This window comes from Ralstonia sp. 22111 (assembly GCF_052045895.1).
GTDB lineage: Bacteria > Pseudomonadota > Gammaproteobacteria > Burkholderiales > Burkholderiaceae > Ralstonia > Ralstonia wenshanensis.
On the sequence record NZ_JBQEPR010000003.1, the window covers coordinates 399,576 to 456,673 of the forward strand.

52 protein-coding genes and 1 pseudogene (1 of these 53 only partly in view) are annotated in these 57,098 nt (G+C 62.9%); 22 read left to right on the forward strand and 31 right to left on the reverse strand.

The window, feature by feature from the left end:
• From ACTJK4_RS10770 to ACTJK4_RS10825, 12 genes are all read right to left on the reverse strand, one after another.
• Window positions 1-550, reverse strand: the 5' portion of a protein-coding gene (locus ACTJK4_RS10770; protein ID WP_232039482.1) for a hypothetical protein. Its footprint begins 95 nt before the window's first position; 550 of the gene's 645 nt are visible here — the first part of the coding sequence; it begins with the start codon at window positions 548-550; its stop codon lies off the left edge, out of view.
• Window positions 551-555: 5 nt separating this feature from the next.
• On the reverse strand, window positions 556-2,847 hold the full coding sequence (locus ACTJK4_RS10775; protein WP_440817911.1) for a heavy metal translocating P-type ATPase: 2,292 nt from the start codon (window positions 2,845-2,847) through the stop codon (window positions 556-558).
• A 35-nt stretch (window positions 2,848-2,882) separates the two neighbouring features.
• On the reverse strand, window positions 2,883-3,407 hold the full coding sequence (locus ACTJK4_RS10780) for a cytochrome b (RefSeq protein WP_260801697.1): 525 nt from the start codon (window positions 3,405-3,407) through the stop codon (window positions 2,883-2,885).
• Window positions 3,408-3,452: 45 nt separating this feature from the next.
• Window positions 3,453-4,709, reverse strand: a complete 1,257-nt coding sequence (locus ACTJK4_RS10785; protein WP_440817912.1) for a TolC family protein — start codon at window positions 4,707-4,709, stop codon at window positions 3,453-3,455.
• Window positions 4,706-7,819: an efflux RND transporter permease subunit gene (locus ACTJK4_RS10790; protein WP_440817913.1), complete on the reverse strand. Its 3,114-nt coding sequence runs from the start codon at window positions 7,817-7,819 to the stop codon at window positions 4,706-4,708. The genes ACTJK4_RS10785 and ACTJK4_RS10790 overlap by 4 nt, the downstream gene beginning before the upstream one ends.
• Window positions 7,819-8,904, reverse strand: coding sequence for an efflux RND transporter periplasmic adaptor subunit (locus ACTJK4_RS10795; protein ID WP_440817914.1), 1,086 nt, complete (start codon window positions 8,902-8,904; stop codon window positions 7,819-7,821). The genes ACTJK4_RS10790 and ACTJK4_RS10795 overlap by 1 nt, the downstream gene beginning before the upstream one ends.
• A 298-nt stretch (window positions 8,905-9,202) precedes the next feature.
• Window positions 9,203-9,637: a hypothetical protein gene (locus ACTJK4_RS10800; RefSeq protein ID WP_316871006.1), complete on the reverse strand. Its 435-nt coding sequence runs from the start codon at window positions 9,635-9,637 to the stop codon at window positions 9,203-9,205.
• A gap of 105 nt (window positions 9,638-9,742) precedes the next feature.
• Window positions 9,743-11,290: a thymidine phosphorylase family protein gene (locus tag ACTJK4_RS10805; RefSeq protein ID WP_316871007.1), complete on the reverse strand. Its 1,548-nt coding sequence runs from the start codon at window positions 11,288-11,290 to the stop codon at window positions 9,743-9,745.
• A 10-nt stretch (window positions 11,291-11,300) separates the two neighbouring features.
• The gene (locus ACTJK4_RS10810; RefSeq protein ID WP_232039474.1) at window positions 11,301-11,579 is read right to left on the reverse strand and encodes a DUF1488 domain-containing protein; all 279 of its coding nucleotides are present in this window, start codon (window positions 11,577-11,579) and stop codon (window positions 11,301-11,303) included.
• A gap of 29 nt (window positions 11,580-11,608) precedes the next feature.
• On the reverse strand, window positions 11,609-12,550 hold the full coding sequence (locus tag ACTJK4_RS10815; protein WP_440817915.1) for a ribose-phosphate pyrophosphokinase: 942 nt from the start codon (window positions 12,548-12,550) through the stop codon (window positions 11,609-11,611).
• On the reverse strand, window positions 12,547-13,911 hold the full coding sequence (locus ACTJK4_RS10820; protein ID WP_232039472.1) for an MBL fold metallo-hydrolase RNA specificity domain-containing protein: 1,365 nt from the start codon (window positions 13,909-13,911) through the stop codon (window positions 12,547-12,549). Before ACTJK4_RS10820 ends, ACTJK4_RS10815 begins: the two co-directional genes overlap by 4 nt.
• Window positions 13,912-13,928: 17 nt before the next feature.
• Complete coding sequence (locus tag ACTJK4_RS10825; RefSeq protein WP_232039471.1) at window positions 13,929-14,351, reverse strand: Hsp20/alpha crystallin family protein; 423 nt, start codon at window positions 14,349-14,351, stop codon at window positions 13,929-13,931.
• A 338-nt stretch (window positions 14,352-14,689) separates the two neighbouring features.
• On the opposite strand from ACTJK4_RS10825, the gene ACTJK4_RS10830 reads away from it, so the two are divergent.
• From ACTJK4_RS10830 to ftsH, 3 genes are all read left to right on the forward strand, one after another.
• Entirely contained in the window at window positions 14,690-15,190 is a 501-nt protein-coding gene (locus ACTJK4_RS10830; protein ID WP_316871010.1) for a lecithin retinol acyltransferase family protein, read from the forward strand.
• Window positions 15,191-15,204: 14 nt separating this feature from the next.
• A complete protein-coding gene (locus tag ACTJK4_RS10835) occupies window positions 15,205-15,426 on the forward strand; it encodes a hypothetical protein (protein ID WP_232039469.1) in 222 nt (73 codons plus the stop codon).
• 151 nt (window positions 15,427-15,577) lie between these two features.
• Complete coding sequence (ftsH, locus tag ACTJK4_RS10840; protein ID WP_440817916.1) at window positions 15,578-17,521, forward strand: ATP-dependent zinc metalloprotease FtsH; 1,944 nt, start codon at window positions 15,578-15,580, stop codon at window positions 17,519-17,521.
• On the opposite strand, the gene ACTJK4_RS10845 is transcribed toward ftsH, so the two are convergent.
• A complete protein-coding gene (locus ACTJK4_RS10845) occupies window positions 17,513-18,799 on the reverse strand; it encodes an erythromycin esterase family protein (protein ID WP_316871012.1) in 1,287 nt (428 codons plus the stop codon). The two genes, ftsH and ACTJK4_RS10845, sit on opposite strands and share 9 nt — an antisense overlap.
• Before the next feature lie 238 nt (window positions 18,800-19,037).
• Here ACTJK4_RS10845 and ACTJK4_RS10850 point away from each other — a divergent pair, with 238 nt between their 5' ends.
• From ACTJK4_RS10850 to ACTJK4_RS10860, 3 genes are all read left to right on the forward strand, one after another.
• A complete protein-coding gene (locus tag ACTJK4_RS10850; RefSeq protein ID WP_440817917.1) occupies window positions 19,038-20,237 on the forward strand; it encodes a DUF3300 domain-containing protein in 1,200 nt (399 codons plus the stop codon).
• Window positions 20,234-21,184 (forward strand): DUF2950 domain-containing protein, encoded by a 951-nt coding sequence (locus tag ACTJK4_RS10855; RefSeq protein ID WP_440817918.1) that lies wholly within the window; start codon window positions 20,234-20,236, stop codon window positions 21,182-21,184. Before ACTJK4_RS10850 ends, ACTJK4_RS10855 begins: the two co-directional genes overlap by 4 nt.
• A 281-nt stretch (window positions 21,185-21,465) precedes the next feature.
• Complete coding sequence (locus ACTJK4_RS10860; protein ID WP_232039464.1) at window positions 21,466-21,966, forward strand: BCAM0308 family protein; 501 nt, start codon at window positions 21,466-21,468, stop codon at window positions 21,964-21,966.
• 133 nt (window positions 21,967-22,099) lie between these two features.
• Here the strand turns inward: ACTJK4_RS10860 and ACTJK4_RS10865 are convergent, their stop codons facing one another.
• The gene (locus tag ACTJK4_RS10865) at window positions 22,100-23,032 is read right to left on the reverse strand and encodes a 1-phosphofructokinase family hexose kinase (protein WP_414562233.1); all 933 of its coding nucleotides are present in this window, start codon (window positions 23,030-23,032) and stop codon (window positions 22,100-22,102) included.
• An 880-nt stretch (window positions 23,033-23,912) separates the two neighbouring features.
• Here ACTJK4_RS10865 and ACTJK4_RS10870 point away from each other — a divergent pair.
• Entirely contained in the window at window positions 23,913-25,661 is a 1,749-nt protein-coding gene (locus tag ACTJK4_RS10870; protein ID WP_440817919.1) for an MASE4 domain-containing protein, read from the forward strand.
• Between the two features lie 22 nt (window positions 25,662-25,683).
• Here ACTJK4_RS10870 and ACTJK4_RS10875 read toward each other — a convergent pair whose 3' ends face one another.
• Entirely contained in the window at window positions 25,684-26,313 is a 630-nt protein-coding gene (locus ACTJK4_RS10875; RefSeq protein ID WP_232039461.1) for a response regulator, read from the reverse strand.
• Between the two features lie 320 nt (window positions 26,314-26,633).
• Here ACTJK4_RS10875 and ACTJK4_RS10880 point away from each other — a divergent pair, with 320 nt between their 5' ends.
• Both ACTJK4_RS10880 and ACTJK4_RS10885 read left to right on the forward strand, forming a co-directional pair.
• Window positions 26,634-27,179 carry an Hsp20/alpha crystallin family protein gene (locus ACTJK4_RS10880; RefSeq protein WP_280928261.1) on the forward strand — a complete coding sequence of 182 codons (546 nt, stop codon included), beginning with the start codon at window positions 26,634-26,636 and terminating at the stop codon, window positions 27,177-27,179.
• A gap of 140 nt (window positions 27,180-27,319) precedes the next feature.
• Window positions 27,320-27,724 carry a hypothetical protein gene (locus ACTJK4_RS10885; protein WP_414562237.1) on the forward strand — a complete coding sequence of 135 codons (405 nt, stop codon included), beginning with the start codon at window positions 27,320-27,322 and terminating at the stop codon, window positions 27,722-27,724.
• A gap of 332 nt (window positions 27,725-28,056) precedes the next feature.
• Here the strand turns inward: ACTJK4_RS10885 and ACTJK4_RS10890 are convergent, their stop codons facing one another.
• Window positions 28,057-28,461 carry a carboxypeptidase regulatory-like domain-containing protein gene (locus ACTJK4_RS10890; protein ID WP_414562239.1) on the reverse strand — a complete coding sequence of 135 codons (405 nt, stop codon included), beginning with the start codon at window positions 28,459-28,461 and terminating at the stop codon, window positions 28,057-28,059.
• A gap of 478 nt (window positions 28,462-28,939) precedes the next feature.
• On the opposite strand from ACTJK4_RS10890, the gene groL reads away from it, so the two are divergent.
• The 5 genes from groL to ACTJK4_RS10915 all read left to right on the forward strand — a co-directional run bounded on the left by groL (window position 28,940) and on the right by ACTJK4_RS10915 (window position 32,799).
• Window positions 28,940-30,577 (forward strand): chaperonin GroEL, encoded by a 1,638-nt coding sequence (groL, locus tag ACTJK4_RS10895; protein ID WP_414562241.1) that lies wholly within the window; start codon window positions 28,940-28,942, stop codon window positions 30,575-30,577.
• 127 nt (window positions 30,578-30,704) lie between these two features.
• Window positions 30,705-31,082 (forward strand): hypothetical protein, encoded by a 378-nt coding sequence (locus ACTJK4_RS10900; RefSeq protein ID WP_440817920.1) that lies wholly within the window; start codon window positions 30,705-30,707, stop codon window positions 31,080-31,082.
• Window positions 31,083-31,098: 16 nt separating this feature from the next.
• Window positions 31,099-31,482 carry a hypothetical protein gene (locus ACTJK4_RS10905; protein ID WP_414562246.1) on the forward strand — a complete coding sequence of 128 codons (384 nt, stop codon included), beginning with the start codon at window positions 31,099-31,101 and terminating at the stop codon, window positions 31,480-31,482.
• A 197-nt stretch (window positions 31,483-31,679) separates the two neighbouring features.
• Complete coding sequence (locus ACTJK4_RS10910; RefSeq protein WP_232039454.1) at window positions 31,680-32,132, forward strand: hypothetical protein; 453 nt, start codon at window positions 31,680-31,682, stop codon at window positions 32,130-32,132.
• A 109-nt stretch (window positions 32,133-32,241) separates the two neighbouring features.
• Window positions 32,242-32,799 carry a hypothetical protein gene (locus ACTJK4_RS10915; protein WP_414562248.1) on the forward strand — a complete coding sequence of 186 codons (558 nt, stop codon included), beginning with the start codon at window positions 32,242-32,244 and terminating at the stop codon, window positions 32,797-32,799.
• Between the two features lie 52 nt (window positions 32,800-32,851).
• On the opposite strand, the gene ACTJK4_RS10920 is transcribed toward ACTJK4_RS10915, so the two are convergent.
• The 4 genes from ACTJK4_RS10920 to ACTJK4_RS10935 are packed head-to-tail and all read right to left on the reverse strand — an operon-like array spanning window position 32,852 to window position 37,890.
• Window positions 32,852-35,245, reverse strand: coding sequence for an exo-beta-N-acetylmuramidase NamZ domain-containing protein (locus ACTJK4_RS10920; RefSeq protein ID WP_440817921.1), 2,394 nt, complete (start codon window positions 35,243-35,245; stop codon window positions 32,852-32,854).
• The gene (locus ACTJK4_RS10925; RefSeq protein ID WP_414562252.1) at window positions 35,200-36,462 is read right to left on the reverse strand and encodes a putative glycoside hydrolase; all 1,263 of its coding nucleotides are present in this window, start codon (window positions 36,460-36,462) and stop codon (window positions 35,200-35,202) included. Before ACTJK4_RS10925 ends, ACTJK4_RS10920 begins: the two co-directional genes overlap by 46 nt.
• Window positions 36,455-37,243 carry a polysaccharide deacetylase family protein gene (locus ACTJK4_RS10930; RefSeq protein WP_322018350.1) on the reverse strand — a complete coding sequence of 263 codons (789 nt, stop codon included), beginning with the start codon at window positions 37,241-37,243 and terminating at the stop codon, window positions 36,455-36,457. The genes ACTJK4_RS10925 and ACTJK4_RS10930 overlap by 8 nt, the downstream gene beginning before the upstream one ends.
• 53 nt (window positions 37,244-37,296) lie before the next feature.
• Window positions 37,297-37,890 carry a rhomboid family intramembrane serine protease gene (locus ACTJK4_RS10935; RefSeq protein WP_414562254.1) on the reverse strand — a complete coding sequence of 198 codons (594 nt, stop codon included), beginning with the start codon at window positions 37,888-37,890 and terminating at the stop codon, window positions 37,297-37,299.
• Between the two features lie 180 nt (window positions 37,891-38,070).
• Between ACTJK4_RS10935 and polX the strand changes: the two genes are divergently transcribed.
• On the forward strand, window positions 38,071-39,819 hold the full coding sequence (polX, locus tag ACTJK4_RS10940; RefSeq protein ID WP_440817922.1) for a DNA polymerase/3'-5' exonuclease PolX: 1,749 nt from the start codon (window positions 38,071-38,073) through the stop codon (window positions 39,817-39,819).
• Window positions 39,820-39,980: 161 nt separating this feature from the next.
• Window positions 39,981-40,298 carry an HPF/RaiA family ribosome-associated protein gene (locus ACTJK4_RS10945; protein WP_232040258.1) on the forward strand — a complete coding sequence of 106 codons (318 nt, stop codon included), beginning with the start codon at window positions 39,981-39,983 and terminating at the stop codon, window positions 40,296-40,298.
• A gap of 23 nt (window positions 40,299-40,321) precedes the next feature.
• On the opposite strand, the gene phbB is transcribed toward ACTJK4_RS10945, so the two are convergent.
• From phbB to ACTJK4_RS10965, 4 genes and pseudogenes are all read right to left on the reverse strand, one after another.
• A complete protein-coding gene (phbB, locus tag ACTJK4_RS10950; RefSeq protein WP_260801723.1) occupies window positions 40,322-41,068 on the reverse strand; it encodes an acetoacetyl-CoA reductase in 747 nt (248 codons plus the stop codon).
• A gap of 7 nt (window positions 41,069-41,075) precedes the next feature.
• Entirely contained in the window at window positions 41,076-41,582 is a 507-nt protein-coding gene (locus ACTJK4_RS10955) for a hypothetical protein (protein WP_232039447.1), read from the reverse strand.
• Window positions 41,583-41,590: 8 nt separating this feature from the next.
• Window positions 41,591-42,247, reverse strand: a complete 657-nt coding sequence (locus ACTJK4_RS10960) for a nitroreductase family protein (RefSeq protein ID WP_232039446.1) — start codon at window positions 42,245-42,247, stop codon at window positions 41,591-41,593.
• A 98-nt stretch (window positions 42,248-42,345) separates the two neighbouring features.
• A pseudogene (locus ACTJK4_RS10965) lies at window positions 42,346-42,533 on the reverse strand (alcohol dehydrogenase); the annotation flags it as partial.
• A 186-nt stretch (window positions 42,534-42,719) separates the two neighbouring features.
• On the opposite strand from ACTJK4_RS10965, the gene ACTJK4_RS10970 reads away from it, so the two are divergent.
• The 5 genes from ACTJK4_RS10970 to ACTJK4_RS10990 all read left to right on the forward strand — a co-directional run bounded on the left by ACTJK4_RS10970 (window position 42,720) and on the right by ACTJK4_RS10990 (window position 46,745).
• Window positions 42,720-44,210: a bifunctional aminoglycoside phosphotransferase/ATP-binding protein gene (locus ACTJK4_RS10970; protein WP_440817923.1), complete on the forward strand. Its 1,491-nt coding sequence runs from the start codon at window positions 42,720-42,722 to the stop codon at window positions 44,208-44,210.
• 239 nt (window positions 44,211-44,449) lie between these two features.
• Window positions 44,450-44,884 (forward strand): hypothetical protein, encoded by a 435-nt coding sequence (locus tag ACTJK4_RS10975; RefSeq protein WP_322018344.1) that lies wholly within the window; start codon window positions 44,450-44,452, stop codon window positions 44,882-44,884.
• 22 nt (window positions 44,885-44,906) lie between these two features.
• Window positions 44,907-45,371: a CBS domain-containing protein gene (locus ACTJK4_RS10980; protein ID WP_260801725.1), complete on the forward strand. Its 465-nt coding sequence runs from the start codon at window positions 44,907-44,909 to the stop codon at window positions 45,369-45,371.
• A gap of 35 nt (window positions 45,372-45,406) precedes the next feature.
• Window positions 45,407-46,090 (forward strand): dienelactone hydrolase family protein, encoded by a 684-nt coding sequence (locus ACTJK4_RS10985; RefSeq protein ID WP_440817924.1) that lies wholly within the window; start codon window positions 45,407-45,409, stop codon window positions 46,088-46,090.
• 4 nt (window positions 46,091-46,094) lie between these two features.
• Window positions 46,095-46,745: a phosphoribosyltransferase gene (locus tag ACTJK4_RS10990; protein WP_440817925.1), complete on the forward strand. Its 651-nt coding sequence runs from the start codon at window positions 46,095-46,097 to the stop codon at window positions 46,743-46,745.
• A gap of 10 nt (window positions 46,746-46,755) precedes the next feature.
• Here ACTJK4_RS10990 and mgtA read toward each other — a convergent pair whose 3' ends face one another.
• The 7 genes from mgtA to ACTJK4_RS11025 form a co-directional block, all read right to left on the reverse strand.
• On the reverse strand, window positions 46,756-49,362 hold the full coding sequence (mgtA, locus tag ACTJK4_RS10995; protein WP_440817926.1) for a magnesium-translocating P-type ATPase: 2,607 nt from the start codon (window positions 49,360-49,362) through the stop codon (window positions 46,756-46,758).
• A gap of 73 nt (window positions 49,363-49,435) precedes the next feature.
• Window positions 49,436-50,923, reverse strand: a complete 1,488-nt coding sequence (locus ACTJK4_RS11000; RefSeq protein ID WP_440817927.1) for an efflux transporter outer membrane subunit — start codon at window positions 50,921-50,923, stop codon at window positions 49,436-49,438.
• Entirely contained in the window at window positions 50,920-52,005 is a 1,086-nt protein-coding gene (locus tag ACTJK4_RS11005; protein ID WP_440817928.1) for an HlyD family secretion protein, read from the reverse strand. Before ACTJK4_RS11005 ends, ACTJK4_RS11000 begins: the two co-directional genes overlap by 4 nt.
• Complete coding sequence (locus tag ACTJK4_RS11010; protein WP_373407712.1) at window positions 52,002-52,700, reverse strand: ABC transporter ATP-binding protein; 699 nt, start codon at window positions 52,698-52,700, stop codon at window positions 52,002-52,004. Before ACTJK4_RS11010 ends, ACTJK4_RS11005 begins: the two co-directional genes overlap by 4 nt.
• Before the next feature lie 2 nt (window positions 52,701-52,702).
• Window positions 52,703-53,839 carry an ABC transporter permease gene (locus tag ACTJK4_RS11015; RefSeq protein ID WP_440077189.1) on the reverse strand — a complete coding sequence of 379 codons (1,137 nt, stop codon included), beginning with the start codon at window positions 53,837-53,839 and terminating at the stop codon, window positions 52,703-52,705.
• A 144-nt stretch (window positions 53,840-53,983) separates the two neighbouring features.
• Window positions 53,984-54,631, reverse strand: a complete 648-nt coding sequence (locus tag ACTJK4_RS11020; RefSeq protein WP_440817929.1) for a response regulator — start codon at window positions 54,629-54,631, stop codon at window positions 53,984-53,986.
• On the reverse strand, window positions 54,628-56,016 hold the full coding sequence (locus ACTJK4_RS11025; RefSeq protein WP_260801733.1) for a PAS domain-containing sensor histidine kinase: 1,389 nt from the start codon (window positions 56,014-56,016) through the stop codon (window positions 54,628-54,630). Before ACTJK4_RS11025 ends, ACTJK4_RS11020 begins: the two co-directional genes overlap by 4 nt.
• Window positions 56,017-56,269: 253 nt before the next feature.
• On the opposite strand from ACTJK4_RS11025, the gene ACTJK4_RS11030 reads away from it, so the two are divergent.
• Window positions 56,270-57,070 (forward strand): helix-turn-helix domain-containing protein, encoded by an 801-nt coding sequence (locus ACTJK4_RS11030; protein WP_232040257.1) that lies wholly within the window; start codon window positions 56,270-56,272, stop codon window positions 57,068-57,070.
• Window positions 57,071-57,098: the final 28 nt, after the last annotated feature.

The window sequence follows — 57,098 nt, forward strand, 5'->3', positions numbered from 1 at the left end:
AGTCCAGTTTGGCAAACCCATAAACGAGTGCCAGAAACACGACCTGCGACACGACGAAGTACACGCCCATATACGCGCCGTCGATCTCCGTCTCCACATCCAGATAACGGGCACCAATCTGGGCAATGCGCGTCCAGGTCAGGTAGCTTATCCAGCGGCCTGCAAAGAACGGAAGTCCGATCAACCAAAGCCGCATCCCAGTCAAGCCGTAGGCTATGAAGATGTAGTTCGACGGGAACGGGCTGAACGCGTACGCGAGCATCAGTCCAACCGTCATACCTTTGCGCTCTTCAAGCCAGGAGCGCACCACATCGACGTTCTGGCGATCGGCCTCGCGCATCCAGCGATTGCGCACGAGCGTGCAAGATAGCCGCGCCAGAACCAGGCGGCCGAGTGTTGCTGCGCAAGCGGCAATGCCCGCCAGAAGCACCGGGTTGGCATCGGGCCGCGAGAAGCCGATCCATGACATCACCATCCACGTCGGCGGTGCGAACGCCGGCATCACATTCAGCAACAGGATGGTCACGAACAATGCGAGCAGGTTTGTCATGGCGATCAAACCTCCTCACCGAGTACATGGAACAGTTCGTCTTCTTGTGCGCAATGCAGCCGCAGGATGGCATCGAGCCCATACAGCAAGCGTTGCAGCTCCTGCGTTACAGCAGCATCGGGGCCGTCGGGAGAAACATCCGCCACGATCCGGCTCAACAGGTTCGTCACGCGGAATATCTCGCGATGCATGGCGCTCATCGCCGCCATCGGGTCATCTCCACCAAGCAGGCGGGCAACGTCCGGATAAAGCTGGGTATCGTCTCGGCGCTCATGCGGCACCAGAGCGTCCGCCAAGGACTGATTGAGCGATAGCAATGCGGCTTTTGCCGCGCTGCCGGCCATTTGGGGCAGGGTGTCGGCGACCACTCGGATCCGGCTCAGGATGGGTTCCAGCTCCGCGTGTTCGGCTTTGAGACGCGCGACGTCTGCAGAGACGAGTGAATGGGTTGTCTCGTCTTGTGTCGGTCGCAGGGCGCGCAACGCACTGGCGATCGCCAAGACATCAATGACCTCTTGCAGCATTGCGCCCGCCAAGGGTGGCAGTTGCCCCAGCGCTGCGACAACCATGGCGGCCAGCGACAGCGACATGCCGATCATCACGCTCTGCAGCGCGACGCGGCGTGTGCGGTGCGCTATGCGGACCGCGTCAACGAGCCGATCCAGGCGGTCCACCAACAAGACAATGTCTGCAGCTTCCGACGAGGCTGCCGCGCCGCGCGCCCCCATTGCGACGCCAATGTCTGCAGCGGCGAGCGCGGGCGCGTCGTTCACGCCATCGCCGACCATGATCACCTTGCTGTCCGCTCGGGCATTCCGAATCACCGCGAGCTTGGCCGCCGGCGACAGGGCCGCATAGACCTCCGTCACCCCCAGCATGGACGCCACGGATTCGGCAACATCTGGCCGATCCCCGGTCAACATTGCCTGTCGTGTGATGCCCTCCCGGCGCAGGAGCCGCAGCGCGCGAGGCGCCTCAAGACGGACCCGGTCAATCAACTGCAATGCACCCACCAGTTGACCGTCCGCGCCAACAAAGACGGCCGACGCACCGGCATAGCTGACGCGCTTGACGAACGCTTCTACCCAGCCCGGTACATCAGCCGAACCCAAGACATAAGGCAACGCGCCGATCGACACGACATGGCCTTCAACGCGGCCGCACACGCCGGCTCCTGGACTCTCGACCACCGCACTCGGCAGTCGCAGCGTTGCGCCCTGTTCGCGCGCCGCCTTGGCAACGGCTTCTGCCGTGACGTGATTCGATGCCTGTGCGAGGGAACCGGCCAGGCTCAGCACAACGTCGGCAGCGTACTCCGGTGCGCACTCAACGTTGACCAATCGTGCATATCCGCTGGTCAGCGTGCCGGTTTTGTCGAAGAACAGCGTGTCGGCCAACGCCAGCCTCTCCAGCGCGCCACCGCCCTTGACCAGCACGCCCCGCTTGGCGCAACGCGACAGGCCCGACACGATGGCGACAGGCACCGCCAGGATTAGCGGGCACGGCGTGGCCACGACGAGCACGGCAAGACAACGCGCCGAATCACCGGTGAGGATCCAGCTGGCCCCCGCCAGGAAAACGGCGACGCCCCCAAAGGCAAAAGCGTACCGGTCAGCCAGCCTCACGGAGGGGCTGCGTTCCGCCTGCGCCGCACTGACCAGCCGGACAACGCCCGCAAACGTGCTCCTTTCGGCAGACGCACTGGCGATCATTTCGAACGCGGCGCCTACATTCAGCACGCCGCTGCAAATGGCATCCGCCGCCAGGCGATGGCGGGTGACCGATTCTCCTGTCAATGTGGATTCATCCAGATCGGCAGGCCCGGACAAAGTGCCATCCACCGGTACGACTTCGCCGTGCCGCACCAGCAGGCGGTCACCCGCTTGCACCTGTTCCAGACCGACCTGGTGCCACTGCCCGCCGTCGAAGCGATTGGCCCGCTTGGGTGCGTGGCCCAGCAACGCAGTCATCTCGCGTTGCGCACGCGCCTGGGCAAAGTCTTCCAACGTGCGGCCCGTCGCGAGCATCAACGCAATGACCGCCGCGACCAGCACCTCGCCCGACCAGAGTGAAAAGGTGATCGCCAAGACCGCCAAAATGTCCACGCCGGCCTGCCGTCGCACCAGTGACCGAATAATCGTGACGACCAGCGCCAGCCAGTTCGGGACGATGCCAATCAACCAGAGTTGCCGCGCCAGCGCATCGGCACCGAGGTACCGTGCCCATAACCCCGCCGCCATGGTCAGCACCGACAAGGCGAGCAATGCAACGTTGGCGAGCAAGCGCGGAGAGTGCATCGTCTAGCCTCTTGTCGGCGCAGTTTTCATGTGCGCTAGATCATGCGGCGCAGCAGCCGATCCTTCAGGATGAACTCGTGCCAGAGCGCCGCGGCGGCATGCAGCCCGACCACGATATAGACGACCGTCGCGCCCGACTCATGAATTTCCTTGGCCAAGTGGGCCAACGACTTGTCCTGCGCCAACGCCAGCGTCAGATCCAGTCCGAATGGTTGAATCGGCTTACCTGCCAAAGCCAGTGCCAGCACGCCCAAAACGGGCATGCCGACCATCAGGGCATAGAGCGCGCCGTGCGTGAGTCGCGCTACAAGCTGCACCAGCGGTGTGCCCGGGACGGGAGGCGGTGCCTGCGTGCCCACCCGGGCCAGCAGACGCAACACCATCAGGGCGAACACGGAGAGCCCCGCTGTCTGATGGAGCATGAACAGAGCGGCACGCTCGGTGCTGCCTTTCGGGAAGAAATCCATGATTTCGATGGCGACGACGGCGATCGACACCGCCAGAACCACGAGCCAATGGAGCGAGCGCATGGTGAGGGAGTATTTCGGTTCGGATTGCATAGCGTTATCCAGAATGTGTTGAGTGAGGGGTAAGGCTGGAGCAGGTCAATCGTCAAAGTCCCACATCCGGTGCAGATCGAGCTTGAGGCGGCTGTCTGCCTCGAGCAGGTCGACACGGGCGAGCCGCTCGGCCAGCAGGGCCTCCGCTAGACTACGGCGCGTTGCCAGTAGTTCAGTCAAGCCCGACTCACCTGCGCGATATGAACGCGTTGCCCTGTCGGATGCGCTTTTTTGCAGCGTAACCGCTTCCATCTGGGCTTGCGCGCTCGCCCGTTTGCCTTGCAAGTTGCCATAGAGCACGTCGAATTCGGCACCCAGCCGACGCTCGGAACCCAATCTGCGCCGGGCAGCCGCTTCCGCTTCGGCAGCAGCCGCCAGCGCCGCAGAGCGACGATGCACTGAACCGATCGGCATGGCAACGCTCACGCCCATGATGCGTTCGGCACCGCCGCGCTCCACCGTCACGAACATCCCGACGGTGGGGTCAGGCCGACGCTCCAGATCTGCGCGCTTGGCCATTTGCTGCGCCTGAACCTCTTCTGCCATGGCGAGACGGTATTCGTGGCTGTCTTGAATGTACTGGGTACGCAATCGATCGGGTGGTTCTTGCGGCAATGGGGGCAGCACAGTATCGGCGCTAAACGAGGGTTGACCTAACCCCGGAAACCGTGCCCGAAGCTCTGCCTGCGCCGTCTGTTCCGCCGCCACGGCAGTCGCCAGCGCAGCTTCCGTGCGCGCCCGATCGGCGGCGGCCAGCTCCGCATCCAGGCGAGAGGCATCGCCCAATTGCACCCTTCGGGCAGTGAGCGCGGCCAGGTCGGCGGCCGCTTTGGCATTCTCCTGCGCTGCCTGGCGTGCCTGCCCCGCACGCACGGCGCCAAACCAGAGGGCCAGAATCTGGCGCGATGCTTCGTGGCGCGCATCCTTGACAGCCAACTGCCCAGCCTCAGCGGCGGCATCGGCAAGCTGCACATCGGCTTGCGCTTTGCCCCAAAGCCGCAATGGACGCTCCACCGCAATCTGCCCTTCGGCATGGCGCTCGGAGGGATCGCGCACCTGGCGCCCTTGGCCAATTGCACGGACCACGGTTTCCGCCGTGCCGGCGCGAATGCCATCAGCCCGAGCCAGTACGGCGTCGCGGCGGGCCTCTGCCGTCAGCACGTCGGGCGACTGTGCGACGGCCTCGCGCACTGCGCTCTCAGCCGGCAGATAGGTCGGCGAGATTTGCGCTTGCGCGGCGGGGCTGCAAAGCAGCATCGTGCTCGCTCCCGCCAATACGATGCGAAACAGATCCAACCTCATTGCGAATCTCCCTGCCCAGCGGCCGCACGCGGCCGAGGCAACCCAAAACGTTCAAACAGCAGGGGCAGAAGAAGCAGCGTCAGCGCGGTCGAAGAAATGAGCCCGCCCGATACCACGATCGCCAGCGGCCGCTGAATCTCTGACCCCGGCCCGCTGGCCAGCAGTAGCGGAATCATCCCCAGTGCGGTAATGCAGGCCGTCATCAGGACGGGCCGCAGGCGGTCGCGCACGCCATCGCGCACGGCTTCCGTCATGCCCATGCCGGACTCAAGCAGCGTGTTGAAGTGCGACACCAGCACCACACCGTTGAGCACCGCGATCCCGAGCAAGGCGATAAAGCCAACGGAGGCGGGCACCGACAGGTACTCGCCCGAGATCCGCAACGCCGCAATGCCGCCCACGAGCGCAAACGGAATGTTGGCAACCACCAGCACCGCCTGCCGCACCGAGCGGAACGTCAACATCAGCAAGAGAAAGATTGCGCCAAGGGCCAACGGGACAACCAACGCAAGGCGCGCCGCGGCGCGTTGCTGGTTCTCGAACTGGCCGCCCCACACCACGCGCAATCCTTTTGGCAACGTGCCAATACCGCCGACGGCTGCCTGGGCTTCCTGCACGAAACCCGCCAGGTCCCGACCATCGACATTGGCCTGGATCACGGCAAACCGGGCGCCGTCTTCGTGGTTGATGCGCACGGGCCCATCCACGCGTTCGATGCGCGCCAGAGAGGTGAGCGGCCAGACTTTGCCGTCGGGTGCCGTTACCAGAAGGTTGGTCAGGTTTTCGGGTGCCTGCCGCAAGCCTGCTCCGCCACGCAAGATGAGCGGCGTACGGACGATGCCCTCGGGCACCACGCCAACCCGGTCGCCCTCGATCAGGGCGCGCAGTTGCGCCTGGAGGGCGTCGCCGGAGAAGCCGGCCTGACCCACCGCAGCGCGGTCCAGCGACACTTTCAGGTACTGCACGCCGCTGTTGCTGGGCGCAATGACCTCCGCCGCCCCCGGGATGGTGCGGACCTTGGCAGCAATGGCCTGCGCGGCTGCATCGATGGCGGCAAGGTCGCTGCCAAACAGCTTGATGGCAACGTCGCCGCGTGTGCCGGTCAGCATCTCGGAGACACGCATCTCAATGGGCTGCGTGAAGCCGTAGATCACGCCCGGGAACCGCTCCATCACGCGCCGGATCGCAATCGCGATGTCTTCCTTGGTGCCGCGCCACTGATCCTTGGGCTTGAGCACCAGGAAGGTATCGGTTTCGTTCAGCCCCATCGGGTCCAGGCCGAGATCATCGGAGCCTGAGCGCGCAACGATCGAGCGTATTTCCGGCACCTCCTTGAGCAGCGCCTGCTGCACGCGCTGGTCCATGTCGAGCGACGCCGCAAGCGAAACGGACGGTGCTTTCTGCAACTGCACGATCAGATCGCCCTCGTCCATCGTCGGCATGAACGTCTTGCCGACCGACATGTACAACACCACGGCCAGCGCCAACGCCGCCCCCGCCAGGCCGAACACCGTGCGGCGATGGGTTGTCGTCCATGCCTGGATTCGCGCAAAGCCGGCCGCGACCTTGCGCATCAGCCAGGGCGGCTCGTCTGCATGCGCCAGCAGGAGCAACGACGCGAGCGCCGGGACCACCGTAAAGGCAATCACCACGGACGAGGCCAGCGCCAGCACGATGGTGAGCGCCACCGGCCCAAAGAGCTTGCCCTCCAGGCCTTGCAGTGACAGCAGCGGCAGGAACACGATGGCAATGATCGACACGCCCGACAGCATGGGTACTGCTACCGTTGCCACTGCATGGCGGATGACCGCACCGCGCAGCGCCGGATCGGTCTTGTGGTCTTGCGCGCGCGCCATGGCCGTCTCGATGTTCTCGACTACGACGACCGCGGCGTCGACGAGCATGCCCAGTGCAATAGCCAGGCCGCCGAGGCTCATCAGGTTGGCCGTCAGGCCCACATAGCGCATCAGGAGGAAGGTGGCGAGCATCGACAGCGGCAGTGTGGCCGCCACGACCAGGGCCGCCCGCACACCGCCCAGGAACAGGTACAACGTGATGACCACCAGCACGCTGGCCTCAATCAGGGCTCGCACCACGGTATTGGCCGCACGGGTGACCAGCTCGCCGCGGTTGTAGAAGACGTGCGTCGACATGCCCTTCGGCAACTGGGGGCCTAGCGCATCCAGCCGCGCCTGCACCGCCTCGACCAGCTTGCGGGCATCGCTGCCGCGCAGGCCCAGCACCAGCCCTTCAACCGCTTCGCCGTTGCCGTCTTTGCTGACAGCGCCGTTGCGGGTGGCCTCGCCCAGCCGCACGGTCGCGACATCGCCGACCGTGACCGCAGGGGCGGAACTCGCGCTTTGCGCCGGCACTACGACAATCGCACGCAAATCATCCAGCCCGCGTATGCCACCCTCCACGCGCACGACCCAGTGCTCGTCTCCGCGGTCCAGCCGCCCTGCCCCGTCGTTGCGATTGTTGGCATCCAGCGCCTGACGCAGTTGCTCAAGGGTGACGGCGCGGGCGCGCAAGCGGGCCGGGTCCGGTGTGACCTCATAGCTGCGCACCTCGCCGCCGAGGGCGTTGACGTCGGCCACGCCCGCCACGGTGCGCAGCGCTGGACGGATCACCCAGTCCAGCACACGGCGCCGTTCGGCCAAGGAATAGCCATCGCCCTCCACCGTGAACATGAACATCTCGCCCAACGGCGTGGTGATGGGCGCCAGACCGCCTACGGCGGTCGATGGCAGATCGCGCGCCAAGCCGGCCAGGCGTTCCGACACCTGCTGGCGCGCCCAGTAGACGTCCACCCCCTCTTCAAAATCGACAGTCACATCGCTGATGCCGTATTTGGACACCGAGCGCACGATCGTCTTGTGCGGCAGGCCGAGCAGCTCCTGCTCGATGGGCGTGGAGACCCGCTGTTCGACCTCCTCCGGGGTCATGCCCGGCACCTTCAGCACGACCTTGACCTGCGTCGGCGAGATATCGGGAAACGCATCGATCGGCAGGTTCAGATACGCCCACACGCCGGCCACCGCGAGCACGCCAGCGGCGATCAGCACCAGCACGCGCTGGCGCAAAGAGAACTCAATGAGGCGGGGCAGCATTACTGTTCTCCCGCCAGCAAGCCCTTGAGCGCACCGACACCTGTTACCGCCACGCGTGTACCCGCTGGCAGGTTTGCCCGCACGACGGCGATGGCGTCGTCTGTACTGCCAACGGTGACATCCTGGAAGCGGAAACCCTTATCGGTTGCGACGAATACACCCGGCACGCCTCGCACGTAGACCAACGCGGCCACAGGAACCCGCAGCAGGCCCGGAGCGTTTGCATTGGCCGCACTGCGCAGCTTGAGCGTGACATTGACGCTCTCCCCTGCGCGCAGGTCCCCACGTCGCTCCAGCGACGCGTGCACACGCACACCCGCTGTGCCATCACCGGAAGGCGCGACACCAATGACGGTGCCGCCCGCGCCGCGTTGTGCGATTTCGACGTGGTCGCCTGTGGCCGGCACAGGTATGTCGCGGCCAACGAGCAGGTCCAGCTCCAGAGCCGCCGGGTCAACAATCCTGAACAGCGGTGCCGCAGCTTCTACTCGTGCCCCCGGAACGGCATTCACTTCGGATACCACACCGCCACGGCTGGCCACCAGTTGCGCCTCACCGGCGGGGCCGCTGAATGCGATGCCGGAGGACGCCAGCTCTGCCCGGCGCGCCTTCACCATGGCGCCGGCTTCAGCGGCCCGCGCCTGCGTTGCCTGCCAGCGGCTTGCTGCGATGATGCCGTCGTCGTACAGCGCCTTGTCGCGCGCGAGCGACTGCTGCGCGAGCCGCGCCTGCGAGTTGGCTTCCGTCAGTGCGCGGCTGGTTTCGAAGAGCTGCGGGCTCAGAAAACCCGCCAACGGCTGGCCCGCCCGGACGGTTTGCCCGATCGACACCAACACCCGGGGCACCATGCCCGCGTACGGTGCCGCCACCACATACTGCGCATCCGGCTTGAAGACGACACGTGCATGCGTGCCAACCTCCAACCCTGAAGAAGCGGCGACCGGGCTGAAACGCACGCCGAGGGAGCGCGCCTGCTCCGCCGATAGCGGCACCACCTGGGCGCCTGCTTGGGCAGCGGCCTGCTCAAGAGGAAACGCGATCAGCGCTACACACGCACTGGCCGCGACGATTCGTTTGAAAGACATGCCTGACTCCAATCCTCGGAGGCAACGCCACGGACGCTGCCTCTGATTGCCGCGCATACGCGAGCGACCTAAAGACCAACCGTCGCCCAGCATTTCCATGCGGCGCGAACGACAAACTCTTACGATGGATGGCCGATGGGGAGTGGAGTTGCTACCACCGCGTAGCGTCAGGCGTGCGCCATGCGTCAGAAGACAACACTTCTGACGCATTCATCATCGCCAATGCAGACACGAGGGGCTTGTTGCAAGTCAACAAGTTGCGGAGCAACGCGCTCGTCGGCCGTCAACCGGGTACGGATCAGAGCTGCGGCGGAGGCGCCTGTGCAGGAGGTGGCCGATTGATGCGATCGCGCCAGCGCGCTCGAACGGGCGTTGGCCGATAGGCAGAACGCAATACTGCGGCGAGAGCAAGCGCCGCAAGCAGGAGGAACGTCAGCGCGGATACCCCCGGCGCCGTCGCTGCCCAAAGAAATGCACCCAGATCCGCAGGGCCAATGGCGGGCTCGACGTCTACCTCAAAGGGTTCCTGGCTCGTCAATGCCCAGTCATGACGACCGGCCCCGGCCGATTCCTCAATGAGAGGACGCTGGGCAAACGCTGCGGATTGGAAATGAGAATCAACTGCGGCAGGAACCGCGGTATGCACGTGCAGGCCAAATTGTTTCGGTGTTCCGAGATGGCCGTGCAGAAGCGGGCTTAGCAGCTGCATCAACACGATGGTCAACAACAGCATTGCCCGAAGCGAGATGCTTGCGGTCGCACGTGGCATGGCCGAATTGTAACGCAATGTGCCCTTCGTTTGGCGCAGCTTCCCGGCGAAAGTCTGGCTAGCTTGATGTCAGCCCGCGCCCACCGGTGACAGGCCCACCACAGCATGCGCCAACGCATATGCCGACGAATACTCCAGTTCGCCCGAGGCTTGCGCGTGAATCGTAAACAACGGTTGTCCGACATTCACCTGATCGCGCAGTCGCACATGCATCTGCACGCCCGCAACTTGACGCATCGGTGCGCCCGCAAGTTTGGCGATGCGGGCAAGGTGGCGGTTGTCGATGTTCGTGACGACGCCATGTTGCTCGGCAACGACGTCGCGGCGGAAGACGGCTTCCCCGGGGATGCGCAAGCCTCCCTGCGCCTCGCAAATCGCTTCGAACTTCCGCCATGCGGCTCCGCTATCCAGCAGGCCGGTTGCCATGTCCAGCCCCGTTCCGGCCGCAGCGGCGCCGCAAAACTCCAGCAATGCGCCGGCGAGCAACAACGACCGTTCCCGCAAGTCGAACGGCGCCGTAGGGGAACGCTGCAGCACGGCCAGAACGTCTCTTGCCTCCAGCGCGGGGCCGATTCCACGTCCAACGGGCTGTGCGCCATCCGTGCGCACCATCAACACCTGCACACCAAACGCATGGGCCACGCGCTTGAGCAGCATTTCAAGGCGTTCGAGGTCTTCGACACAGCGGACTTTGGCCGTCGGCCCCACAGGCACGTCGATCAACACATGGGTGGACCCGGCCGCGATCTTCTTCGAAAGAATGGATGCCACCAACTGCGCATCGCTGTCGACATCGAGCGCCCTTTCCACGCGAATCAGCACATCGTCCGCCGGGCTCAGGCTCAACGCCCCGCCCCATGCCAGCGATGCCCCAACCTCCCCCACAACGCATCGCAGCTCCGCAGCGGTCAGATTCACGCGGGTGAGCGTTTCCATCATGTCGGCGGTGCCTGCCGGCGACGTGATGGCGCGTGATGAGGTTTTGGGCAACAGCAGCCCAGCCGCTGCACAAATGGCCACGACAATGGGGCTGGTGCGATTGCCGGGAAGACCGCCTACGCAGTGCTTGTCCGCCACGACCGCGCGATCCCACTGCAGCCGCTCGCCGGAGTCGACCATCGCTTGCGTGAGGTCGATGGTCTCCTTGATGGTCATGCGGCCCGCTGCACAAGCGCTCAGGAAAGCTGCGATATGGACATCCGCATAGCGTTCGTTCGAGATGTCGGCAATGATCTCCTGCAACTGCTTTGCGTCGAGATGCCCCCCGTAGATCTTCGCCCGCAGTGCCCGCAGCGACTCAAGCGACGGCGCATGCCTGACGCAGACCTCATCCCCTGGGCGCGCCATCAACGCATCGACCGCAGCGGCTGAGAGACTCACTTCATGCCTCTCTAGCAGCCCAGATCCGACCAGGTTGAGCGTGGCGATGGTCGATCGCTGCCCGATCTCGACCTCCACACGCGCCTGTGCGGCAAAGCCTTCCGACCGGCAGATCGCGCTGTCCGGGTGCATGTAGATAACGTGCTCTTGCCACGTATCGATGCCAAGCGCCTTGAACCTGAGGCATCCCGGCGGCACGACGGGTGCGTCAGCCGTGGGCACGGAGAGGGTGCTCATGACATGCGCGTCAGCTGGCGAAGCGGAAGTGCCCGCTGTGTAGCGTGATCTCTTTGGAACCTGTCTGCTCGAACAGCATGCGCGCGACGTCTTCGATATCGCCGCGGTGCGCTTTGAATGCGCTGAGCAGATCGTCCGACCGGCAGGACAGCGCGCCAAAGTGGTCTTCAAGAGCCTCCGCCGTGATTGCATAGCTTGCGGAACTGCCATCGACCGACGCGCGGCATTGCAGACGCGGCCCTGCGGCGCAGTATGTCGGCTCGTCAGGCAGGAACCTGATCTCTTTCATGATGGCCTCCAGATACGAAAGTGCCCTGGTCAAACAAGCACCTGCTTGCCCGAAGGCAGGGGTAAATCGAACATGCTTGAAACGGCGTCAACCAGCGGCCCTGTGAGGGCAATCTCGTTCGAGGGGTGCGGGATGGTGTCGCACGTCACGATCTCTGCGCTCACCGCGCAGAGCTGGCTATACGCGTCGGCGGCAAACACAGCGTGCACGCCGACGCAAACCGGCTGCGGTTTGCCCGCACGCTGCAGCAAGCTTGCTGCGGCGAGCATCGTGCGCCCCGTTGAGATGATGTCGTCGACCAGCACGGGCGCACACCCCGGTGGAATGTTTGGCAAATCCGCAATTTCCACGTGCCATGCGCTGTGTCGCGTTTTGGTCAATGCCGCCCATGGAGCCTGGCAAAGGCCAGCTACATGCTCGACCCACTGCCTGCTTTCGTCGTCGGGCCCGATCAGGAACGGTGCCTTTACGTGAGTCTGGATCCATGCGGCGATGGCAGGCGCGGCTTCGACGGCCACGGTCGGCATGCGATAGACACTCGATAAATGTGAAATGCGATGCAAATGCGGATCCACCGTGACAAGCCAGTCGAACACCGGATTCAGCAAGGCGGCAAAGTGCTCTGCTGCGCGAATCTCGCCGGCTTTGAAGATGACGTCCTGCCGCATGTACGCCAAGTACGGCGCGATCAATCCAACACGGCGCGCCCCGCCCTGGCGTGCGGCAATCGCCAGCCAGAGCAGCGGTAACAGCTTCTCGTCCGGATGATCGAGCGTGCAGACGATGGCCACCTCTGCGCCTTGCACGGGTGTGTAAAGCCGAACGTAGGACTCGCCGTCCGGAAAGTGGCTCACGGCCGCATGGCCCAACTCGGCGCTCAGCGGTGTGGCAAGGCGCATGGTGGCAGCTTCGCAGCCCGGCATGGCAATCAGCACGCGCTGCGGGTCCAGACCAACGACCGGCGCGGTCATGCACCCTCCAGATCGTAGGACTGGCGATACTCCGGCATGCGGACTGACCACTGCAGTTCGTGCTCGATGCGCTGGCGCAGGGCGTCGCTGGCGGCGGGCTCTCCATGCACGATGAAGGTCTGCCGTGGCGGCCGCGTGAAGCCCCTTAGCCAAGTCATCAGTTCATCGACATCCGCGTGGGCGGACAGATTCTGAATCTGTTCAACCGAGGCGCGGATGGCGACCTCACGTCCGTGCACCCGCAATGCCCGTTGACCGGCCAGCAGCGCCGCGCCACGTGTGCCGGCCGCCTGGAACCCCGACATCAGGATGGCGTTGCGCTTGCCGCCGCCAAAGCTCTTGAGGTGATGCAGCACACGGCCGCCCGTTGCCATGCCGCTTGCCGCAAGGATGATCTTAGGTGCGCGATCGCTCCCCAAATGCCTCGACTGTTCAGGGCTCTGCACCGGAATGGCCAACGCACAGGCGGCCTGGCAGTCGGCAGCCCCGATATGCAAATCGTCAACATGATGTGCAAACACCCCGGTCGCCAGTTCGGCCATCGGGCTGTCAAGGTAGATCGGCACATGCGGGATCCGATGTTCGCGGATCAGCGTGTAGAGGCAGTACAACAGCTCTTGCGTACGCCCCACCGCAAAGGCAGGGATCAGCAGCGTGCCGCCCTGCCCGATTGTCCGCTGCACAACCTGCTGCAACGCATCGAGCGGATCCCCCGCCGGATGCACGCGATCCCCATAGGTGGATTCCACCAGCAAGGTATCGGCTTCCGCAATGGGCTCGGGTGGCCGCATGACAGGATCGACCTGCCGCCCCAGATCGCCAGAAAAGACGATGCGACGGCCCTCGGCCAGCAATGTCGCCGTGGCCGCGCCAATGATGTGTCCTGCACGGTGGAACTCCGCTTCCACGCCCTCGGCAACGGGAAAGCGCTCGCCATAAGCGACGGGATGCAGACGGCGCAATGCCCTGGCAGCATCCTTTTCATCGTAGAGCGGCAAGGCGGGATGATGGCGCGAGAACCCCTCGGCGTTGGCGTACTGGGCGTCCTCCTGCGCAAGCCGAGCGCTGTCAGGCAGCAGGATGTTGCACAGTTCGGCCGTACCTTTCGTGCAATAGACGGGGCCATGAAACCCATTGCGGACCAACAGCGGCAGGTAGCCGCTGTGGTCGATGTGCGCATGCGTGAGCACGACGGCATCGATGTGGTGCGGGTTGACGGCGAGCTTGTCCCAGTTCCGCAGGCGCAATGACTTGTAGCCCTGAAACAGCCCGCAGTCGACCATGACACGGCGCCCGCCGGTCTCAAGCACGTACTTGGAGCCCGTCACCGTGTCGGTGGCGCCGAGAAATTGCAGCCGCATGCGATCGCCCCTGCTGCTCAGCGAATCGTCACGCGCTGCTGCGGTGACGCTTCCTTCTTGGGCAGCGTCACGCGCAGCAGTCCGTTCTCGTACGTCGCATCGACCTTGCTTTCATCGACTGCCGCATCGAGCGTGAACATGCGCTGCATCGATCCGCTGTAGCGTTCACTGCGGATGATGCGTTCGCCTTCCTTCTCCTCGGAACTGCGCTCTACCTTGGCCGAGATCATGACCGTGCCGCGATCGACCGTCACGTCGATGTCTTCCTTCTTCGCACCCGGTATTTCAGCGACAACGCTGTATGCCTTATCCGACTCGGTTACGTCTACCTTGAATGGCAGCGCGCCATCCATGCTGCCGCGAAATGAGCGCAAAAGCCCTTGGAAGATATCGCCCACCGGCTCGATGGCGAACGGGTCATAACGCTTGAGTTGACTCATGACTGCCTCCTGATGATTCGACCCCGGGAGGATTGGGGCCAACAAATTCATCGTGGCACGGCGGTGCCGGAGCGCCTTGCGGCAGATCAACGGCGGCGCACTGTGGCCGCCGCACAGGCGCGGTGGGATTCGTACCCCGCACATCGCTTCAGAGGTGCCGGCTGCCTTGTCAGGCTTTCCTGACATGAACACCTGCAGCTCCGACAGCATTCTCAGCACAGCCTGCATGACGCCGGCGAGCACGCTGCCAATACTGATGACACGCCAACGAGCAACGCAGCGTCTTGTCGAACCGCCCCCGGAACCCGACAACGCCAGCCAGTACAACGGAGCGCGCCATGATCCAGAACATCGATTGCATCGCCCAATGCAATGACTCGCAAGACCTCGCCGCTTTCGATACTGTGCTCCCCGTTGGCGCACACCTCGTAGCGGGCCGTGATGGATACCAACACCACGGCATCTATGTCGGCAATGGCCAGGTGATTCACTACGCCGGCTTCTCCCGCCGCCAGCGCTGCGGGCCGGTCGAGCGCATCTCGATTGGCTGCTTTGCATGCGGCTTTGCGGTAACCATCCAGTGCGACGCCAGCCCTTGCTACGACGGCGAAGAAGTCGCCCGCCGTGCCGGTTCACGCCTGGGCGAGCGCAACTATCGGCTGCTGACCAACAACTGCGAGCATTTCTGTTCGTGGTGCCTGTTTGGAGAATGCCGCAGCGCACAGGTGGAGGCGTGCCTGAAGAGCCCCCTGCGGGCTGCGCGCACGCTGTTCAAGCTGATGCTGCTGGCACTTTCCGCCGAATGGCGCACTGCGCAGCCGCCGGCTCAGGCCGCATGAAGCCGGAGCGCACCATGCCCCAATCCGACACCTCGTTGCACGAACTGATTGCCAAGTGGTTTGGCCAGAGCGACACACCGCATCTGCGAATCACGCGCCTGCATTGCCCGGGCGTTGATTGTGGCTGCGTGCGTGCGGAGCTGACGACATCCGCCCGCCCACTTGCCATCGTCTTCTTCCGTCACCAGGCCGGTTGCTGGAGACTGTTTCCGCCATCGCGCGCACGCCGCCAATAGCCGCAACGCAAATCTTCCTGCTGCACGGCGGTGGGACTTGGCCGGTGGTTGATCCGCATCAACCGCCCTACCGGCTCAAGCACGAACATCAAGGTTCGATCGGACGTTGGTTGGCGCACGACCATGCGAGGGTGACGAAGTGAAAGAGAGTATGCAGCCACGGCAGCAAAGGTTCTCGCTCTGGTACGCCGTCATCGTCGCGTTGACCATGCTGGCGCTCCAAACGCTGTTCATGTCCGAGCAGGTCGACACCCTTCCCTATAGCGACTTCAAGGTCCTTCTGCATGCCGGCAAGATCAGGGAAGTCGCCATTGGTGACCAGGACATCACAGGCACTTTTTCGACCGAAGGCGTCGAGGGGCTGTTGACGCAACAGCAGATCGATGCCATTCGCCGCACGGGCAAGGGCGACCATCCTTTCCAGACCCTCCGCGTGAATGACCCGGCCCTGGTTCCGGAGCTGGAGGCCGCCAAGGTGCGCTTTGTCGGTCGGCCGGACAACAAATGGTTGAGCACGCTCCTGTCTTGGGTCGTGCCGGCGCTCCTGTTCTTCGCTGTCTGGAACTTCCTGATCCGGCGCATGGGCGGCGCTGCGGCCGGTGGATTGATGGAGATCGGCAAGAGCAAGGCAAAGGTTTACATGCAAAAAGAAACCGGCGTGACCTTTGCCGACGTTGCCGGCATCGACGAAGCCAAGGAGGAACTGTCGGAAATCGTCAGCTTTCTGAAAGAGCCGTTGCGGTATCAGCTCCTGGGCGGCAGGATCCCCAAGGGTGTGTTGCTCGTGGGTGCGCCAGGCACGGGCAAGACGCTGCTTGCCAAGGCAGTTGCCGGTGAGGCAGCCGTGCCATTTTTCAGCATGAGCGGGTCGGAGTTTGTCGAGATGTTCGTTGGCGTCGGTGCGGCGCGCGTGCGGGATCTGTTCAGTCAGGCCGAATCCATGGCGCCGTGCATCATCTTCATTGATGAACTCGATGCCTTGGGCAAGACGCGTGCGTTCAACCTCGTCGGCGGCAATGAAGAGCGCGAGCAGACGCTGAACCAGCTTCTGGTCGAGATGGACGGCTTTGACAGCAACAAGGGCGTCATCATCATGGCCGCGACCAACCGGCCCGAGATACTCGACCCTGCCCTGCTTCGTCCCGGACGGTTTGACCGCCACGTTGCCCTGGACCGGCCCGACCTCAAGGGTCGAGAGCAGATACTCAAGGTCCACGCCAGGAACGTCACGCTGGGGGCCGATGTTGACTTGGGAAAGATCGCCGCGCGAACCCCGGGTTTTGCCGGAGCCGACCTTGCCAACCTGGTCAATGAGGCGGCGCTTCTTGCGGCGCGCGAAGGTAAATCCGCCGTTCAGACCGTCGACTTCGACGAGGCGCTTGATCGCATCGTAGGTGGCCTTGAGAAGAAGAACCGCGTGATGAACGCCCGGGAAAAGGAGACGATCGCCTACCACGAAGCAGGCCATGCCATCGTGGCCGAGCACCGCCCGCTGGCTGATCGTGTTTCGAAGGTTTCCATCATTCCAAGAGGTATCGCCGCCCTGGGCTACACGCAACAGACCCCGACGGAAGACCGCTATCTGCTCAAGCGCAGCGAATTGCTGGACAGGCTCGACGTGCTGCTGGGCGGTTACGTTGCCGAGCAGATCGTGTACCACGACGTATCGACTGGTGCGCAGAACGACTTGCAACGCGCAACCGACATGGCGCGCCAGATGATCACCCAGTTCGGCATGAGCGAGCAGCTTGGTCTGGCCACCTACGAGCAAACGCCCAACCCGCTCCTTGCCGGTACCGGCCTGATGCAGCGCGAGCGCAAGGAATATAGCGAAGACACCGCTCAGTTGATCGATGCGGAAGTGCGCAAGGTGCTGTCCGATGCCAGCGCGCGCGTAACAGCCACGCTGGAAGGCCAGCGCGCCAAACTGGAAGCACTATCGCGCATGTTGCTGGACAAAGAGGTGGTTGACCGCCACGACCTGGACATGATCCTGTCTGGCAACGTGACCCCGATGCCGCCTCCGAAGGCAGAAGCGGGTTCTCCCGCCAGCGCCACGGCACCACAGCCCGCGCAACAGCCGCATTCAAGGTAACAGCGCCGAAGTCAATGGTTCGATGGCGGAGGTTTCGTCCAGATGGATCAGCGCGTCAAACTGGGCGCCAATGGCGGCATCGAAGTAGTGCGACGCGTACTCGGTCTTGGGGAGGTACAGCACGCCGATTGCCCGTTCCAGCAGTGGTTCGCGGAACACATCTGCCGCCGTATCGCCAAGCGGGAGGAAGAAGCGATCGAGCCCCGTGCTATGGAACAGGTGTTCCCAACTGTCTGGCCGCGCTGGCCGCACCCATTTCGGCTCCGCCTCGCCACCCCACTCGGATGCGGCGCACACGTGGCCGGTATAGGTCGTAAAGCCGACGAGCAAAGCGGCACCGCCAACCTGCTCGCGCACGAGCTGCCCAAGGTTCCACTCATGCCGGCTGGCGGATTCCGTTGCCCGTGCGTCGCCCACATGCGAGTTGTGCGCCCACACCACGATCCGCCCGTCACCGCCACGGCGCTGCCGATATGCAGCCAAACCAAACAGCGTCTGTGCCATGTGGGCGTCGCGCAGGTTCCACGTGTTGACGCGGTGCCCGAATGATTCACGGTAGTACGCCTCTGCGTTGACGACGACGATGGCGTTTTGCTCGGCAAAGAAATGCGAGTCGATGGCAGCAATGCCGTCCTGCTCGATCAGCCTGGCCTCGCTCGCCCGAAGCCGGCGCAGTTGCTCGATCACCTCACGTTGCGCAGGCAACCTCAAACCTGCGGCCGCTTCGTAGCCGTACGTCATGGGTTCACGCACGTGGTCCAGCGCCGCGTAGTGCATCCGCGCCACCGCCGCCTGTTCCGGGTCGGTCTTCTGCAGGTATTCGATGACAGCCTCGGCTGACCTGTACAGGCTGTACAGATCCAACCCATAGACACCAACACGTTCCGGCGCGGCAAGAGCCGCGTTGTGCTCATGGAGCCAACTGATGAAGTCGAGCATCTCCGGATTGCGCCACATCCACTCGGGAAACCGCTGGAAATCTCCCAGCGCCTGGGCGGCGGTGTCCGTGCCCTCGCCCTGAACATAGCGATTGATGCGCCACACATCCGGCCAATCTCCCTCGATGGCGACGGCATCAAAGCCGCCTTGCATGATCAACTGCCGCGTCATGTCTGCGCGTGTCTGATAGAACTCGCGTGTTCCGTGCGTCGCCTCGCCCAGGAGAACGTAGCGCTTTGCACGGGCCATCTCCACAAGGCGGTCGTAATCGCCAGCGCTGCCAGTGAGGCGGCTGGCCACTTCACGTACACCAAGGAAAGGTGTGAGCGGTGTGGACATAGGCGATCGACTCCACGGATGTCGCAGCGGTATTTGCAGTCTAGACAGCGCGGCTGCACGCTGATTGCGCTATCGCAAACGACGGGCCCCTCGATGGGCGTACCGCCGTTCGCGCACGCTGGCGCGGATGTTGCCCGTGCGTTGACGCTCATCAATCACCGTCCAAACCAATCGTCCAATATGAATCGGGGCCCCGCCCGGTTCGCGCGTGCGGCCGCCATTCTTGCGGAGGCAGCCAATGAAAGCGCAATGGGTAAGGCAGTTGGCCATTGCCCTGGCTCTCCTGCTCTTGTTTGGCAGCCCGGCAATACCGCAGCCGGATGCATCGGAAAACGATCTACAACCCGCCACCGCGGTGCAGCTCGATCAAATGCTGGCACCTATCGCGCTGTATCCGGACGCATTGGTCGCGCAGATCCTCATGGCAGCCACTTATCCGCTTGAAGTGGTGCAGGCTGATCGCTGGGTGCGTGACCCCGCTCACGCCGCACTTCGGGGCGACCAGTTGGCTGAAGCCCTCGCGCCGTTGCCGTGGGATCCGAGCGTGAAATCTCTGGTGCCGTTTCCCGGGCTCTTGCACATGATGAACAACAACCTGGATTGGACGGAACGCGTAGGCAACGCATTCTTGGCCGACGAGGGCGCGGTCATGGACTCGATCCAGCGCTTGCGCAGCCGGGCTCAGGCCAACGGCACCCTGGGGTCGACCACACACGCTGTGGTGTCAACGCAGGATGGCGCCATCATCATCGAGCCCACCAACCCGAACGTGGTCTACGTTCCGGTCTATGACCCTTATTTCGTCTATGCACCGTGGCCCTATCCCGCTTACCCGCCGTACATCTTTCCCGACATCTGGGGTGGAGTGATCATCGGCGGGCTCGGGTTCGGATGGGTGGGTTTTTCGGTCGTCGTTCCGTTGTGGGGCTGGAGCCATTGGAACTGGCACGGCCACCATATCGATATTGACCGGGGCCGCTTCGGCAACATCGACCGCCATCGTCCGCCACCCAGTGGCGTCTGGGCCCATGACCCGGGGCATCGCCATGGCGTGCCATATCCGGGAGCATCGCGGGGGCGGTTCGGCCCGGGCTCTGCTATCTCGCCGGACGCGCGGCGCGGGTTTCGTGGTTACCCAACGCCCCCGGCCCCGCCAGCGGGCTCCGTAATACGCCCCTCCCCGGTTTCGCCTGTGCATCCGACAATCCGGCCGCCGCCGGCCAGGCCGGCGCCCGCTCCCGGTGCACGCTCCTCCCGGCGCCAGTCACCTGGCTACCCGCCCACGTTCGAGTCGTACGGGCGCGGATCCGATGTGCGCGGACAAGCCCAACGCGGGCAAGCCAGCCGCATGTCGCCCGCCGCGCCCCAGCCTACTGGACCACGCTCTGGTGGCTTTGCACCCCACGGCGCAGCGGGCGGCGGGCACGGGAGACGATGATGCACAAGATCTCTAGAGCGCTGCGCCTGCGTCGCCTTGCCGTGCAACTGGCGATGCTGGTTCTTTATGCGATCGCCGTTCCATCCTGGGCCGACAAGCCCACGCAGCAGGCGTTCTCTTCCCCCGAGAACGCTGCCGAGGCATTGGCATCCGCGTGGCGCTCGGGCGACGCGGATGCCCTGCTCCTCCTGTTCGGGCCGGCAGGGGCAACGCTGGTGAAATCGGGTGACCCCATCGGCGAACAGATCGCCCGAAGCAAGCTGGCCTCCGCGTATGACGAAGCGCATCGAATCGAACGAGACGCTGAGGGCCATGCCGTCATCCTCCTGGGCAAAGACGAATGGCCCTATCCGATCCCGCTGGCAAGGCGGGGCACGCGCTGGCGCTTTGACACGAAAGCCGGCGCACAGCAGATCATTGATCGACGCATTGGCCACCACGAGGCACACGCAATCCGCGTCTGCCGGGCGTATGTCGAAGCGCAACTGGCTTATGGCACTTCGCACCGCACCGCAGATGGGCGCGCCGTGTTTGCACAGCGCCTAGGCAGTTCACCCGGCAAGCATGATGGCCTGTTCTGGGTGCCTTCCGCCGGAGATGAAGAGAGCCCGCTGGGACCGCTCATCGCGCTCGCCGATGCACGACGCCAGGACACGTCAGGCGCGGGCAAGGTCATCCCCTTTCATGGCTACGTCTTCCGGATCCTGACTCGGCAGGGAGAGCACGCGCCGGGCGGCGCGCGGAGCTATGTCGACGACGGACAGATGACAGGCGGATTCGCACTGGTCGCATTTCCCGCAACCTTCGGGGCATCGGGTGTCATGACGTTTATCGTCAACCAGGATGGCGTCGTGTACCAAAGGAACCTCGGCCCGCATACCGCCCAGATCACGCGGCGCATGCGCGCGTATGACCCGGACGAGCGCTGGAGCCCCGCATTGCCGTGATGCCGGGCTCTAACCGCCGGCAATTCTGAAGATGACGACATCATGGAACGCGCGCCTGACTCTGAAGCAGCAGGAAACGCTGCCTGCCAAGTTGGCCGTCATGCGCGCCATCGGAGCGCATCTCCACTCAAGTCTGATTTGATGAGTACCGCGGCACGCAGACTTGATTCAGCCCAAATTGCGTCGCGCTGCGGAAGGTACTCTGAGAAGTGTCCACCGCGACTGCGTTGCAGGTTCTGGTCTGCAACAGGCCGGAGGAACTCGCCCTCATAGGAGTCAACATGAAACAACGCTCTCAATCCGAACGAGTGCGGCCGGCACGCTGGAGCCCATTTGCCGTCGAGCCGATCCACAACCGATATCGGGAACCCGACAAGGCACCAGCTGCAAGCTGCTGCCCAGTTTGCGGTGCTGTCTATCTCAAGGGCCGCTGGTTGTGGCGCAGCCCGCCACCTGGGGCCACTTCCCTGGTCTGCTCGGCATGCCAGCGTGCCGCCGACCAGATGCCCGCAGCACGAATCCACCTGTCTGGAGACTTTGAGGCGGCCCATCGGGAAGAGATCCTGACACTCGCCCGCCACCGCGAAGCTGATCTGCGCGCCGATCATCCAATGGAACGCATCATGGCTGTCGAAAGCACGAGCAGCGGCACTGACATCCTGACGACCGGCTTTCATCTGGCGCGCGACATCGGCCATGCAATCCACCATGCATTCCACGGACACCTGACGTTTGACTATGGCAACGCAGAGACCGAACTGCACGTGAAATGGAGCCGGTAGTACCCCGGGGCGTTCCGTAACGCCCCCAGCCGCCTGTCCGATAGGTTGGCCATCTCAACAACAGCGTAGCGAGCCGCCGTTGCACGCCAGCCGGCGCTTCAACCGCGGTCGATCCGGTCGAAGCCGATACGCTTCAAGACAATGACACCTCTGCGTAGCGCTGCTCGATCTCGGCGGCGCTGCCAAGTTCGGTACCGGCATGGCTCAACGCTGCTGCGGCCGCTGCCATGCCGTATCGAAATGCCTCTCGCATGCCTGCATTCCGGTTAAGCGCCCACACCATCCCCCCCACGAAGCTGTCGCCGGCTCCAATCGTGCTGAGGAATGACGTTGCGACGGCACCTGCCCGGACGATTTCTTCCTGCGTGACGAGCATGGCCCCGCCAGCGCCCAGTGTGAGCGCGACCGCATGCGCGTGCCCATTGCGGACAATCTCTTGCGCAGTCTCCATGCAATCCGCTTCTGTTTCCAACGCGCGCCCGGTCAGCTGTCGAAGCTCGTTCAGGCTTGGCTTGATCAGGTATGGCCCATGCGGCAACGCCGCGCGCAATGCCGGCCCCGAGGCATCCAGCACGACACGGCTGCCATGAAGCTTGGCCTGATCAATGACCCGCGCGTAAAAGTCGTCGGCCACCCCGAGCGGCAGGCTTCCGCTTAGGACGAGGTAGCGCGGCGCTGGCTGCAGCGCATCGAGGTAATCCAGGCAGTGCTGCGACTCCGATACCGAAACGACCGGCCCCGGCATCACGAACCGGAATTCCCGATGGCTGCAGAGTTCCGTCACGGAAAAATTCTCTCGCGTCTCCCCTTCGATCCCGAGGGCGACAAACGGTAAGCCCTCTACCGACAAAAGACGTCCCAATCGTTCAGCCACCGGGCCGCCTGCAAGGTAGACGGCCACGCAATCCCCGCCCAGGCGATGCACAACACGGGCGACGTTGACTCCGCCGCCTCCAGGGTCAAGGCGGGCCGGGGTGCAGCGCATCTTGTGTGTATCCGTCAGGCACTCGACCGACGTGGCGATATCGATGGCGGGATTGACCGTGAGCGTGACGATTTCCGGCATTGCACACCTCAAGGGGCTATGGAGGGCAGCCGGTAGTCATGCTGCACATCCGCGTTTCGATCCTGCCGCCTTGATCATTACAAGCATGTCTCGGAGGGCATTCAGAAGCGCGACATGTACGTCCACATCCGATGCCTGGTCTATTGCAAGCTCCCGCCCCTGCATCTGCACTTCGACATGGACGAAATAGGGTCCGCCGCAAAGCGGCTCGGCTCGCTCCGAAGCCAACCTCACGCTGCAGCGTTCGACCCTGCATGGAAGACCACTGAGTCTGGTGGAGAAACGCCTCACGGCTTCCTTGATGGCATCCGAGGGAGGCAGATGACGGAATTGAATCTCGACTCGCCGAGTGTCCATGATCTAAACGGAATGAAAACCAAGTTCAACAGCGAAGCAGCACCAAAGCGAACTGATCTATTAGCCTATTGAGCGCTACGTAGCGCGCTTTGACCTACCTCAACACCGCAATACCTGCTTACGCTAATCACGCCCAGTGGCTGTACACATTGACGTGTTTGCATAGGCTGCCGGGATATGCGAGCAGGTGCGTGCACAGGAGCGCGCTCATCGCCGGGGGCTCTGGTGGATCTCCCGATTGATCAGGCAACGATCGCGCGCTCGATTTCACTGCTTGCATGAGGCTCACCAACCGAATATCTGCGCTGCCTCAGATTGATACGCTCGCTTGCAAGCTAAGGTTGAACACTACAGAGGCGAGTCAACGTGAGTAAGCGGCCTGGGATGAAATGCACATCAGCCCGATAGCGCTCCGCTTGTCAGGAAAACCTGACAAGGTTCGGTGCCATGTCGGAGATGACGTCCAGCCCCACATAGCAGCGGCCACGTACCGCCCGTACAGGTTCCAGATTGGAGAGTGATCTTGAGCGACCAAGGGGGCAATCCCCGCATCTTCCTGTCGACCGTCCAGCCTCGACCGAATCAGCAGCGGCTGGTCATGGCCGTGATGCTGGCATCCGTCGTCGTATTTGTGGCCGTATTGCCGTTCGCTCAGTGGCAACTGGCGCAGGTCTGGGGGTTCATTCCTGTCTATGAATCCGCGGTCGTCATCAACGATTTGGTCACCGCCGCGATGCTGGTCGGGCAGTTCACCTTGCTCCGCTCTCCAGGATTGCTGGCCCTGTCATCCGGCTACTTCTTTACCGCCACGGTGGCGGCGGTGCACATGCTCAGCTTTCCGGGGCTGTTCTCAACATCGGGGCTTCTGAATGCGGGCCCGCAAACGACAGCGTGGCTTTACATGTTCTGGCATGGCGGGTTTCCCATCTCTCTGATCGCCTATGCCCTTTTGCAGGAAAACACGCGAACACGGCATATCAGGTTGCGGCGTGCCGTCTCTCCCGTTCTATGGGCTGCCTGCGTTGTGCTGCTTCTGACTTACGGGCTGACTGCGCTGGCCACCCACCCGTCTCTCTTGCCGGCCATCATGCGCGGGCATGGATACACCGGTGCAATGTCAACGACAGTGGGCATTGTGTGGATGCTGAACGTGCTGGCCGCAGCAATCTTATGGCGGCACCGTGGCCACTCCTTGCTGAATCTATGGTGTGCGGTTGTCGCCGTCACCTCGGTATTTGAGGTCGCACTGTCTGCCATGTTCAATCATGGGCGGTTCGATCTCGGCTTTTACGCAGGCCGCGCCTACGGCCTTGTCGCTTCCGGCTTTGTTCTTGTTGCGCTGATCATTGAACATGCCAGGCTTTACGCCATGCTGGTGAAAGCCCTGGATAACGAAAGCGCAGCGCGCGCACGCGCCTTGGACAAAACGCAGCAACTGAACGAGGCGAACGAGCACCTCGAACAGCGTGTCAAGGACCGCACCGCCCAGCTCAGCGTCACGAACGTCGAACTTCGACAGGAGATCGCCGAACGCAAGCGCGCCGAACAGGCGCTGGAGCGATCGAGAGAGGAGTTGCGTGAGTTGGCAACGATCAGCTCACGGGCGCGCGAAGAAGAACGACGGCGCCTTTCGCGCGAGCTTCACGATGAACTCGCCCAATCGCTGGCGGCGCTTAAGGTCGACATGCAGATGCTGGAGCAGAAGCTTCATGCCACGAACAAGCCGGTTGCCGACCGCCTGAGTTCAATGGAACAAGCCGTGGATGACATGATCGGTGCGACACGGCGGCTCGCCTCCGATTTACGCCCCTCCATGCTCGACGATCTCGGCCTTGTACCTGCGTGCAGATGGCTTGTTGAGTCGTTTCAGCGGCGCCATCGCATTCGGTGCGAGCTAACGATCATGCCCGAGCACTTTGAGCTTCCCGAGCCCTTTGCATCCACCGTCTATCGCGTGCTGCAGGAATGTCTGGCCAATGTGGCGCGCCATGCTGGTGCCTCAACCGTACGAGTGAGGCTGGTCCATGACGTGCCCACCGTTCAGCTCTCGGTGCAGGACGATGGCATCGGCTTCGACCCTGCGCATCCGAGAAAAGATTTGTCTTTCGGGCTTGTTGGCTTGCGTGAGCGTGCCTACCTCGTGCGTGGGAGCTTAAGCATCGAATCGTCGCCAGAGGCCGGAACGTTGATCGAACTGACCATTCCACAAACGATGACTGCAGCTATGGAAGCGCCGCTTCCAGCGCCCGACGCCCAACCAAGGGCAATCTAGTTCGGCATCGCTGCGGCCAGTCTCATACCAACCCGTGGGTGAGCGCGTACCGCACCAAGGCGACATCATTCGGCAAGTTCATTCGTTCAAGAATGCGCGCCTTGTACGTGCTGACCGTTTTCTTGCTGATGCACAGATCGTGCGCAATCGTCGCCAGTGAATCGCCTTTCGACAGACGCACAAAAATATCGAACTCGCGGTCACTGAGCCGCTGATGAAGCAGCCTGTCTGCGGGGTCGCCCAGATTGTGTATCAGCAACTCTGCCACGGCCTGCGTCATGTACGTACCGCCCGATGCGGCCTTGCGGATGGCCTTCTCGAGCTCCTTGACCGCACCCTCTTTCGTCAGATAGCCGACGGCACCGGCTCGGAATGCGCGTAGCGCGTACTGGTCCTCGGCATGCATGGTCAGGACCAGGATCTTGAGCTGCGGAACGTCCCGATGAACCTGGGCGATCAGGTCAATGCCGCTGCGTCCGGGCATCGACAAGTCCAGCACGATGACGTCGGCAGGTGTACGGCGCACCAGATCGATGGTGGATGCACCATCCACCGCCTCACCAACAACCTCGATATCGCTGGCATCGCTCAGGATCCGGCCCAATCCCTCACGAAAGACGGCATGGTCGTCCGCTATCAGCACCTTGATCATTGTGTATCCCTTGGATCTGCGCACCTACTAGTTCATGGTAGGTGGCGGGGGGATTCCCATACAACGCTTGGCACCGGCTTCTCTGATCAAGGTCAGGAACGTGACGGTGCTGTTTGTGACGAACACGGCGAGAACCAAAACGCTCGCCGACCCTGCTCGGGCAACGAGGGGACCGTTTGCGTGATCCCCAGCCGAACACGATGTGCCCAAAGACCATGTGGCGACGCATCGCCGGCGTCGATCGGTTGACGCCCATCAAGATGCTGTCCGCATCGGCGTCCAGAATGGTTTCTCCCAGACCCCCCACAGGAGAAAGCATCATGGCTGAATCCGATACCAAACTTGCCGTGAAGACCGGCGCGGAAGCTTCGAACAAGCAGCCTGGCGCCATGCAACCCTGGCGCGCTTTTGACAACCTTCGGCAAGAGGTTGCGCGTGTGTTCGATGATTTCGACCGCGGATTTCATCTCTTCCCATTTCATCGGGCCGCGCTCGATATCGAGCCGTTCTGGCGGCGTGAATGGGCTTTGACGTCCGCGCCTGCCGTGGACGTTGTCGAAACCGACACGGCTTACGAGATCAAGGCCGATCTGCCCGGCATGGAAGAGAAGGACGTCGAGGTCAAGCTGGCCAACGGCGGCCTGACGATCAAAGGCGAGAAGCAGGAAGAGAAGGAAGAGAAGCAAAAGGACTACTACCTGCATGAACGCCACTTCGGCGCGTTCGAGCGGTCATTCCGTATGCCGGACGGCGTCGACACAGAGAAGATCCAAGCCAGCTTCAAGAATGGCGTATTGACGGTGACGCTCCCCAAGACAGACGCGGCGCAAGCCACGCCCAAGACGATCCCCGTCAACGGGGGCTGATGTAGCGGACGACGCACTGCAAGAACAGCGGAGGACGAATAGCGACTCGTTGCACGACTCGCGCCTCCGCCCACCTTGGTTTTACTCGCGGCCCGAGCCGCTACGCTGCGGCTGCGTCGTCCGGTTGACAGGAACTGACCTTGAAATTCTCGGCTGCCCATGATGACGTGGCGGCGCCCGATTTTGGGTCAAGGAGTTCGAGCGTGACTTTGGCATTGGACATTTCATTTCGGGATTTTCCGTACTCCAAAGCGATTGAGGATGCTGTCATCAAACAGGCGAACCGCCTTGGCAGCGTTCAGGTGGAGATGGCCCGTTGCCGCGTCAAGTTGATTCAACTGCCGCGCCAGCAGCTACCTATCCCATCCGTCAGGGTTCACATTGACGTGATGACGCGCCACCATCGCCACCTCTCGGGCCATGCCTCCGGCGACGACGCTCTTGTCGCACTTCACGATGCGTTCAAAGACGTCGAGTTCGTATTGCGAAGCGAAATGGTCCGTGAACAATCGAGTGCAATCATCGAAGCAAAGGGGGGCATATGAGCTTGACCGTTCATGCCGGGCGGGGTTGGGTGGACGTTCGTACAAAACGGCGAAGCGACAAGCGCTGGGATTGCGAATGCAGGTCCGTTTCATCCAATGGAAAATGCTCGTCCTGGGTTTCAGCGGCCAACGCTGAGGGGTATGTGTCCCGGGATCTCGCATTCAGTGCCGGCATTCTGCTCGGCCGCGAACTTGCCGCGCGCTTTACGGCGCGAGTGGAATCGGCTCCGCCACGCATGTATCAATGAAGCGGCACGGCAAGGTCCGCCGACGGCCGGCGTGCCTCGCCCACTCAAGGTTGCTTTAACTGCCGCGTGTCGCCGGCAAGTGATTCAGCGGGGCCAGGTCATGGTGCGCATGGCGGCACCATGCGCGGGCACGACAAGCGTGCCCTGCCGTACCACGCCGTTATAAGACGCGCTGACTTGATACTTACCGCTCGGCAGACGGACGTAGAGCAGCGGGCCTTCCGATACGACAGCCAGGGACACCGCGCCGCTGGCAGAACGAATACGCGTGTCGACATCTGAAACGTACGCGCCCCCTTGCTCAATGAACGTCAAGCGCAGGTTGTAGTCCGCCGCAACGCTACGCATTGCGTCCACCTCGTCTTGTCCCACCCCACCTGACACATAGGCCACGCCCCCTTGCACACGTTGGATAGGACGGGCGGCGTAAGCACCTTCATTCAGGCAGCCCATCTCGTACATGGCACGCCACGAGCGCCTGTTCGTCATCCCACTATGCCTGCCACCTCGTGCCCGGCCCGTCAGCCGATCAGGCTCATTCACGCCTTGAATATCCCGCATGCGCTGCATCAACGCGCGGCGCTCTGCCGGTGTCCGAGCATTGCGCAGTTGCGCGCAAAAATCGGCGCTCGGCTGGCGTACTTGCTCGGGGGCGGGCGCCTGCGCCAATGCCGTGTTTGTCGACAAGAGAGACGCTGCAACCAGCGCAGCGCACAAGAGGCTGTGTACCCGAACCATGACCGACTCCTTGAGAGTTCATTCGCTTCCCTAGAGCCACAATGGTCCATGCGTGCCGAAGCGCGTTGATATGGCGCAACCTTTGATCCAGCCCAAACTGGCATATGACGTCATGGCTAACCTGAAAAGCAGCAGCACGTCCATCGCATACCACTCGTGGCGGCGGCACCCGCTGCTGCTGTGAGCGAAACCGCACGCCGCGGCACATTCCATCCAACGTGAGTTGACCATGACAGCCCGCACCCTCGTCTTCCATCAAACCGCGCGCAGGATGATGCTCAACGGAATCGACCTGTTGGCCCGAGCTGTCAAGGTGACGCTCGGGCCTGGCGGCCGCAACGTGATCATCGAGCGGCCGGGCATGACGCCTATGGTCGCCAACTCCGGCGTGGTTGTTGCGCGTTCCATTTCATTGCGCGAGCCCTTTGCCGATATGGGTGCCCGATTGCTGTGCGAGGCAGCGGCGCGCACCAGCGAGGTCGCGGGTGACGGCACCACCACGGCCACCACCTTGGCACACGCCATCGTGGCGGAGGGCGTGAAGTACGTAGAAGCCGGACACGACCCGATGCAGCTCAGGCGCGGTATCGAGGCCGCCGGCGCCGTTGTTGCGCAGCAGCTCCACGCCATGGCTCGGCCCTGCACCACCGTTGACGAAATGCGGCAGATCGCCACGATTTCCGCCAGCGGAGACCAAACCGTGGGCACGCTGGTGGCGCGCGCGGTTGAGCAGGTCGGCAAGGACGGCGCCATCAGTGTGGAAGATGGCTCGAAGCTGGAAGATCAGTTGGAGATCGCAAAAGGCGCGCGTGTTGACCGGGGCTTTCTATCGCCATTCTTTGCCACCACCGAAAGCCGGGCCGTCGTGCTCGAAGAACCATGGGTCTTATTGTGTGATGCCGCGATCAGTTCGATTGCCCAACTGCTGCCGGTTCTCGAAGCCGTGTCCGGCACCGGCAAGCCGCTGCTGGTCATTGCCAATGAAGTGGAAGGCGAAGCGTTGGCCACGCTCGTGGTCAACAACCTGCGCGGCACGCTCAAGAGTTGCGCGATACGCTCGCCCGGCTTTGGCGAGTCCCGCACGGAACAACTGGCCGATCTTGCTGCGCTGACTGGTGCGAGCGTCATCTCATCGCAGACCGGCGTTTCGCTCGAGCACGCGACGCTTGACCAGCTCGGCCGCGTACACCGAACGGAAACCACCAAGGATTCGACCACACTCATCGCCGGCGATACGGCAAAGGCCGAGGTGGAACGCCGCGTGGGCCAGGTGCGGGCTCAACTCAATGACGCAAAGACAGACTACGACCGCGAGCAACTTCAGCACCGGATCGCGCGCCTGAGTGGTGGTGTAGCTGTCATCAAGGTAGGCGCGGCAACCGAAGTCGCGTTGCACGAACGCAAGAACCGCTTTCAGGATGCCCTTCACGCCACCCGTGCAGCCGTTGAGGAAGGCATCGTTCCCGGCGGTGGCGTTGCATTGCTCCGTGCGCGCTCCGCAATCGACGCATGGAGCGCACCCAACACCGAGCAGCATGCAGGCGCCCGTATCGTGCATACCGCCCTGGCCGCGCCGATGCTGCAGATCGCAGCCAACGCAGGCGCAGACGCACAGGCAGTCGTCCACCAGGTCCTCTCCGGGGAGGGATCGCACGGCTACGATGCGGCGTCCGATCGCTACGGCGACATGCTGGAGCTGGGTGTGGTCGACCCCGTCAAAGTGGTACGCACCGCATTGCAGAACGCCGTCTCCATTGCCGCCCTGCTGTTGACCACGGATTGCATGATCGCCGACGCGCGGGAAGGCTATGTTGACCGGCCGGATGAAGCTTCAAGCCCGGCCATGTTCAACGCCGGATACGCATAGCAAAGCCCCGGCCATCCCGAGCATTCATGACCCCACTGGCGGCGGATCAAGCTTTGCTCACGATCAAGGGAGCTTCCAAACCGTCCTCTACAGTGATGACAAGACACTTCGACACGCCGGACTTGCCATGATCGCTCCCGCCTTCGTCCACCATCAGCGCTCGAGAGCGACGTCCGCCCGGCACATCAATGAAGACGCATTGGCGACGGCCTTTCTTCCGGATGCCCGTACGTTCCCGCTGCCTGATCCGGCGCTTGCCGTTCTGGCAAGAACAGCCGCTTCCTGGTTTGCCCCGACGTTGGCCACCGCAATCCATCTCAGCGCGGAGCATGGGCGTATTCGCGTTGCCGGGCACGTCTGCAATGCCCGCCCGCTAGCCTATCTGAAGATCGCGCTGCTACGCTTGCCCGGCGTCGTCGGGCTGGACATGACGGTTACGGTGGAATCCACCACCGATCCGCTGCGATCGGAGAACGTGGCCTTGCAACGTCACCACGTCGGCTAACCGGGGGCGCGCAAGCATGCATACGACTTTTTTCTGCGCGACCAGTTGTCCGTGCCCCCACGCCAACTTCGATCCGAAATGTCCGCAGTCAGTGGAGGAGATTCTCCGCGCGTATGCCGCGCTCTTCTGGTTCAACCTCTACCTCAGGTGCCCCGACTTCTCCACCGCGGATGGCATGTTTCCGCGGGAGCCAGATGTTCGCCAGAAGTATCTGGCAGTGCATTCGAAAGTCTTCACACACTGGGCCACGGCGGCCAATCGTATGGGCATCACCACCGCGCGCTTTCGTGATGTCTGCGCGAACGTGCGCGCGGCCTGGATTGGACCAGGCGACCCTTTGCGCGGGTGCCGCGCCCGGGCCGATGTCCTGTCGGACCATCCGGAATTGGATTTGGACTAAGCACCGGCCCGCCTTCTCGCCAAGTGCAATGAGGGCCGCATCGCCCTCCGACGCAGGTCTTTTGGCCCAGGCAGCTAACAGCCTCACGATGACCGCCCCATCAGGGGCGTACGGCAAGGCGATCTGGCGGCTTGCGTCAGGTCAACTCTGGCAATGACGAAGTGCCTACCCTGCAGTCATATCAACCGGAGATCGTGATGCCACAGCCTACTGAAGCAGTCTGCAACCTTGCCTGCGCCACACTGCGCGATGCCAGCCGCGCAGCCGAGTTCTTCGTCGATAGCCAGCTTCAGCTCGCGCGCCTTCGCGTCAAGATGGCGGAAACGGCGCTGCAGAATCTGTCCCAGCTGGAGGGCCAGTTGGACGCAGTCAAAGACTGGAGTGGCCTGGCCTCGGCACAGAGCGCCTATATGAAGCTGCAAGCCAACCAAGGCGCAAACGCGGCTCGCCAGTGGACCGACCTCCTCAATGACGCACAGCGCTCATATCTGCGCCAAGCAACGGAGTGGAACGACCAGTTCCAACATCGGCCGGGCACGGCTGCATCTCCTGCACAACTGTTCATCGCCTCCTTGGATTCTTGGCAAACATTGGTCAACACCTTCAACGCGATAGCCGCATCGGCTACGCAAGGCCGGACGCCGTCGTAACCGCGCACGAGGCCCAAGAGCGCGCAAGGCGCGTGACGGCGCTCATGCCGAATGGCTGTCGACTGCCGATCGGAATGTGCAATGCACGGCGCCGACGAAAGAGAAGAGCTTGATTCCTGTCAACGAGGGTGTTTGGCAGCTACCTATTCTTGAAGTAGCCATCGGGCAAACACACAGTGGATGGACACGATTGTTGATTCAGCGGTTGAACTTGATTTGTTTGCAGGAGCAAAAAATGCGCGGAAAACTCATGATGGCTCTGCTCGTCGCTGCAGCAGCCTCCACGTCGGCGTACGCACAAGGTAAGCCCGACACAGCACCGAACAGCGACGGACAACGGGCCGGCAAGGTAGATCCCTATACGGATGGCGCCAAACAGGCCAAGCCCGACCCGTACACAGAAGGATCGAGGAGCGGCAAGTTTGATCCGTACACGGAAGGCGCAAAGGGCAAACGCGACGCCTATACGGAAGGCGCCAAACAAGCCAAGCGCGACCCGTACACGGAAGGATCAAGACGCGGCAAGTTTGACCCGTACACGGAGGGCGCAAAGGGCAAACGTGACCCCTACACGGAAGGCTCGAGGAGCGGCAAGTTCGACCCGTACACGGAAGGCGCAAAAGCCAAACGTGACCCACATACGGATGGCGGCAATCAGACGAAGTAGAAGCATCGGGGATTGCCTTTTCGTATTCCATCTGTCGGCGTAGCTGCCTCCTTCAGTACAGCAGATACGCCGCACGCTGGGAAAGGAAGGCATCGGTCTGGGCGATGTAGGCGTGCTCGATCGCGTCCAGCGAAACGCCATCACGCAGCATTCCCCAGACCGTCTCGGACCCCACGGACACGCGGATCGTCTCCAGCTTGAAATGCTGCGGATAGCGCTGCGACAGCACTCGGGCCAGCGCTAAACCGATGCGACCGGGGTGCGTGAGCGCAGACGTCTGGTGGATCGCTACACCCGAGCACGAGCGGCCATGGTATGGCCCCTCTGACGGCACAAAATGGACGGGCGTATAGGTAGCGCCCGTATTCAGCGCATTGAGTTCGCGCGCTACCGCAGCGCCGTCCACCCACGGTGCTCCGACCATGCCGAACGGCGCCGACGTGCCTCTGCCCACGCTGACACTCGCGCCCTCGATCAGCCCCACATCCGGATATCGCTCCAAGGCGGCGAAATCCCGCAGGTTTGGCGATGGCGGAACCCAACCCAGCCCCGTGTTGGCAAAGCGCATGGCGCGGTCGTACTGTTCCATGGCCACCACATGCAACGCTGCGCCAATGTGCAGCTGGTCGTTCAGCAGCCGGGCAAGCTCGCCGATCGTCATGCCGTGCACAAGCGGCAGAGGCACGTAGTTCGTCAATGACCGGTCTGCCGTATCGGATACCGGCCCACCAACCAGATCGCCCCCTATCGGGTTGGGACGGTCCAGAACCAGCACTGGAATGCGGGCCTTCGCTGCAGCTTCCAGCGTCGCCCCCAGGGTCGCAAGGTAAGTAAAGAAGCGTACGCCCGCGTCCTGCAGGTCGAACACCACGACGTCGATATCGGCCAGCGCACTGCGTGGTATGTCCTTGCTGCTGCCATAGAGGCTATGAACAACCACGTTGGAGCGTGCGTCGATCGTGTCACCGAAGCGCGCATCGAGATCGGTGCCGATGCCATGCTCTGGCGCAAAGATGGCGCTCAACCGCACGCCGGGTGCCTCATTCAGTACATCGATGGTCCGGCGCCCCCGCGCATCGAAGCCACTGTGGTTGGTGACCAAGCCGACCCGCTTCCCGACGAGCGGTGCGAAGCCGTTGGCCTCCAGTACATCGATACCTGATCGCACAGGCCCGACCGCCATGGGCAAGCGGCGGCCGGCACTGAGCACGGCATCGGCCATGGTCGGGGCGCGCACCGCGATCTGTTCGCCCGAGAGCAGCGGCGCAGAGTTCGATACCAGATTCAGCACGGCTTCACGCAACGGCATGGCGTTACCCTGCTCGTCGGGATACAGCCGGCTTGTGAGCACAATCACGAATCGGCGCGTGACCAGGTCGATCCATAAGCCGGTTCCGGTATAGCCCAGGTGCTGGAGGAGTCCGGCGCGCGGCGCGCGATAGCGATTGGGGATCAACGGCGCCTGGACTTCCCATCCCAGCGTGCGGGCCGCCTCCACCGCAGCTGAACCGTCCGGCGTCAACAGCAGGGCAACGCTGTCCGGTTGCAAGATACGGCGATCGCCAACGCGGCCCCCGTTGAGCAGCATCCTGGCGAACAGCGCGAGGTCATCCGCCGTGGAGAACAGGCCCGCGTTGCCGGAGACGCCCCCCAGTGCGGCGGCGGTCGGATCATGGACTTTGCCGCGAAGCCATCGTCCGTTGCGAATGATGGTCGGAGCGATGCGCATGATCGCCTTGCGGCTCGGACGAAACGCGGTGTCGCGCATGCCAAGTGGCCGAAAGATATGCTGCGCACACCATGCATCAAGTCCTACCCCACTGACACGCTGGACGATCTCGCCCAAGGCGACATAGTTGAGATCGCTGTAAATGACACGGTGACCCGGCTCAGAAATCGGCGGCATGATCCCGATCGCGTGAAGCACCGAGGCGGGGCCCCGCAGTTCCGAACGAGCTGCCAGGCCAGGAGGCAGGCCGGACGTATGCGTGAGCAACTGCCGTATCGTGATGCGCGACTTTCCTCCGTCCGCGAAGGCTGGCCAGTACCGGCCGGCCGGCGCCTCCAGGTCCAAACGTCCACGCTCTGCCAACTGCAACACCGCCGTGGAAGTGGCCACTGCCTTGGTAAGGGATGCCAGATCGAAGATGGTGTCTTCAGTCATCAGCTCAGCGTCGCGTCCGACGGTGCGCTGACCCAGCGCGACACGTTCACGCACCCCGCTGGCATCACCGATGGCTACCACCGCCCCCGCCACATTGGCATCGGCAATCTGCGCGGCTACCACGGCTTCCAGCTCGTGCATGGGCACAGGCTTGCCCAGCGGCCCTGGCGTGCTGATGGTTGGCTCGGCGCGCCCGCTCTGCATGCACGCCAACAACAGCGCAGCCAGCACCGCGGCTATCGCGGCAAGTTGGCGGGATCGTAACGATTGCGCGCGTTCCATAGCATCCACCCGTTGGTACCTTCCGCGTCAGCAGCGTCGACTTGGGCGCGAATCATCTCGGCATTGAACTCACGACGATCAAAAGCATAGTCCCGGAATGCCTGGAGCCATGGCCGGAATCTCACCCCCGGCAAACCTGTGCGCCGCTTCGCTTCAGCCAGGGAGTGCGAGACGATCTCGCCGGGCTTCTCGGTGGGTTTCCTGACACCCGGCAAGCCCCATGTGAAACCGGACGGATAGAGCATGGGCGAGATGTAGTCCACCACGGCGCCCAGCGTGTTGATCTGCTGGCCGATCGCGGTGTCGTCGGTGTTCCAGCAGACGTAGCCGAAAATATCCGCTGCCAGGTAAATGTTGTACGGCCGCAGCCGCTCTCTCGCCTGCGCAAGAAAACCCGTCACGGCCGCAACCCGGTGTGCCTGCGTGTTGGCCTGATGGAACTGCAAGCCATTGGCGTCCGGAAAACGCAGGTAGTCGAACTGGATCTCGTCGAACCCGAGTCTTGCAGCCTCTTCCGCCACGTCAAGCGAGCTGGCCCAGGCGGCTTCCACGCCAGGGTCGATCCATTGTTGATCTTCACGATCGTGCCAGAGCGCTCCATCGCGGTCCCGCACGGCCCATTCGGGGTGCGCCCGGGCCAAGGGGTCGTCCTTGAAGACGACGATGCGCGCAATCAGGTAGAGGCCTCGTAGACGAAGTTGCCGAATCACGGCGGCGAACTGGTTGATGCGGGCTGCACCGTTCTTCTGTTCGCGGGCAGCGCCGACTGCCACACGGGCCGCGCTCGGGTACGGTGTATCGCCCCGGTCGCCCTTGATATCGATCACCAGCGCATTGATCGCTGTCTCGCGCTGGAGGGCGACGGCGGCATCGCGCAAGGATCTGTTGGATACGCCCTGTACCGACAGATAGACCGCTCGGGGCTTGATCTGCTTGAGCACGATCTCGACTGCGGGCTGCGGGCCGCCAAGCACCAGCTCGGCGCGTGCATAGCCGGGGGCACGGACGCTGACCACCGCGCGTGCATCCACTGCCGCCGCTGGAATATCGACTAGGCCAGCCGCATCGGCATTTCCGCTCTTGCCCTGAACAAATGTGATTGCGCCTTCCACAGGAAGGTGGGTCTGTGCATCTACCACCCTGACCTCGGCCGCGCCGGCAAACTGCGCGCAGGAAAGCCACGCAGCGGCGAGCCAAAGGCGCAGACGGCTACTCATGATTGCCCTCGGCCGCATTGAGAATGTTCGTCATGCATCGTGCACCACAGCCATCGGTGATCAGGTATCGTGGCAGTGCCATGGCGGGTTGGCTCGCCCGCAGCGGTTGCGCGTCCAGCGTGAAGGCCGCGGTATAGCCTTCCTCTCGTGCAATGCGCTCCAGCTCAGGATCGTGGATGCCGAAAGGCCACGCCAGCAAATGCACGCGGACGCCGATTTCCGTCTCGATGCGCACCTTTGCCCGGCGCAACTGATCGCGGGCGAACTTGACGAAATCATCGGTGCTTCGGTGCATCCGTTCCACGCGGAAGTTCGGATGCCAGTAGGTATGGGACTGCACGTCAAACTGTCCGGTGCGGGCCAGCGCTCGCAACTGGGGCCACGTCATTGCGTAGGCGGCATTTGAAATGGCAGACGGATACACAAACAGCGTTACGGGAACGTGCCGGCCGCGCAGCGCAGGCCACAATGTCTCGTACACAGACCGGTGGCCGTCATCCACCGTAATGGCCACCGCCTTCCCCGGCAGTGCATCTTGCTCGCCTTGGTGCCAGCGCAGGATGTCCGCGAGCGGCACGATGCGATAACCAGCCGCCTCGATCGCCTGTAGATGTGCTTCGAACGTCTGCATCCGAACCGTCATGGTGCTATCCACCGTCGATGCAAAGCGGTGATAGACGAGCACCACCACATGTGGCTCCATAGCCGGCATCTCTGCGTGGGCAGCCGGATACGCAAGCATCAGGAGTGCACAACACAACGAGAAGATCCAGGTGTTCATCAGCCGTGCCTGCGAAGAAGAGTGGATAGCGCGCATCGCCCGGCCCGCCTCGCTTATGACGCTCTGGGTGTGCCGTGCAGCCAATGCCAAAGCAGCACCCCGCTGCCCGCCATGCCGCCCAGATGGGCGAAGTGCGCGACATCGACTTCGGTTCCGCTCACGCCAAGCGTCAGTTCCACGATCGCATAGAGCGTTGCAAACACCCATGCAGGCATCGGGATGGGCGGGATCAACGGAACGATCATGCGATTGGGAAACAGGACGGCATACGCGAGAAGCAATCCGAACACGCCTCCGGAAGCGCCAATGACCGGCCCCGCCGGCAGAACGCTCAAAGCTGCAAAGGCGATCTGCGCGAAGGCCGCACTCAAGATGCTGGATACGTAGAGCAGCCAGGCCCGCGGTGTACCCACGGTGCGCTCCACGTCGCGGCCAAACATATAGAGCCCGAACATGTTGAGCACCAGATGCGCCCCGTTTGCGTGCAGGAAGGCGTATGTCAGCGGTTGCCACGGCATGAATCCGCTCCGCAGGCCGGCCCCTGATATGCCGAGCGGCCAGAGAGCAAAGGTACGCAGCAGCTCGTCTCCTGCAAAGAGCTCTGCACAGAACACCGCCACGTTGGTGAGGATGAGCAGCTTGATCATGAAGGCACCCCTGATCTCTGCCCACGATACGGCCGCGCGCGTTGGCCGGGTTGATCTCGCGCAAGGCGGTTCGACAGTGTGTCGTGATCCTGCAAAGCCACGCACTCCGTTTGATGTGCCGCAAGGCCCCCGCATCGCCAGATGAAACGATAGAGAGACTTGCACGCAAGAGGATGACCCATGCCATTGGCCGCTTCTTATCAGTACCCCGCGAACCAGGCCATCGCTGCGATCTTCAACGAAATCGCTGATTTATTGGAGGTTGAGGAGGCCAACCCGTTTCGGGTACGCGCTTACCGCAACGCTGCCCGCATGGTCGAAGGCATGACGGAAGGCGTTGACGCCATGCTTGCACGCGGCGCCGACTTGACCGCCTTGCCAGGTGTTGGAGTCGACCTCGCGGCAAAGATGCGCGAGATCGTCGAAACGGGAACCTGCGCCATGCTCACACGTGTGCGTACGGAGGTTCCATCGTACGTGCTTCAACTGCTTCAATTGCCTGGGCTGGGCCCAAAGCGGGCCCGTGCTTTGCAACACGAGCTGGGCATCACATCGTTGGACGAGCTGGCTCGGGCAGCAGCGGCACACCGCATTCGCGAACTGCATGGCTTTGGCCCCCGAAGCGAAGAGCGATTGCTCGAAGCCCTCAACGCACGCCTGGCGCGCGATCGCCGTTATGGTTTGGCAATCGCCAAGCCATGCGCCGACGCACTGACGCATTACCTGCTGGCGAGCGGCCTGGTCGACCAACTCGTCGTTGCCGGGAGCTACCGGCGGGGCCGAGACACCGTGGGGGATCTGGATCTGCTCATCACGGGAAGAAAACGCGCACAGATCGTTGAGCATTTCGTGCACTACAACGAGGTCGCTACCCGAATCTCAGCGGGGCCCACCCGTGCAAGCGTCGTCCTGAAAAACGGCATGCAGGTGGACTTGCGCGTGGTGCGCTCCGACGCTTTCGGCGCGGCGCTGGTGTATTTCACCGGATCGAAGCCGCATAACATCGCTCTGCGCAAGCTTGCGCAGGCTCAGGGTCTGAAGATCAACGAATATGGTGTCTTCCGAGGAAAGGCGCGCATCGCCGGCCAGACGGAGGCGTCGGTCTACCGTGCAGTGGGCTTGCCTTGGATCTGCCCCGAGCTGCGCGAAGACCAAGGCGAGATCGCGGCCGCGCAGTCCGGCGCACTACCATCCCTCGTTGAACAGAGCGACATCAAGGGGGATCTCCATACCCACACATCGGCCAGCGATGGCACCGCCAGCCTCGAAGCCATGGCGGCGCAGGCGCGCCTGCTGGGCTATCAATACCTGGCAGTGACCGATCATTCGCCACGCATTGGCATAACCCATGGGCTCACGGCGGAGCGCCTGGCCGCACAAGCCGATGCCATCGACCGCTTCAACGCCGAACACGAGGGTTGGCCCGTGCTGCTCAAGGGGGTTGAAGTCGACATTCTGGAGGACGGGTCACTGGACCTGCCGGATTCGGTGCTGGGGCGCCTGGATCTTGTCGTGGGCGCAATCCATAGCCACTTCAGTCTGCCGGCCGACCAACAGACGTCACGCATTCTTCGTGCGCTCGATCATCCGCACTTCACCATCCTCGCCCACCCGCTAGGCCGGCTGATTGGCGAGCGCAACGCCTGCAACGTTGACCTCAAGCGGGTCCTGACCGCCATTGCACAGCGCGGCTGCTACGTTGAGGCCAATGCCCAGCCCTCCCGCCTGGACCTGTCCGACGTTGGATGTCGCCTGGCAAAGGCGGAAGGCGTGCTCGTGAGCATTGCGTCTGACGCGCACAGCCCGGCTGATCTGACGAACCTGCCCCTGGGTGTCACGCAAGCCCGCCGCGCATGGCTGGGGCAGGCAGACGTGCTCAATGCGCACTCGCTCGACACGCTGCTGCCGTTGTTGAAGCAGACCATGTGACGAGCGCACGCGCACACCACCTCGGGCATTCTGTATCTGCACCGCAACATGTCGTACGCCGTGCCCATCGGGTTGATCCGAGTCAAGGTGCAGGAAATCGTGCGATCAAGAATGAACACATGAATTTCCACATCAGTATCCAGACCAACCGGAGCCAAACCATGAGCGTCCCAGTCGACATTTCCTTCCAGGGTATTCCGCATTCCAAGGCCGTCGAAGAAGCGGTTATCAACCATGCAGACCGCTTGAAGCGCATTCGTGCCGATCTGATGCGCTGCCGCGTCAGTCTTGCCGTGGGAGCCAAGCATCAGCACCAGGGCAAGCCGTTCGACGTCCACGTCCACGTGTTCACACCGCATCAGACGCATGTTTCGAGCAATACGTCCAACGAGGATCCCTACGTCGCGCTCCGCGAGGCCTTCACGCACGTGGAACGCATGCTCGTCGAAGCCAACGGCAAACGAGAATCGCACTCTTGAGGCATCGTGCTTGTGCACGCGCGCTACTGCATGTGCAAGCCACCATTCACGGCCAGGTTGGCACCAGTAATGTAGGCAGCGTCCTCGCCGCAGAGAAAAGCCACCAGTGCCGCCACCTCTTCTGGTCGACCAAGACGGCCCAGCGGGATCTGCGGAAGAATCCGTTCTTGCATGATCTCGCGGGGAATATCGCGGGTCATTCGCGTGGCGAGGTAGCCAGGCGAGATCGTGTTGACGGTCACACCCTTTGCGGCACACTCGAGGGCCAGCGCTTTGGTGAACCCATGTATGCCGGCCTTGGCCGCCGCGTAGTTCGTCTGCCCGAACGCACCCCGCGAACCATTGACCGACGAGATGTTGATGATGCGGCCCCAACCGCGGTCGATCATGCCTTCATACACCGGCTTGGTCATGTTGAAGACGGAGTCGAGATCGGTGGCCAGCACGTTCCGCCAGGCTTCGAGCGTCATGCGCTTGAAAGTCATGTCCTGCGTAATACCGGCGTTGTTCACCAGAATGTCGACCGGGCCGACGGTCGAAAGCACCTCAGATGCGCATCGTTGGCAAGCGTTGTAATCGGCCACATCCACCGCGAACGTCTGGAACAGGCGCCCGTAGGCATGCTGTTCTGCCACCCATGAGGTCACATGCGCGTTGCCCAGCGAATGGGTAACCACCACACGATGCCCTTGCGCGTACAGACGAACGGCAATGGCTTCACCCAACCCGCCCATACCACCGGTGATGAGCGCAATGCGCTGTATTGTCATGACGGCCTCATCGCGTCGTCGGACGTACGCCAGCGCGGGGGCAATCGCGCTTGCACAGGAGCCACCGGTCTGTTTCCGGTTCGATACGCAACCGCACAACGGCATCGACCGGCTTCGTACCGGCCCGAACGCTCAGGGTCTGCATTACGCCCCGGTACGCAGCGGTTATCTGATAGTGCCCGCGGGGCAAGCGCATATACAACAGCGGCCCCTCCGTGCGCACGCGCAATCGAAGCGTTCCGCGATCGTCCGCCACCGAGACATCCACATCCGACAACGCCTCGCCGGTTCTGGCCGACACCACGTTCAGCCGCACGTTGAAACGGCTTGCCATTGCGTGCATGGTGTCGCGCGCGTCGCTGCCAACGCCACCCGACACATAGGCGATCTCGTTCTGAACCCGGACTTCCGGAGCCGCCGCCGCATCCGGCCCGACTGCACCTGCGTGTGCGCTGGCGGCCAAAGCCAACGCGGCGAGAATGCAGCGCGGCAAAGAACGAACTGCTTGGCTCATGTCATACCTCACTGCTCAGCGGCTGGGCGGCCGACCGTCTGTGCCAGCACCGGCACTTCGTCTTCATTGAGCGATAGCGCTTCTGCCAGAAAACGCTGATTGAGCCAGCCGCGCACCACACAGCCGAGCCCCGCCGAGGCACAGTAAAGCGACACGTTTTGCGAGATCGCTCCCGCCGCCACACCGGAAAATGTTTCGCGCACGGCTTCTGGCATCTGGTCTGCACGCGCATGGTTCACCACGTACACCAGATCCAGCGGCGCCTTGCCCACAAAATCCTGGTATCCGGTCAGGTTGCGCGCGTCCACGGCATGCTTGAGACGCAGGCGGTGGGCCGCAGGCTCGTATTCGTAGACGCCCTCTGGCAGGGCGACGTAGATGTCGATCTCGTTGAGGCCGTGCGCTGATGGCGCCGTTCGCCCCCCGATTTCCGGCCGGTTGATGCCGTTTGCCGCCCATAGCAATTCGCTCAGTTGCTGCAGTGACAGCGGCGTGGGCTCGAACGCCCGCACGCTTTTCCGCTTGCTCAGCGCAGCACTCAACGTGTTGCCGCCATCCAGTACCGGCGGCGCCAGCGCAATGGTTGCCGCTGGCGCTGCGTGGGACGTTGACTGCGGCAGTAGATGTTGCACAGGGTCATAAGACAGGAGCATCGTCTGGCTCATGGCATTCACCTCATCAAACTGAAAATCCATCGAACATGTTTGGCCGCCTAGGCGGCGATGATCACCTTGAGCACCTGAGTCTTCGCGGCGTTGCGGAAGGCAGCGCCGACCGACTCCACCCCCACGCCTTCGTGGCCCAGCGTGCGCCCTTGATGCTGTGCAGATCGGTGCCGCAGATGGTGGTTAACGTGACGCGCACCACTGCGTCCCCCGGTGCCTGCAGTACCGGTTTCGGCTTGTCGGCAAGGGTGATCTTGCCGGGCCCTTCGTAGACGAGTGCTTTCATGGGGAACCCCAAGAAGACGATGACTCCATGCTAGGCAACCGACCCGTGCGGACGTTGATCTACGTCAGGGCGCATGGCAGCCACCGCGCGATATTGACCTTCTCTATCCGGAGGCGAAAACCGCGTATGGCCGAACAAGCCACCACCATTCCATGTTCGCAGCCACCAGAAGCGTTGGTGACGCGGATGCTCGAAGCAGCATCGTATCCACACCCCGCTGCGGATCTGCAGATGATCGAAACCCATCTGTCGTGGGTCTTCCTGGCCGGAGAATTTGCATACAAGGTACGCAAGCCGATCAAGCTGGACTTCGTCGACTTTTCGACGCTCCGTGCGCGGCAAATCGATTGCGAGGAGGAATGGCGCCTGAACCGCCGCCTCGCTCCTGCGCTATACCTTGGCGTGGTGCCGATATCGCATGATCCGGCCACGGGCGGGCTCCACGTCAGTGGGCAAGGCACGCCCTGTGAGTACGCGGTCTGCATGCGCCGCTTTGCCCAGCAGGACTTGCTCAGTGCATTGGCGCGTGATGGGCGCCTACGCGCGAGGGAGATCGACGCACTGGCCGACCTGATCGCAGACTTCCACGCAACCGCGCCTGTCTGCGGCTCAGGCTCAGACGATGGCACACCCGCAAGCATTCAGCGCACGCTTGAGGACTGCGCAGCGGGGGTGATTGCCCTCACCACGGAACCCCAGATTGCAGCGGCCACGGTAACGCTGCTTCGTCAGCATGCAAGTCGCCTGGAAGCGACATTCGCGTCTCGCCGGCGCAGCCGCCATATCCGCGAATGCCATGGCGACCTTCACCTGGGCAACATCGTACTGATCCATGGCCAACCGACGCCGTTCGACTGCCTGGAATTCTCTGCGTCGCTTCGTCGGATCGACACCATGTACGACACGGCGTTTCTGTTCATGGATTTGCTAGCAGCGGGCCTGCATGCGATGGCGTATCGCCTGATCAACCGCTATCTCGAGCGATGCGGCGACTATGGCGGGTTGGCAGTCCTGCCCTTCTACGCATCCATGCGCGCGCTCGTGCGTGCCCGTGTGCTGCTGGAGCGCGCCCATCAGTTGGAGGGAACCCCCGATCTGGCTGCCAGGCCGCGCGGCGAGGCACGCCGCATGCTCAACCTGTCTCGGGAGCTGCTCTGCCGAAACGATGCCTGCATTCTTCTCATGCATGGCCTTTCTGGCGGCGGAAAATCCACCCGTGCAGAACAGCTTGCCGAAGCAGAAGGGATGATTCGCGTGCGCTCCGACGTCGAACGCCAGCGCGTCGGGCATCCCGCCGCCGTCGACCGCTACCTGCCGCGCGCAGTCGAACGTACCTATCGGCGCCTTGCCGCTGTCTGCAAGCTGGGGGTAGGCGCCGGTTTTCCGATGATTGCGGATGCCACGTTCCTGGCCGAGCGCCAGCGCCGACGTTTCTTCTCACTGGCCCGCCGATTGGGCGTGGCCCTGGCCATCGCGGACTGCGTGGCCGACGTCGACACGCTGCGCATGCGTATCCGCAATCGCATGCGCAGCGGGGCCGACGCATCGGAGGCGGACCTGCACGTGCTGGATGCCCAGATCGCCACACAGCAGCCGCTCAACGTGGAAGAGCGAGCGCATGTGATCCCCGGCGAGATATCCAACGTGGTGCCCTACATCAGAGGCACAGAACGGTGATTCCGTTTGGGCGTGCTCAGGCACCCAAGCGCCCTGAGATCAAGCACCGTAGCGATGGTGTTCCGCGCGCGGCCGCCAATTTGCGCCACATCAACGCACACAACTGCAAAGTGCCTACGCTGCAGATGGACACCTGATTCGGCGGCCCCCCTCACCTGCCCGCCAAGACCCCACCGGAGATCACAATGCAACAACCTGCTGATATGGCATGCAACGTGGCATGCGCCGTCATGCGCGAGATGAGCCGCACCGCCAGCTTCATGCTCGAGGCGCAGATCGACCTGGCCCATTTCCGGCTCAAGCTGGCCGAGGCTGCGCTGGAGGATGTGCGTGAGCTCGAACATGAACTGAGCGGCACGCATGACTGGACATCGCTGGCCACTGCACAAGGCATCTTCATGAAGATGCAATCAAGCCACGGCGCCAACGCACTGAAGACCTGGGCCGAGTTCACGAACAAGCTGCAGGCAGCCTATTTTCGTCGGTTGACGGAGTGGACCCAGCAGATGCAGCAACCCGAAGGCCAAACCTCTTCCTCACAGTTGTTTGCCGCGTCCTCCGATTCGCTGAAGGCCTTCTTTGACAGCTTCAACCTCATGGCTCCGCCAGACTCCGAAGCGAAGAAGAACGGATTGGCACGTTCCACGACGGCAAGAGCCGAAAAAGCCGCCTGATCAACACGCCAAGGAGCCCATCATGCGAGTTCAGGACGTCTATTCACACAATGCAGTACACATTCCGCTTTCCTGCACGCTTCAGGAGGCGGCACAGCAGATGCGCCAGAAGCATGTCGGTGCACTGGTCGTGACGGAGAACACCCCGTCCGGGCCCCGCGCGATCGGCGTTGTCACGGATCGCGACATCGTGCTTGATGCGGTTGCGGTTGGGGTGAGCCCATCGCAGACCTGTGTGGCCGATGTGATGAGTCGGGGCATCTCCAACGTACCGCTCGAGGCAAGCCTGAGCGACGCGTTGCAGGAGATGCTCTCATGCGGCGTGCGGCGTGTTGGAGTGACGTCCGATGGTGCGCTGGTGGGCGTGCTGTCTTTGGACGATGTGCTCGGCGCAATGGCCACCGAATGGAGCCTCATCGCCCGGCTTGTTCATAACGAGCGTGAGCGCGAGATGACCGGTAGCGTCCAGCCGCCGCTGAGCGTGTAATCCGGCGGTCACCCCACTTCAGGAAGACATCTCCCATGAATCCCGAGCCGCTTTCTCTCAGCATGGATATCGTGGCGGACGAAGCAGTGCTGGAAGGCACGCTGGACTGCCCGGGCAATGCAACCGGCCTGGTGATCTTTGCGCATGGCAGCGGAAGCTCAAGGCACAGTCCGCGCAACCAGTACGTTGCGCATCAGCTCCATGCCGCCGGCCTGGGCACGCTGCTCTTTGATCTGTTGAGTGCGGAAGAAGCGTCGCATGCGTCGTGCCGGTTCGATATCGAGCTTCTGGCACGGCGTCTGCATACAGCCACACACGCGGTAGGCAGCATCGCGCGCGAACGCAGGTTGCGCCTCGGCTACTTCGGCGCCAGTACAGGCGCCGCAGCCGCGATCCTGGCGGCGGCCGAACAGGACGACGCCTGCCCGATCGAAGCGGTCGTCAGCCGCGGCGGTCGCCCCGATCTTGCTGGCCAACGTGCGCTAAGCAATCTCGCCTGTCCGACCTTGCTGATCGTCGGAGCTGCCGATTTGGACGTTCTCGATCTGAACCGGCAGGCCCTGAGCCAAATGCACTGTGAAAAAGCCCTGGAGACCGTGCCCCACGCAACGCACCTTTTTGAAGAGGAAGGCGCGCTCGAACAGGTGGCCGAGCTGGCGCGGGCGTGGTTTGTCCGCCACCTGAGTGCAACCTCCCAACCTCACCGACACGCGAGGTAGCCCCATGCGATTCAAAGATCGATTGGATGCAGCGCGTATGCTCGCGCAGGCACTGGAGAAGTACAGGGACATGCACCCGCTGGTATTGGCCATCCCACGGGGTTCGGTTCCAATGGGCGCACTCATCGCGCACGCACTCGGCGGTCAGCTTGATGTGGTGCTGGTTCGCAAGCTCGGCGCACCGTTCAACCCTGAACTGGCTGTCGGCTCAGTGGAAGAAGGCGGCTGGACTTACTTCGCACCCTATGCGAGCCGCATTGGCGCGGACACCACATACCTCGAACAGGAAAGCGCCGAACAGATGGACGTCATCCGTCGGCGCCGTGCGCTCTATACCCCGAACCGCGGTCCGTATGACGTAGAAGGACGCGTCGTGATCGTGGTCGACGATGGGCTGGCAACCGGGGCCTCCATGAAGGCAGCACTCCACGCCATACGCCAGCGCCATCCGCAACGCCTCATCTGCGCCGTTCCCGTGGCGGCACCGGACAGCCTGGAGGAAATCCGACCGCTGGCCGACGAGGTCGTCTGCCTCTACGCGCCGCAGGGCTTCCGCGCGGTCGGCTTGTATTACGCCGATTTTCCTCAGGTGGAAGACGCCGAAGTGCGTGCTGCGCTGGGCGTGGCCCCGCAAACCGAGCGCCAGGCCGGCTGACACGCCCGGCTCAATCCAGACCGTATCTGCGCACGTACCAGGTTTTCATCACATAGGCGCACAAGCCGTAGACCAGGACGATCGCTGCCAAGCAGGGCCAGTAGGCTGCCGGCAGCGACGTAAAGCCGAACAGCACCCCGACCGGTGTCAACGGCATGGCGATACCCACGCAGGCAATGGCAATGCTCGTCAGCACCAGCGCGGTGCTCGCCCGGCTTTGCACGAACGGCACCTTGGCCGTGCGGATGATATGGATGATGAGTGTCTGCGTGAGCAGCGATTCAACAAACCACCCGGACTGGAACAGCGCTGGATCGGCCCACGCGTGAAAGACGCCGAGCAGCAGCGCATAGGTCGCGAAATCAAACAGCGAACTGACAGGCCCCATGTACAGCATGAACTTCAAGATGCTGCCGATCTCCCATCGTCGTGGTTTGACGAGATAGTCGTCGTCTACGTTGTCGGTCGGGATGGCGGTTTGCGAAAAGTCGTAGAGCAGGTTGTTGAGCAACACCTGCACGGGCGCCATTGGCAGAAAGGGCAGAAACAGGCTGGCGCCCAGCACGCTGAACATGTTTCCGAAGTTCGAGCTGGCGCCCATCTTGATGTACTTGACGATGTTGCCGAACACCTTGCGCCCTTCCGTCACGCCCTCGCCCAGCACGGCCAGGCTTTTCTCCAGCAGGATGATGTCGGCGGACTCCTTGGCAATATCGACAGCGCTATCCACGGAGATGCCGACATCCGCGGCCTTGAGCGCCGGCCCGTCGTTAATGCCGTCACCCATGAAGCCCACGACGTGGCCCCTGCGGTGCAGTGCCTCGACAATGGCCGCCTTTTGCGCCGGCGACACCTTGGCGAACACGGATGCGCGCTCGGCCACCTCGGCCATCTGCTCGGGCGACATGGCGGCCAGCTCGGTCCCGAGCACCACGGGCTCCACGGCGATCCCGACCTCGCGACAGATCTTGCGCGCAACAATGGCGTTGTCCCCCGTCAGGATCTTGACCGCCACGCCGCGGGCCTTCAATGCGGCAATGGCGGGTGCGGCCGTATCACGTGGCGGGTCAAGAAAGGCGATATACCCCAGCAACGTCAATCCCGACTCGTCCGTCACGGCGTACTGGCTTTGCTCGTGCGGCATCTCCTTGTACGCAACCGCCACGACACGGAAGCCGTCGGCGTTGAGGTTCTCCGCCAGTTGCCGCGTATCTTGGAGGTGGCTTGCCTCCAGCGGGCCAGCCTCGTCGCCGCTCACGTAACGCGCACTGACGGCCAGCACTTCTTCCACTGCACCCTTGCAGATCAGCACATGCGTGCCGTCGTCCTGCGCCAGCACCACCGACATGCGCCGGCGCTCAAAGTCAAACGGCAGCTCATCGATCTTCTGGAACCGCGCATGCACATCCAGGCGCTGTTCCAGCTCCACATGCTTGAGCACAGCCACGTCCAGCAGGTTCTTCAGGCCCGACTGATAGAAGCTGTTAAGAAACGCGTACTCCAGCACCTGGTCGGATTCTTCACCGCGCAAATCCAGGTGATGCTTGAGGATGATGCGGTCTTGCGTGAGCGTGCCCGTCTTGTCGGTGCACAGCACATCCATCGCACCAAAGTTCTGGATGGCGTTGAGCCGCTTGACGATGACTTTCTTGCGCGACATGGCGATGGCGCCCTTGGCCAGATTGACCGTCACGATCATCGGCAGCATCTCGGGCGTGAGGCCCACGGCCACGGCCACCGCAAACAACAGCGCCTCGAACCAGTTGCCCTTGGTCAGCCCGTTGATGAGAAACACCGTGGGCGCCATCACCAGGATCAACGTCAGCATCAGCCACGTGAATCGGGTAATGCCGCGATCAAAGCTGGTCTGCACGCGTTGCGCGGCAATCAGGTTGGCCACATGGCCAAAGGCGGTGCGGTGCCCGGTGGTCAAGACAACGGCCGTGGCGTAGCCGCTCACCACGGCGCTGCCCATGAAGCACAGGTTGGGCCGGTCGAAATCTGCCGCAGGATGGCTGTCGGAAGGCTCCGCATGCTTTTCCCGTGGCATGGCTTCGCCAGTCAGTGCCGACTGGTTGACGAACACATCCTTCGCACTGAGCAGCCGCAAGTCGGCCGGGACCATGTCACCGGCCGAAAGCTGGACGATATCGCCCGGCACCAGTTGCTCGATCGGGATTTCCTGGCTCGCTTCGGCGCCATCGGAACCGATACGACGTACCGTTGCCGTGGTATGCACCATGCGCCGCAGTGCCTCCGCCGCCCGGTTCGAGCGATGCTCCTGCAGAAAGCCCAGCACCACGCTCAGCACCACCATGACGGCAATCAGCACCGCCGCCCGCACATCGCCCAACACCGCCGAGACGCCCGCCAGCGAGATGAGCAGCAGATTCAGCGGATTGACCGAGCGGCGCGCCAGCTCAATCAGCACGGCCTCTTGATGACCATTGGCCACGCGGTTGAGGCCGTTTTCACGCAGGCGCTGTGCGGCAGCCTCCTCCGTCAGGCCGTGCGTCTGGGTCTGGAGGCGCACCAGCACGTCTTGCGAGGCAAGCGCCGACCACATCGAGAGATCGTCGGCGGGCGAGTGCGGAAACGGCACGGACGTGATGTGCATGGGAAATTGCGAGCAAACCGGATGGATGTGCAAACCATTAGAGCGCAGGACGTGCGTCCGGCCTTGACGCAACTCAACGGCCATCGTTGCCTGGGCGGCTGTCGTGCGTGCCCGCCACCGGCGGTTCAATGCCGGCGCCACGCCAGCCGCCGCCCAGCGCAAGGAACAGCGCCACGGTGTCTTGCAGCCGCTGTGCACGCACCTGCAGCGTGCCGAGCACGGCTTGCTGATACTGCAGGTCGGCACTCAGCACCTGCAGATAGCCGCTAACACCAGCACGGTAGTCAGCGTTGATCTCTTCGAGTGCGGCACTAGCGGCTGTCTGCGCGCGCAACTGTGCGTCAAGCTGCGCGGCATCGTGTTCCAGCGCCCGCAGCACATCGGCCACCTGTTCAAACGAAGAGAGCACGACCTGCCGGTAGCCGGCATCGGCGGCTTGCAAAGCCTGCCGGGATGCGGAGCGGCGGAAATACAGGGTGCCGCCCTCAAACAGCGGGGCGACAAGGCTTGCCCCCACGCTCCAGGCGCCGGCCTTTGCACCAAACAGATCGGCGCTGCGGCCGCTCATCCGGGCGTAGTCTGCGCTCAAGGTCAAGCTGGGCAGCATCGCCGCCGTTGCAACACCGACCTCGGCGCTGGCCTGGTGCAGGCGTGCCTGTGCGGCCAGAACGTCGGGCCGCTGGCGCACCAGTTCAGAGGGCACCAGCCTGGGCAGGTCCGCCGGCAGTTGCAGCCCGTTGAGCGCGACGTCTACAGCGTCTGCTTCGGAAGGAAATCGGCCAGTCAACACCGCCTGCAGATGTGCAGCCTGGTCGCGCTTCTGCTCCAGCGGTGGCAGCGATGCCTCCAGCGACGCCAATTGCGCAGCAAGGCTCAGCTCGCTGGCATGTGCCATGACGCCGGCTTCGACCTGCGCGTGTGCAATCTCTACCTGCTCGCGCACCACGGCAATCAGGCTGCGCGTGGTTTCAATCTGTGCCCGATAGGCGGCATGGGCGATCACGGCGTTCACCAGGTTGCCGGTCAGGGTGAGGTAGGCGGCGGCCACTGCGTACCTTTGTCCCTCCGCTTGCGCCGCCAGTGATTCCACCGCACGCCGATTGCCGCCAAAGATATCCACCGCGTAGCTGATGGATGCCCCCAGCGTCCACAGCGTAAAAAGACTTGGCGCCCCGGTCTGGCCGAGCCTGGCGGGCACCGCTGCCTGGCGCGACACATCGGCTGATCCCGCCACCTGCGGGTAGAACACGCCCGCGCCAGCTCGCAACAGGTCTTGCGCGGCGCGCAGGTTGGCTTCTGCCTGCTGCAGGCTCGGGTTGGCCGTAATGGCGGCATCCATGGCCTGATCAAGCGCCGGACTGCCGAGGGCGCGCCACCAGTCGGCAGGCACGGTTGCCGCCGTGAAGCGCTGCGCAACGCCATCTGCGGAGGTGCTCTGTGCAGGATTGCCGTCACGAAGATAGCGATCGACGCCCGGTGCCGGCGGCGCCTGAAAATCCGGTCCGACGGCGCAGCCCGACACCGCAAGCGCGATGCCTATCGCCCACGCCGCCGCTTTCACGACGCCCCCTGTAGGTAAACGTCGACCAGTTGGCCTGGATAGACAGCCAGCTTGTCAGGCTGCTTGAAACGGAAAAGCAATGGCAGCACGCGCACATCCACGCGTTCGGAGCGCTGGTCAGACAACTGCACCTTGGGCGACACGTACGGCTGCACGCGCACGAATTCCAGCGGCACGCTGACATCGGTGCCGCGCACAAACATGCGTGCCTGTACCGCACCGGGCGGAAGACGGTGCACCAGGATCTCGTCCACATACACACGGACAGCCAGCTTGTTCTGGCCGGTGCTCATCGTGACGAGTGGCACGTTGGCCCGTGTGTAGGCGTCATAGGTACCCTGCGGCGAGACATAGCTGCCCATTGCCGTGTTCACGGACATGACAACGCCATCCACCGGTGCACGCACGGCATATTTTTCGAGCAATTCTGCCGCTGCCGCCGCGCCCTTCTGCAAGGCATCGCGCTGTTTTTGCAGCGTGCGGATGTCGTAGCTCCAGGCGCCGGCGCGCGTGAGTTCGTACTGCCGCTGGGCAACTGCAAGATTGCTGTGTGCCACCCGTACCGCGTTGGCGGCGTTGTCCATGGCATCGCGACTGACTGCCTTGGGATTGAGGCGGGCGGCCGCTTCAAGCTTGTCCAACTGATCCTGTACGGTGCGCAGGCCGGCATCTGCTGCGCTCACCTGTGCACGGGTGACCTCCAGTGTTTCCTTGCGCGGCTGGGCCAGCAGCGCGTTCAACTGGGCGTCGACGGCATCCGCTTGCGACTGCTGCTGCGCGGTCAGGGCGCGCTGCACGGAATCCTCGATCTGGATCAGCACATCGCCGCGCTTGACCGTCTGCCCTTCCTGCACGGCAATGCGCGCAACGGTGCCCGACACCTCGGCATACAGGTTCAGGTTGGCGCCGCTGGGCTGATCGCTTTCGACGATGCCGTTGGCGTAGATGCCCGTCGCGTATGGATTGGCCGCTGGTTGGAAGACGGGCGGCAGCGGCGGCCTCTGCCGTGCGTAGTAGATGGCCGCGCCAATCCCCGCCAGCGCGCCGATCACAGAGAGCACAAACAACCAGCGGATCTTCATCGCGCCTCTCCATGTTCAATGCGGCTCAGCCTGCCGTCCTCCATGTCGAGGATGCGGCTGGCCATGTCGAGGATGCGCGCGTCGTGCGTCACGATCACGATGCAGCGGTGCGCGTTCAGGATTTCCGTCTTTACGAACTGCATGATGGAGCGTCCGGTATCGCCATCGAGCGATGCGGTGGGTTCATCCAGGATGAGGATGTCGGGCTGCGTGACGATGGCGCGTGCAATGGCCACGCGCTGCTGTTCACCGCCACTGAGCTTGACCGGCGGCAACTGCGCACGGTTCTTCAGCCCGACCACATCGAGGTAGTGCATGGCCTGCTCGAGCGCAGTGTCCCAGGCGACATGCCGCAGGATCAGCGGGATGGCGACGTTCTCGACCGTAGTGAGCCGCGGGAACAGGTGATAGTCCTGAAACACGAAGCCGATCCTGCCCAGGCGAAAATCGGCCAGCGCGTCGGCACCCAGGCTCCAGATATCGACTCCGTCCACCACGGCCCGGCCGCCATCCGGGCGCAGGATGCCGGAGATCACGCTCAACAGCGTGGTCTTACCGCTGCCCGAAGGCCCGACGATGAACAGCATCTCGTTGAACTGGGCGTCGAAACTGACCTGCTTGAGCGCGCAGGTACGCGCCTCGCCCTCGCCAAACCATTTATCGAGCCCCTGCGCGGCAATGGCAACGTTGGCCACGATCAACCCCGGAAGATGTCGAAGGGTTCGATGCGCAGTACCTTGCGTACCCCGATGTACCCCGAGATGCCGGCAATCACAACGACCATGGCCAGCGCAAGCATCAGGTTGGTGAACGTGATCATGGCTGCATAGTCTGGAATGCGAAGGCGCACCAGTGCGATGGATGTCGCGCATAGGCCGATGCCCAGCCCGTAGCCAACCAGCGCCACGAACGTCGCCTGGAAAACGATCATCGTGACCAGCTCGCGCCCCTTTGCCCCGATGGCCTTGAGTGCGCCAAAGCGCTCCAGGTTTTCCAGGATGAAGGTGTAGAACGTCTGTCCCGATATCGACAAGCCCACCACGAAGCTGATCACCGTCATCAGCAGGATGTTGGTGCCAAGCCCGGTCTGGTAGGTATAGAAGTGCGAGATGCGGCCGATGAACTCTTCCTTGGTCAGCGCGCGGTAACCGAGCCGGTCTACCGCACGTTCGATCGCTGCAACATCGGCTTCGGACTTGGGCTCGATCAGGATGTACGACATCGTGTAGCGCGTACCGGGCAGATATTGCACAGCCCGGCGGTACGTTGTGTACAGGGTGGGCACGCCAAACAATCCGCTGGTCGCCACCTCGCCAATGCCGACGATCACCCCTCGATGGTCATTGACTTCGAACTCCGTGCCGATATGCGGGTTTTCCAGTTTCCCGAACTCGGCGTCCTGGATGACGATGAAGGCGTTGTCGCCGTACAGATCCTGGATACGGCCACTCAGCATGCGAGGGCGGCCGAACAGGCTGGTGTCGTCAATGCCGACGACGGTGACCGGCTGATAGGTTCCGCTTTTCAGGCGCACAAGTGCGCCGCCTGAATACAGTGGAACGGCAAATTTCACACCGTGAATGCTGCGTACCGCATCAAGAACGTAGTCCGGCATGCCGATCGAATTGGCCACGGTATTGACAGCCGGATCCATGACCCACATCCGTGCGCCGATGTTGTACACGGCAGACGAAGACCGATTGAGCACGCCCGCAAACAGCGACGTCATCTCGATCATCAGAAACACCGCAAACGTGATGCCGACCAGCAAGCCGCTCAGCTTGGCCTTGTCATTGACCAACAGCTTGTAGGCGAGTTTGAGAATGGCTTGCACATGGCCCCCTTGGCCATGCACGGCAGACAGGGGCGCGCCCCGGGGTGATCTCGACCGGCCGATGCATGTGCATCAACAATAGCGATTCGGGCGCGACGGCCTTTGACGTGTCGCAAGACCGGGTTGGGTCCTGCGGGGAATGCGCTAGAGCGTATTGTCGTCGGAGAACAAGCGATGACGTATCGCGTAGCGCACAAGAGCGGCTTCGCTGGAGAGCTGCAGCTTGTCCATCAACCGCATCTTGTAGGTGCTGATGGTCTTGGCGCTCACGCACAGGCTGGTGGCGATTTCGGTCAAGGGCTCACCCTGCACCAGCCGGCGATAGACCTCCATCTCGCGGTCGGACAGGCGCGTGTGGGCCGCCTCCTCACTGGGCTCGCCCAGGCTGTGCGCGAGTTTCTCCGCCATGGGCGGACTGACATAGGTGCCGCCGGTCGCCACCTTCTGCAGCGCGGTGACCAGCTCGGTCGCGGCGCTCTCCTTCGTCAGGTAGCCGGCCGCCCCCGCACGAAAGGCACGCGCCACGTACTGCTCTTCTGCGTGCATGGTCAGCACCAGCACCCGCACCCTGGGGTGGTCGTCGTGCAACTGGCGGAGCAGCTCCAGCCCGCTGCGCCCCGGCATCGAAAGATCCAGCACGATCACCTGCGGTTGATGGTCACGCACCAGTTGCAGGACCTGCGTACCGTCGGAAGCTTCGCATGCGACTTCAAAATCCCCTGCGCGCTCCAGGATATGACGCACACCATCGCGCATCACGGCATGATCGTCGGCGATCATCACGCGAATCATGTCCGTGCCTCCTCGGTGGCTTTGTGAACGGTGGGAAAGCTTACGCTCAAGCGAAAGCCACCGCCGGGCGCGTGTGTGATCGTCGCCTGCCCGCCCAGCAAGCGGGCCCGCTCACGAATGCCAAGCAACCCCAGCGGCTTGCGCTCACCCACCGCCGGAGGTGCCCCGCTCCAGCCATGCCCGTTGTCTTGAATGGACAACTCCAGCACGTCTTCTTGTTGGGAGAACGCGATCTCAACACGTGTGGCATCGGCATGGCGCACGACATTGTTGAGCGCCTCCTGCACGATCCGAAAGACCGAGATGGCGGCGCGCTCGTTCATTGCCAGCTCTTGAGCATGGACAGTCACGACCAGGCCAAAGCGTTGGCGAAAATTCTTGGCCATCCATTCGATGGAGGGCACCAGCCCCAGCTCGTCAAGCAACGGCGGGCGAAGATCCGCGGAAATCTGCCGCACGGCAACAATCGTCTCGTCAATGACATGTTGCATCGCCTGGGTCTGGTCGATCAGCGCCTTGTCGCTCCGTGCGGCCTGCAGATCCGCCGCCAGCAGCGAAATGTCCATCTTGAGCGCGCTCAGGCGTTGCCCCAGATCGTCGTGCAGCTCGCGGGCGATGCGGTGCCGCTCCTCCTCACGCGTTGCCAGGATGCTGTCCGACAAATGCTGCAGTTCTTCCTGGGAGCGCCGCAGGGCCGCTTCCGCGCGGACGCGCTCCGTGGTGTCGCGCAGCATCACCGTGAACAGCTTGCCGCCGTTCACCTCGATCTGTGAAATCGACGCCTCGATCGGGAATTCCCGCCCGTCGGTATGCAGGGCAAACAGCGGCCGCTGCTTACCCATCTGACGCTCCGATACGCCCGTCACCCCGAAGCGCCGCACGTGGGCCTCGTGTGCACCGCGAAACCGCTCGGGAATAAAGTCCGACAGGGGACGACCGATGGCCTGGCGGGCTGAACACCCGAACAGTGTCTCGGCCATGGGATTGAACAACACGATGCGCTGGGCGTCATCGACGGAAATAATCGCTTCCATGGACGAGCGGATGATGCCGGCCAGCCGGGCCTCGCTCTTTTCCAGGTACGACAGATCCCGGGCGACGGCGGCTCGCAGCTTCCGGAGCCGCAGCCAATAGAACACCAGTGCGACAACCGTCGCGATACTTGCCGAGGCTAGTAAAACGAAGGCGGCATCTCCGGCCTGGAGGGCAAACGCCAGTCGCGCAACCGCCGCGGCCAGTAGCAAAACGGCCAGCACACCCACCACCAGTTCGGCTGAGGTGGATTGCAACTGCAGCAGCCGCCTGTGCGTTGCCTTCGAGGATTGAGTGTCTTGCTCCGGCACCGAACACCACCAAAAGGTCGGGATGCAATCAACATAGCCCATTCCAAAGGCTGGAGATACTAGCCGTGTGAAGGAGGCGCCCCCCGGAAAACCCTGCCGCCGGTGTCAGGGAATCCTGACACCGGCATGGCGCATCCCGACGGCCAACTCAGCGCTGCCTGATTTCGCGCAAACGCGGCGCCTCCGATACTGAGCATACGGACACCGGACCTTGATGGAACGCAGTGACCGGATACCCACCGCCTCACCGAGGATGTGTGGTTCAAAGACCACAGACGCCTTCCGGAGCCGCCCCATGATTCCGCGCACCATAGAGTCCCCTGCCCCCATTGAAACCCGCCATCCTGCTGCGCTTCCCCAACTCAGGCTCGTGCGCGACGCAACGCAGGCCCGGCAGACTACGCCACTGATTCCCAGCAGCCAGTGCGCGAATTGCATGATGCACTGGGCCTGCATCGCAAGCGCTGTACCAACCGCGCAACGCGAACAACTGGACCAGATGGTGCACACCTGGCGCAAGATCGCCAAGGGCGAAGCACTTTTCCGTGCGGGCGACAACTTCCACGCCCTGTATGCCATCCGGTCGGGATCGTTCAAAACCGTGGTATCGCACCCCAACGGCGCAAATCACGTCACCGGATTCCAACTGTCGGGCGAAACGCTTGGGCTCGATGGCATTGCCGCCGATCGACACACCTGCGATGCGATTGCCCTGGAAGACAGCACGGTCTGCTCCATGCCTTTCCATTGCATTGAGGACTTGTGCCAGGACATCCGCCCCCTGCAACATCGTCTTCACCAATTGATGGCCGAAGAGATCGTGCGCGAGTCGGGGCTCATGCTGCTGCTCGCCGGGCTGAGTGCAGAAGCGCGGGTTGCCACCTTCCTGCTGAACCTTTCCACGCGCATGCAGGACCGCGGATATTCCCCTTCGAGCTTCACGCTGCGCATGACCCGTGAAGAAATCGGCAGCTACCTCGGCATGCAGCTTGAGACGGTCAGCCGTGCGCTGTCGAGGTTTCAACGCGAGGGTTGGATCGTCGTGAGCGGCAAGAACATCGAGCTGACCGACAAGGCAGCACTGACTGAGCTTTGATCGGTCTGCCTGTTCTCCGCTAATCCAC

Bases quoted from the DNA above. Each gene is read 5' to 3' on its own strand.
- ACTJK4_RS10880 (WP_280928261.1), top strand. From the start codon at position 26,634: ATGGCTGAATCCGATACCAAACTTGCCGTGAAGACCGGCGCGGAAGCT.
- ACTJK4_RS10875 (WP_232039461.1), bottom strand. From the start codon at position 26,313: ATGATCAAGGTGCTGATAGCGGACGACCATGCCGTCTTTCGTGAGGGA.
- ACTJK4_RS10860 (WP_232039464.1), top strand. From the start codon at position 21,466: ATGAAACAACGCTCTCAATCCGAACGAGTGCGGCCGGCACGCTGGAGC.
- ACTJK4_RS10935 (WP_414562254.1), bottom strand. From the start codon at position 37,890: ATGATCAAGCTGCTCATCCTCACCAACGTGGCGGTGTTCTGTGCAGAG.
- ACTJK4_RS10955 (WP_232039447.1), bottom strand. From the start codon at position 41,582: ATGAGCCAAGCAGTTCGTTCTTTGCCGCGCTGCATTCTCGCCGCGTTG.
- ACTJK4_RS10835 (WP_232039469.1), top strand. From the start codon at position 15,205: ATGCCCCAATCCGACACCTCGTTGCACGAACTGATTGCCAAGTGGTTT.
- phbB (WP_260801723.1), bottom strand. From the start codon at position 41,068: ATGACAATACAGCGCATTGCGCTCATCACCGGTGGTATGGGCGGGTTG.
- ACTJK4_RS10805 (WP_316871007.1), bottom strand. From the start codon at position 11,290: ATGAGCACCCTCTCCGTGCCCACGGCTGACGCACCCGTCGTGCCGCCG.
- ACTJK4_RS10830 (WP_316871010.1), top strand. From the start codon at position 14,690: ATGATCCAGAACATCGATTGCATCGCCCAATGCAATGACTCGCAAGAC.
- ACTJK4_RS11005 (WP_440817928.1), bottom strand. From the start codon at position 52,005: ATGAAGATCCGCTGGTTGTTTGTGCTCTCTGTGATCGGCGCGCTGGCG.
- ACTJK4_RS10815 (WP_440817915.1), bottom strand. From the start codon at position 12,550: ATGACCGCGCCGGTCGTTGGTCTGGACCCGCAGCGCGTGCTGATTGCC.
- ACTJK4_RS10845 (WP_316871012.1), bottom strand. From the start codon at position 18,799: ATGTCCACACCGCTCACACCTTTCCTTGGTGTACGTGAAGTGGCCAGC.
- ACTJK4_RS10825 (WP_232039471.1), bottom strand. From the start codon at position 14,351: ATGAGTCAACTCAAGCGTTATGACCCGTTCGCCATCGAGCCGGTGGGC.
- ACTJK4_RS10945 (WP_232040258.1), top strand. From the start codon at position 39,981: ATGAGCGTCCCAGTCGACATTTCCTTCCAGGGTATTCCGCATTCCAAG.
- ACTJK4_RS10850 (WP_440817917.1), top strand. From the start codon at position 19,038: ATGAAAGCGCAATGGGTAAGGCAGTTGGCCATTGCCCTGGCTCTCCTG.
- ACTJK4_RS10800 (WP_316871006.1), bottom strand. From the start codon at position 9,637: ATGCTGTTGTTGACCATCGTGTTGATGCAGCTGCTAAGCCCGCTTCTG.
- ACTJK4_RS10990 (WP_440817925.1), top strand. From the start codon at position 46,095: ATGCGATTCAAAGATCGATTGGATGCAGCGCGTATGCTCGCGCAGGCA.
- ACTJK4_RS10905 (WP_414562246.1), top strand. From the start codon at position 31,099: ATGCATACGACTTTTTTCTGCGCGACCAGTTGTCCGTGCCCCCACGCC.
- ACTJK4_RS11025 (WP_260801733.1), bottom strand. From the start codon at position 56,016: ATGGGCTATGTTGATTGCATCCCGACCTTTTGGTGGTGTTCGGTGCCG.
- ACTJK4_RS10975 (WP_322018344.1), top strand. From the start codon at position 44,450: ATGAGCCGCACCGCCAGCTTCATGCTCGAGGCGCAGATCGACCTGGCC.
- ACTJK4_RS10785 (WP_440817912.1), bottom strand. From the start codon at position 4,709: ATGAGGTTGGATCTGTTTCGCATCGTATTGGCGGGAGCGAGCACGATG.
- ACTJK4_RS10865 (WP_414562233.1), bottom strand. From the start codon at position 23,032: ATGCCGGAAATCGTCACGCTCACGGTCAATCCCGCCATCGATATCGCC.
- ACTJK4_RS10890 (WP_414562239.1), bottom strand. From the start codon at position 28,461: ATGACGAACAGGCGCTCGTGGCGTGCCATGTACGAGATGGGCTGCCTG.
- ACTJK4_RS10960 (WP_232039446.1), bottom strand. From the start codon at position 42,247: ATGAGCCAGACGATGCTCCTGTCTTATGACCCTGTGCAACATCTACTG.
- ftsH (WP_440817916.1), top strand. From the start codon at position 15,578: ATGCAGCCACGGCAGCAAAGGTTCTCGCTCTGGTACGCCGTCATCGTC.
- ACTJK4_RS10780 (WP_260801697.1), bottom strand. From the start codon at position 3,407: ATGCAATCCGAACCGAAATACTCCCTCACCATGCGCTCGCTCCATTGG.
- ACTJK4_RS10790 (WP_440817913.1), bottom strand. From the start codon at position 7,819: ATGCTGCCCCGCCTCATTGAGTTCTCTTTGCGCCAGCGCGTGCTGGTG.
- ACTJK4_RS10820 (WP_232039472.1), bottom strand. From the start codon at position 13,911: ATGCGGCTGCAATTTCTCGGCGCCACCGACACGGTGACGGGCTCCAAG.
- ACTJK4_RS10910 (WP_232039454.1), top strand. From the start codon at position 31,680: ATGCCACAGCCTACTGAAGCAGTCTGCAACCTTGCCTGCGCCACACTG.
- ACTJK4_RS10855 (WP_440817918.1), top strand. From the start codon at position 20,234: ATGATGCACAAGATCTCTAGAGCGCTGCGCCTGCGTCGCCTTGCCGTG.
- ACTJK4_RS10985 (WP_440817924.1), top strand. From the start codon at position 45,407: ATGAATCCCGAGCCGCTTTCTCTCAGCATGGATATCGTGGCGGACGAA.
- ACTJK4_RS10980 (WP_260801725.1), top strand. From the start codon at position 44,907: ATGCGAGTTCAGGACGTCTATTCACACAATGCAGTACACATTCCGCTT.
- ACTJK4_RS10920 (WP_440817921.1), bottom strand. From the start codon at position 35,245: ATGGAACGCGCGCAATCGTTACGATCCCGCCAACTTGCCGCGATAGCC.
- ACTJK4_RS10810 (WP_232039474.1), bottom strand. From the start codon at position 11,579: ATGAAAGAGATCAGGTTCCTGCCTGACGAGCCGACATACTGCGCCGCA.
- mgtA (WP_440817926.1), bottom strand. From the start codon at position 49,362: ATGCACATCACGTCCGTGCCGTTTCCGCACTCGCCCGCCGACGATCTC.
- ACTJK4_RS10775 (WP_440817911.1), bottom strand. From the start codon at position 2,847: ATGCACTCTCCGCGCTTGCTCGCCAACGTTGCATTGCTCGCCTTGTCG.
- ACTJK4_RS10970 (WP_440817923.1), top strand. From the start codon at position 42,720: ATGCTCGAAGCAGCATCGTATCCACACCCCGCTGCGGATCTGCAGATG.
- ACTJK4_RS10925 (WP_414562252.1), bottom strand. From the start codon at position 36,462: ATGAGTAGCCGTCTGCGCCTTTGGCTCGCCGCTGCGTGGCTTTCCTGC.
- ACTJK4_RS10930 (WP_322018350.1), bottom strand. From the start codon at position 37,243: ATGAACACCTGGATCTTCTCGTTGTGTTGTGCACTCCTGATGCTTGCG.
- ACTJK4_RS11030 (WP_232040257.1), top strand. From the start codon at position 56,270: ATGATTCCGCGCACCATAGAGTCCCCTGCCCCCATTGAAACCCGCCAT.
- ACTJK4_RS10795 (WP_440817914.1), bottom strand. From the start codon at position 8,904: ATGTCTTTCAAACGAATCGTCGCGGCCAGTGCGTGTGTAGCGCTGATC.
- ACTJK4_RS11020 (WP_440817929.1), bottom strand. From the start codon at position 54,631: ATGATTCGCGTGATGATCGCCGACGATCATGCCGTGATGCGCGATGGT.
- groL (WP_414562241.1), top strand. From the start codon at position 28,940: ATGACAGCCCGCACCCTCGTCTTCCATCAAACCGCGCGCAGGATGATG.
- polX (WP_440817922.1), top strand. From the start codon at position 38,071: ATGCCATTGGCCGCTTCTTATCAGTACCCCGCGAACCAGGCCATCGCT.
- ACTJK4_RS10900 (WP_440817920.1), top strand. From the start codon at position 30,705: ATGATCGCTCCCGCCTTCGTCCACCATCAGCGCTCGAGAGCGACGTCC.